This window comes from Benzoatithermus flavus (genome assembly GCF_037908215.1).
In the GTDB taxonomy this organism is placed as follows: Bacteria; Pseudomonadota; Alphaproteobacteria; order Geminicoccales; family Geminicoccaceae; genus Benzoatithermus; species Benzoatithermus flavus.
Genome location: NZ_JBBLZC010000012.1, coordinates 54206 through 110138 on the forward strand (window position 1 = coordinate 54206; position 55933 = coordinate 110138).

Annotated in this window: 50 protein-coding genes (2 of these 50 cut by a window edge); 30 read left to right on the forward strand and 20 right to left on the reverse strand. The window is 69.3% G+C overall.

Annotation, left to right across the window (positions count from 1 at the left end; all coding sequences use genetic code 11):
- The 4 genes in view from U1T56_RS13155 to U1T56_RS13170 are tightly spaced (at most 12 nt apart) and all read right to left on the reverse strand, a layout consistent with a single transcriptional unit that may run on beyond the window.
- Positions 1 to 435, reverse strand: the start of a protein-coding gene (locus U1T56_RS13155) for an ABC transporter ATP-binding protein (RefSeq protein ID WP_418159940.1). 540 nt of this gene lie to the left of the window's left edge; 435 of the gene's 975 nt are visible here — the first part of the coding sequence; the start codon lies at positions 433 to 435; the stop codon falls past the left edge of the window.
- Positions 432 to 1442, reverse strand: coding sequence for an ABC transporter permease (locus U1T56_RS13160; RefSeq protein ID WP_418159941.1), 1011 nt, complete (start codon positions 1440 to 1442; stop codon positions 432 to 434). The genes U1T56_RS13155 and U1T56_RS13160 overlap by 4 nt, the downstream gene beginning before the upstream one ends.
- The gene (locus U1T56_RS13165; protein WP_418159942.1) at positions 1439 to 2386 is read right to left on the reverse strand and encodes an ABC transporter permease; all 948 of its coding nucleotides are present in this window, start codon (positions 2384 to 2386) and stop codon (positions 1439 to 1441) included. Before U1T56_RS13165 ends, U1T56_RS13160 begins: the two co-directional genes overlap by 4 nt.
- Positions 2387 to 2398: 12 nt before the next feature.
- Positions 2399 to 4060, reverse strand: coding sequence for an ABC transporter substrate-binding protein (locus tag U1T56_RS13170; protein WP_418159943.1), 1662 nt, complete (start codon positions 4058 to 4060; stop codon positions 2399 to 2401).
- A gap of 289 nt (positions 4061 to 4349) precedes the next feature.
- On the opposite strand from U1T56_RS13170, the gene U1T56_RS13175 reads away from it, so the two are divergent.
- From U1T56_RS13175 to U1T56_RS13185, 3 genes are read left to right on the forward strand one after another with little or no spacing between them, the layout of a single operon-like run.
- The gene (locus U1T56_RS13175; protein ID WP_418159944.1) at positions 4350 to 5033 is read left to right on the forward strand and encodes a FadR/GntR family transcriptional regulator; all 684 of its coding nucleotides are present in this window, start codon (positions 4350 to 4352) and stop codon (positions 5031 to 5033) included.
- Between the two features lie 29 nt (positions 5034 to 5062).
- Positions 5063 to 6052, forward strand: a complete 990-nt coding sequence (locus U1T56_RS13180) for an asparaginase (RefSeq protein WP_418159945.1) — start codon at positions 5063 to 5065, stop codon at positions 6050 to 6052.
- 37 nt (positions 6053 to 6089) lie between these two features.
- The gene (locus U1T56_RS13185) at positions 6090 to 6989 is read left to right on the forward strand and encodes a polysaccharide deacetylase family protein (RefSeq protein ID WP_418159946.1); all 900 of its coding nucleotides are present in this window, start codon (positions 6090 to 6092) and stop codon (positions 6987 to 6989) included.
- Positions 6990 to 7139: 150 nt separating this feature from the next.
- Here U1T56_RS13185 and U1T56_RS13190 read toward each other — a convergent pair whose 3' ends face one another.
- Positions 7140 to 8837 carry an asparagine synthetase B family protein gene (locus U1T56_RS13190; RefSeq protein WP_418159947.1) on the reverse strand — a complete coding sequence of 566 codons (1698 nt, stop codon included), beginning with the start codon at positions 8835 to 8837 and terminating at the stop codon, positions 7140 to 7142.
- 680 nt (positions 8838 to 9517) lie between these two features.
- Here U1T56_RS13190 and U1T56_RS13195 point away from each other — a divergent pair.
- On the forward strand, positions 9518 to 9826 hold the full coding sequence (locus tag U1T56_RS13195) for a hypothetical protein (RefSeq protein ID WP_418159948.1): 309 nt from the start codon (positions 9518 to 9520) through the stop codon (positions 9824 to 9826).
- On the forward strand, positions 9823 to 10881 hold the full coding sequence (locus U1T56_RS13200) for a CobW family GTP-binding protein (protein WP_418159949.1): 1059 nt from the start codon (positions 9823 to 9825) through the stop codon (positions 10879 to 10881). The genes U1T56_RS13195 and U1T56_RS13200 overlap by 4 nt, the downstream gene beginning before the upstream one ends.
- On the opposite strand, the gene glpD is transcribed toward U1T56_RS13200, so the two are convergent.
- The 3 genes from glpD to U1T56_RS13215 are packed head-to-tail and all read right to left on the reverse strand — an operon-like array spanning position 10857 to position 13926.
- Complete coding sequence (gene glpD / locus U1T56_RS13205) at positions 10857 to 12377, reverse strand: glycerol-3-phosphate dehydrogenase (RefSeq protein ID WP_418159950.1); 1521 nt, start codon at positions 12375 to 12377, stop codon at positions 10857 to 10859. The genes U1T56_RS13200 and glpD overlap by 25 nt on opposite strands.
- Positions 12374 to 13195, reverse strand: a complete 822-nt coding sequence (locus tag U1T56_RS13210) for an HAD family hydrolase (protein ID WP_418159951.1) — start codon at positions 13193 to 13195, stop codon at positions 12374 to 12376. Before U1T56_RS13210 ends, glpD begins: the two co-directional genes overlap by 4 nt.
- Positions 13196 to 13203: 8 nt before the next feature.
- Complete coding sequence (locus tag U1T56_RS13215) at positions 13204 to 13926, reverse strand: class II aldolase/adducin family protein (RefSeq protein ID WP_418159952.1); 723 nt, start codon at positions 13924 to 13926, stop codon at positions 13204 to 13206.
- 154 nt (positions 13927 to 14080) lie between these two features.
- Between U1T56_RS13215 and U1T56_RS13220 the strand changes: the two genes are divergently transcribed.
- The 6 genes from U1T56_RS13220 to U1T56_RS13245 are packed head-to-tail and all read left to right on the forward strand — an operon-like array spanning position 14081 to position 21380.
- Positions 14081 to 15010, forward strand: a complete 930-nt coding sequence (locus U1T56_RS13220; protein ID WP_418159953.1) for a carbohydrate ABC transporter permease — start codon at positions 14081 to 14083, stop codon at positions 15008 to 15010.
- On the forward strand, positions 15010 to 15903 hold the full coding sequence (locus U1T56_RS13225) for a carbohydrate ABC transporter permease (RefSeq protein WP_418159954.1): 894 nt from the start codon (positions 15010 to 15012) through the stop codon (positions 15901 to 15903). The genes U1T56_RS13220 and U1T56_RS13225 overlap by 1 nt, the downstream gene beginning before the upstream one ends.
- 59 nt (positions 15904 to 15962) lie before the next feature.
- On the forward strand, positions 15963 to 17489 hold the full coding sequence (locus U1T56_RS13230) for an ABC transporter substrate-binding protein (protein ID WP_418159955.1): 1527 nt from the start codon (positions 15963 to 15965) through the stop codon (positions 17487 to 17489).
- Positions 17490 to 17549: 60 nt separating this feature from the next.
- Positions 17550 to 19073: a xylulokinase gene (locus U1T56_RS13235; RefSeq protein ID WP_418159956.1), complete on the forward strand. Its 1524-nt coding sequence runs from the start codon at positions 17550 to 17552 to the stop codon at positions 19071 to 19073.
- On the forward strand, positions 19070 to 20374 hold the full coding sequence (locus U1T56_RS13240; protein ID WP_418159957.1) for an iron-containing alcohol dehydrogenase: 1305 nt from the start codon (positions 19070 to 19072) through the stop codon (positions 20372 to 20374). Before U1T56_RS13235 ends, U1T56_RS13240 begins: the two co-directional genes overlap by 4 nt.
- A 4-nt stretch (positions 20375 to 20378) precedes the next feature.
- Positions 20379 to 21380 (forward strand): sugar-binding transcriptional regulator, encoded by a 1002-nt coding sequence (locus U1T56_RS13245; protein WP_418159958.1) that lies wholly within the window; start codon positions 20379 to 20381, stop codon positions 21378 to 21380.
- A 9-nt stretch (positions 21381 to 21389) separates the two neighbouring features.
- Here U1T56_RS13245 and U1T56_RS13250 read toward each other — a convergent pair whose 3' ends face one another.
- Together U1T56_RS13250 and U1T56_RS13255 are read right to left on the reverse strand one after the other, a co-directional pair.
- Positions 21390 to 22061 (reverse strand): MBL fold metallo-hydrolase, encoded by a 672-nt coding sequence (locus U1T56_RS13250; RefSeq protein WP_418159959.1) that lies wholly within the window; start codon positions 22059 to 22061, stop codon positions 21390 to 21392.
- Between the two features lie 68 nt (positions 22062 to 22129).
- Complete coding sequence (locus U1T56_RS13255) at positions 22130 to 23263, reverse strand: patatin-like phospholipase family protein (protein ID WP_418159960.1); 1134 nt, start codon at positions 23261 to 23263, stop codon at positions 22130 to 22132.
- 200 nt (positions 23264 to 23463) lie between these two features.
- On the opposite strand from U1T56_RS13255, the gene U1T56_RS13260 reads away from it, so the two are divergent.
- Positions 23464 to 24372 (forward strand): LysR family transcriptional regulator, encoded by a 909-nt coding sequence (locus tag U1T56_RS13260; RefSeq protein ID WP_418159961.1) that lies wholly within the window; start codon positions 23464 to 23466, stop codon positions 24370 to 24372.
- On the opposite strand, the gene U1T56_RS13265 is transcribed toward U1T56_RS13260, so the two are convergent.
- A complete protein-coding gene (locus U1T56_RS13265) occupies positions 24336 to 25016 on the reverse strand; it encodes a peroxiredoxin-like family protein (protein WP_418159962.1) in 681 nt (226 codons plus the stop codon). The two genes, U1T56_RS13260 and U1T56_RS13265, sit on opposite strands and share 37 nt — an antisense overlap.
- Before the next feature lie 562 nt (positions 25017 to 25578).
- Between U1T56_RS13265 and U1T56_RS13270 the strand changes: the two genes are divergently transcribed.
- Together U1T56_RS13270 and eno are read left to right on the forward strand one after the other, a co-directional pair.
- Positions 25579 to 26586: a phosphotransferase family protein gene (locus tag U1T56_RS13270; protein ID WP_418159963.1), complete on the forward strand. Its 1008-nt coding sequence runs from the start codon at positions 25579 to 25581 to the stop codon at positions 26584 to 26586.
- Positions 26583 to 27878 (forward strand): phosphopyruvate hydratase, encoded by a 1296-nt coding sequence (gene eno, locus U1T56_RS13275; protein WP_418159964.1) that lies wholly within the window; start codon positions 26583 to 26585, stop codon positions 27876 to 27878. The genes U1T56_RS13270 and eno overlap by 4 nt, the downstream gene beginning before the upstream one ends.
- Before the next feature lie 44 nt (positions 27879 to 27922).
- Here eno and U1T56_RS13280 read toward each other — a convergent pair whose 3' ends face one another.
- Positions 27923 to 28087 carry a DUF433 domain-containing protein gene (locus tag U1T56_RS13280; protein ID WP_418159965.1) on the reverse strand — a complete coding sequence of 55 codons (165 nt, stop codon included), beginning with the start codon at positions 28085 to 28087 and terminating at the stop codon, positions 27923 to 27925.
- A gap of 163 nt (positions 28088 to 28250) precedes the next feature.
- On the opposite strand from U1T56_RS13280, the gene U1T56_RS13285 reads away from it, so the two are divergent.
- From U1T56_RS13285 to U1T56_RS13295, 3 genes are all read left to right on the forward strand, one after another.
- Positions 28251 to 28595, forward strand: a complete 345-nt coding sequence (locus tag U1T56_RS13285; RefSeq protein WP_418159966.1) for a YkvA family protein — start codon at positions 28251 to 28253, stop codon at positions 28593 to 28595.
- Between the two features lie 138 nt (positions 28596 to 28733).
- Positions 28734 to 30497 (forward strand): CHASE2 domain-containing protein, encoded by a 1764-nt coding sequence (locus U1T56_RS13290; RefSeq protein WP_418159967.1) that lies wholly within the window; start codon positions 28734 to 28736, stop codon positions 30495 to 30497.
- Between the two features lie 108 nt (positions 30498 to 30605).
- Entirely contained in the window at positions 30606 to 33206 is a 2601-nt protein-coding gene (locus tag U1T56_RS13295; RefSeq protein ID WP_418159968.1) for an SUMF1/EgtB/PvdO family nonheme iron enzyme, read from the forward strand.
- 19 nt (positions 33207 to 33225) lie between these two features.
- On the opposite strand, the gene U1T56_RS13300 is transcribed toward U1T56_RS13295, so the two are convergent.
- From U1T56_RS13300 to U1T56_RS13315, 4 genes are all read right to left on the reverse strand, one after another.
- Positions 33226 to 33651, reverse strand: a complete 426-nt coding sequence (locus U1T56_RS13300) for a DUF4399 domain-containing protein (protein WP_418159969.1) — start codon at positions 33649 to 33651, stop codon at positions 33226 to 33228.
- A 35-nt stretch (positions 33652 to 33686) separates the two neighbouring features.
- A complete protein-coding gene (locus U1T56_RS13305) occupies positions 33687 to 34115 on the reverse strand; it encodes a DUF4399 domain-containing protein (protein WP_418159970.1) in 429 nt (142 codons plus the stop codon).
- Between the two features lie 63 nt (positions 34116 to 34178).
- Positions 34179 to 35291, reverse strand: a complete 1113-nt coding sequence (locus tag U1T56_RS13310) for a DUF4384 domain-containing protein (RefSeq protein ID WP_418159971.1) — start codon at positions 35289 to 35291, stop codon at positions 34179 to 34181.
- Between the two features lie 97 nt (positions 35292 to 35388).
- Complete coding sequence (locus tag U1T56_RS13315; RefSeq protein WP_418159972.1) at positions 35389 to 35745, reverse strand: Hpt domain-containing protein; 357 nt, start codon at positions 35743 to 35745, stop codon at positions 35389 to 35391.
- A gap of 292 nt (positions 35746 to 36037) precedes the next feature.
- On the opposite strand from U1T56_RS13315, the gene U1T56_RS13320 reads away from it, so the two are divergent.
- From U1T56_RS13320 to U1T56_RS13330, 3 genes are read left to right on the forward strand one after another with little or no spacing between them, the layout of a single operon-like run.
- Positions 36038 to 37276: a PP2C family protein-serine/threonine phosphatase gene (locus tag U1T56_RS13320; protein WP_418159973.1), complete on the forward strand. Its 1239-nt coding sequence runs from the start codon at positions 36038 to 36040 to the stop codon at positions 37274 to 37276.
- Positions 37277 to 37302: 26 nt separating this feature from the next.
- The gene (locus tag U1T56_RS13325) at positions 37303 to 37635 is read left to right on the forward strand and encodes an STAS domain-containing protein (protein ID WP_418159974.1); all 333 of its coding nucleotides are present in this window, start codon (positions 37303 to 37305) and stop codon (positions 37633 to 37635) included.
- Positions 37636 to 37640: 5 nt separating this feature from the next.
- Entirely contained in the window at positions 37641 to 38090 is a 450-nt protein-coding gene (locus U1T56_RS13330; RefSeq protein WP_418159975.1) for an ATP-binding protein, read from the forward strand.
- On the opposite strand, the gene U1T56_RS13335 is transcribed toward U1T56_RS13330, so the two are convergent.
- Together U1T56_RS13335 and gcvA are read right to left on the reverse strand one after the other, a co-directional pair.
- Complete coding sequence (locus U1T56_RS13335; protein WP_418159976.1) at positions 37999 to 38952, reverse strand: alpha/beta hydrolase; 954 nt, start codon at positions 38950 to 38952, stop codon at positions 37999 to 38001. The genes U1T56_RS13330 and U1T56_RS13335 overlap by 92 nt on opposite strands.
- A gap of 39 nt (positions 38953 to 38991) precedes the next feature.
- Entirely contained in the window at positions 38992 to 39930 is a 939-nt protein-coding gene (gcvA, locus tag U1T56_RS13340) for a transcriptional regulator GcvA (protein WP_418159977.1), read from the reverse strand.
- A gap of 122 nt (positions 39931 to 40052) precedes the next feature.
- Between gcvA and U1T56_RS13345 the strand changes: the two genes are divergently transcribed.
- Genes U1T56_RS13345 through U1T56_RS13355 form a run of 3 tightly spaced genes read left to right on the forward strand, consistent with a single transcriptional unit; the run spans position 40053 to position 44988 of the window.
- A complete protein-coding gene (locus U1T56_RS13345; protein ID WP_418159978.1) occupies positions 40053 to 41627 on the forward strand; it encodes a trimethylamine methyltransferase family protein in 1575 nt (524 codons plus the stop codon).
- Positions 41624 to 44053 (forward strand): GcvT family protein, encoded by a 2430-nt coding sequence (locus U1T56_RS13350; protein WP_418159979.1) that lies wholly within the window; start codon positions 41624 to 41626, stop codon positions 44051 to 44053. Before U1T56_RS13345 ends, U1T56_RS13350 begins: the two co-directional genes overlap by 4 nt.
- A gap of 11 nt (positions 44054 to 44064) precedes the next feature.
- On the forward strand, positions 44065 to 44988 hold the full coding sequence (locus U1T56_RS13355) for a DMT family transporter (protein WP_418159980.1): 924 nt from the start codon (positions 44065 to 44067) through the stop codon (positions 44986 to 44988).
- A gap of 16 nt (positions 44989 to 45004) precedes the next feature.
- Here U1T56_RS13355 and U1T56_RS13360 read toward each other — a convergent pair whose 3' ends face one another.
- Positions 45005 to 45259, reverse strand: coding sequence for a type II toxin-antitoxin system CcdA family antitoxin (locus tag U1T56_RS13360; RefSeq protein ID WP_418159981.1), 255 nt, complete (start codon positions 45257 to 45259; stop codon positions 45005 to 45007).
- Between the two features lie 77 nt (positions 45260 to 45336).
- On the opposite strand from U1T56_RS13360, the gene U1T56_RS13365 reads away from it, so the two are divergent.
- Positions 45337 to 47787, forward strand: a complete 2451-nt coding sequence (locus U1T56_RS13365; protein WP_418159982.1) for a GcvT family protein — start codon at positions 45337 to 45339, stop codon at positions 47785 to 47787.
- Here U1T56_RS13365 and U1T56_RS13370 read toward each other — a convergent pair.
- The gene (locus U1T56_RS13370) at positions 47784 to 48740 is read right to left on the reverse strand and encodes a GlxA family transcriptional regulator (protein ID WP_418159983.1); all 957 of its coding nucleotides are present in this window, start codon (positions 48738 to 48740) and stop codon (positions 47784 to 47786) included. The two genes, U1T56_RS13365 and U1T56_RS13370, sit on opposite strands and share 4 nt — an antisense overlap.
- A 110-nt stretch (positions 48741 to 48850) precedes the next feature.
- Here U1T56_RS13370 and U1T56_RS13375 point away from each other — a divergent pair, with 110 nt between their 5' ends.
- The 6 genes in view from U1T56_RS13375 to U1T56_RS13400 are tightly spaced (at most 9 nt apart) and all read left to right on the forward strand, a layout consistent with a single transcriptional unit that may run on beyond the window.
- Positions 48851 to 49732, forward strand: a complete 882-nt coding sequence (locus tag U1T56_RS13375) for a beta-keto acid cleavage family enzyme (protein ID WP_418159984.1) — start codon at positions 48851 to 48853, stop codon at positions 49730 to 49732.
- Positions 49729 to 51210 carry a carnitine 3-dehydrogenase gene (locus tag U1T56_RS13380; RefSeq protein WP_418159985.1) on the forward strand — a complete coding sequence of 494 codons (1482 nt, stop codon included), beginning with the start codon at positions 49729 to 49731 and terminating at the stop codon, positions 51208 to 51210. Before U1T56_RS13375 ends, U1T56_RS13380 begins: the two co-directional genes overlap by 4 nt.
- A 4-nt stretch (positions 51211 to 51214) precedes the next feature.
- Complete coding sequence (locus U1T56_RS13385) at positions 51215 to 51988, forward strand: SDR family oxidoreductase (protein WP_418159986.1); 774 nt, start codon at positions 51215 to 51217, stop codon at positions 51986 to 51988.
- Positions 51989 to 51997: 9 nt separating this feature from the next.
- On the forward strand, positions 51998 to 53158 hold the full coding sequence (locus tag U1T56_RS13390; protein ID WP_418159987.1) for an acyl-CoA dehydrogenase family protein: 1161 nt from the start codon (positions 51998 to 52000) through the stop codon (positions 53156 to 53158).
- A gap of 5 nt (positions 53159 to 53163) precedes the next feature.
- Positions 53164 to 55224: an acetate--CoA ligase family protein gene (locus tag U1T56_RS13395; RefSeq protein ID WP_418159988.1), complete on the forward strand. Its 2061-nt coding sequence runs from the start codon at positions 53164 to 53166 to the stop codon at positions 55222 to 55224.
- Positions 55221 to 55933, forward strand: the 5' portion of a protein-coding gene (locus U1T56_RS13400) for a carnitinyl-CoA dehydratase (RefSeq protein WP_418159989.1). It continues 76 nt past the right edge of the window; the window shows 713 of its 789 coding nt (coding positions 1–713); its start codon is at positions 55221 to 55223; the stop codon falls past the right edge of the window. The genes U1T56_RS13395 and U1T56_RS13400 overlap by 4 nt, the downstream gene beginning before the upstream one ends.

Genomic DNA, 55933 nt, shown 5'->3' on the forward strand with positions numbered 1-55933 from the left:
GTCCGGAATGCGGACCTCCTTCAGCATGTCGATCACCCGCTTCCGCAGTGCCTTGCCACCGAGGCCGGTATGATACTTCAGGACGTTGCCGATCTGCTGGCCGACGGTGAGCAGCGGATTGAGCTCGCTCCTGGGGTTCGCGATCACCATGGCCATCGAGCGGCCACGCAGCGTGCGCAGGCGCTCGGGGTCGAGGGCGGCGAGGTTCTGGCCCTCGAAGCGGATCCGGCCTCCGGCGATGCGGCCCGGCGGCGGGACGAGCTGCATGATGGCGCGAGCGAGCGTGGTCTTGCCGGAGCCGGATTCGCCCACGAGGCCCACGATCTCCTGGCGCAGAATCGCGAGATCCAGGCCTTTGACCGCCCGCACCGGCGGCATGCCGTAGCGCGGGAACTCGACCTCGAGCCCCTCGACGTCGATCACGGGCTCGCTCATCCGCGCGTCCTCGGGTCGATGAAGAAATAGACGAGATCGACGACGAGATAGATGAACAGCGACAGCACGGCCGAGTAGAGGACGAAGCCCAGGACCGGATTGAGGTCGGCGTTCAGCACGCCCTGAACGGCGTACTGGCCGGCCCCGCCCCAACTGAAGACGATCTCGACCAGGACGGCTCCACCGATCAGAAAGCCGTAGAGCACGCTCACGATGGTGATCACCGAAGGCAGGGCGTTGCGGAAGGCCTGGCGGACGACGACCCGGTGCGGCAGGCCGCAGAGCTCGGCATAGCGGCTGAAATCGGCTTCCAGCATCCGCTCGGTCGTGGCCTGGGTCATCTTGAGGATCGGTCCGGCGTTGATGAGGCCCAAGGTCAGCACGGGCAGTACGAGATGGCCGGCGGCGCTGCGGAAAGCCTCTCCGTTGCCGGCGAGGGCGCTGTCGATCAGAAGGGCACCCGTCGCCGGTTCGGGCGGCAGGATGGCGAGATCGATGCGGCCCAGAGGGGCCGGCGCCCAGCCGAGCAGCGTGTAGAAGACGTAGATCAGCACGAGCGCCAGCCAGAAGTCGGGCAAAGCCCCCGCGAGCAGGCCGTAATAGTCGGCACCGGCTCGCAGGAAGCCCCGCTTGTAGCGGGCACCGGCGACACCCAAGGGGATGCCGATCAGGAGCGCTACGAACAGACCCAGGGTCACGAGCTCGAGCGTGGCCGGGAAGCGCTGCGCCAGATCCTGGGTCACCGGCAGCGTGGTCTGCCACGACATGCCGAGATCGCCGTGCAGCACCTTGCCGAGATAGATCAGGAACTGCTCGATGATCGAGCGGTCCAGGCCGAGCTCGGCCCGAAGCTTCGCCAGCCCCTCCGGCGTCGCGAACGGTCCCAGCATCAAAACGGCGGGATCGCCCGGGATGAGCTTCACCATGAGGAAGCTCACGAACAGGATGCCGACGAGCTGCGGCACCACGAACAGGAGGCGCTGGCCGAGATAGGAGAGGAGCGTCACGCGGCGCCTCCTCGCACGGCCTCGAGCCGGCTCGCGAGACGGCGGCGGCGGGCGGGATCGGACAGGACCTCGATCGAGGAGCCCACGAGCGAGAAGCCGAACACGGTGACGGCGAGCGCCAGGCCCGGAAAGATCGACGGCCACCAGTGGCCGGTGACGATGTTCTGGTAGCCCATGGCGATCATGCTGCCCCATTCGGGGGTGGGCGCCTTGACGCCGGCGCCGATGAAGCTGAGCGCGGCCGTGAGCAGCACCGACCAGCCCACGTTGACCGAGAGCTGGGCCAGCACCGGTGCCATGGCGTTCGGGACGATGTGGCGGGCGATGATGCGGCCGTCCGAGAGCCCGGCGAGCCAGGCCGCCTCGACGTAGCGCATGGTGCGGATGCTCATCACCTGCGTGCGCATCAGGCGCAAGTAAATGGGCGCGTTGACGAAGGCGATCGCCAGCACGATCGACTGCAGGCTCTGCCCGAACACGGCGACGAGAGCGATCGCGAACACGAACACGGGAAAGGCCTGGAGCACGTCGGCCGCACGCATGACGAAGCCGGCGCCGAACCGTGCCACCCTGCCCATCGTCTGATAGTAGCCGACCAGCGCCCCCAGCGTGGCGCCGATCACCGCCGAGAGCAGCGTGCCCAGGATTGCGATCGAGAGATCGATCCGGGGTGCCCAGAGCACGCGCGAGAGCACGTCCATGCCGGTGGCGTCGGTGCCCATGAGGTGCGGCCAGCCCGGCGGCTGCAGGAAGGCCGTGGGGTCCGCGACCTCGGGCGGGAAGGGCGCCACCCAGGGGGCGAGGACGGCCAGCACGATCACGGTCGCGACGATGGCGTAGCCAAACGCGAAGCTCGGGTGTGTGCGCAGAACGGCGAGGAAAAAGGCGAGGCGGCGGTTGCCGCCGCCGCCCGCCTTGCCCGTCATGACGGCTTCAGGCTGCATCCTTCTTCCTGCTCAGGCGCGGCTGAAGTCCTGGAAACGGATGTTGTTCGAGGTGTAGTAGGTCCAGCCCTTGAGGTTGGCTTTGCGCGCCATCGTGTAATTCGGGTAGGCGACGAAGGTCCAGGGCGCCTCGTCCATGATGATCGCCTGCGCCTTCCTCGTCACCTCGAGCCGGATCTCGTCGTCGGCGGTCGATGCCGCCTGGGCCAGCAGCCCGTCGACCTCGGGGTTGCTGTAATTGCTGTAGTTCACGTACGACTTGCTGTCGAAATAAAGAGTGAGCGAGTAGCCGGGGTCCGGGCACCACGGGCTGTCGACGTAGAAGATCATCGGCTGCTTGCGCTCGGTGACGGCGTTGTAGAACGAGCCCGCCGGCACCTTCTTGAGCTCGAGCTCGACCCCGATCTGGCGCAAGGACGTCTGATAGATGATGGCGATCGGCTCCTGCACCGGGTCGCCGGCGTTGTAGGCGAGCGAGGTCTTGAAGCCGTCGCCGTAGCCTGCCCTGGCGAGCAGCTCCTTCGCCTTGTCGAGATTGTAGGAATAGTCGACCAGCTTGCCGGCGTAGCCCGGATAGATGTTGGGCATGCAGCCATCCAGCGGGCTCGCGAGGCCCTGGAACACCGACTTCATCACGTCGGCCTGCGGGAAGGCGTAGTTCATGGCCCGGCGCACGTCGACCTTGTCGAAGGGGGCCATCTTCGCGTTGAGCTCGATCCAGATCATGAACGAGGCCGGCACGGTCTCGACCGCGACGTTCGGCACGCCCTTGAGGCTGATGATCTCGAGCGGCTGGAGGTACTGGGCGATGTCCACGGCCCCGCCGCGCAGGAGCTGCACGCGCGCCGCCGAGGTCGGCACCTCTTTGAACACCACCGTGTCGATCGCGGGCTTGCCGGCATAGTAGTCGGACCGCGCCTTGAACACGGCCTGCTGCCCGCGCACGAGCTGCTGGAGCTGGTAAGGGCCGAAGCCGGCGCTGTTGTTCTCGATGAACTTCCGCGCCCAAGGATCGTCGCCGCCACCGACCTCCTTGCACTTCTTGCTGTCGTAGACCGGGGTGTAGAGGTTGGTGTGGATCTTGAGGAGCAAGGGGTTGGGAGCGTCGATGTTGAACGAGACGACGTACTTGCTCTCGACCCGCACGTCCTCGGGCTTCGTGAGCCCGCTCACCTTGGTGTAGAAGGCGCCCAAGGCTCCGAGCGCGAACGCCCGGTCCCAGGTCCACTTCACGTCCTCGGCCGTGAGCTCGTTGCCCCAATTGCTCTTCACCCCTTCGCGCAGCTTGAAGCGCGCCCAGCGTCCCTGCGGGTCGAGCTCCCAGCTCTCGGCGAGCTTGCCGTACATGTTGACCCCGCCGGGCTTGTCGGCGTGGTACGCGATGTCCTCGCGCAAGGCGGTCGGCACGTTGGGATCCGGGATCTTGTTGAAGCCCAGGAGCCCGTCGTAGAGGGCGGCGATCGCCTCGAACGTGCCGAGGCTCACGTCGAAGTTGCAGTCGAGGCTCTGCGGTGTGGCAGGTGCCGCCACCACCATGGTCGAGCCGGCCTGAGCCAGGGCTCGCGGGATCGAGAGGATGCGCGGCATCGCGGCCGCCGCGGCGATGGCCGAGCTGGTCTCGAAGAACCGTCGCCGGTCGAGATGGAGTCGGGGACGACGAGCCTCTTCCGACATGATGCCTCCTTGCGTCGCGCATGGGTTCGATGCCGTGGGGCCGCCCGAGCATCCCCACTGGTCAGACCTTTCTTGTTCTCGCGCTCGATTAAGATGCCGTGGCTGGCGGGCGTCAAGGTCGAATTCGCCCTGAAAACGCTTTACTTGCCATGAGCTCGAAACTGTGCTCACCCATGCGGGCAGATCGGGGAACCCAGAAAGTGGTCAGACCGGCGTGAGTCCATCAGACCGGCAAAGTGGCAGCAGCGCAGAGGCTCCGGCCGCGACGGATGCGCGACCGCGCACCCCGGTGACCCAGACCGTGCTGCAGCGCATCCAGGCCATGCTGCGCTCGGGCGAGCTGGCGCCGGGCCAGCCTCTGCCCTCGCAGCGCCGGCTCGCCGAGGATCTGCAGGTCAGCCGCGCTTCCTTGCGCGAGGCGCTCTCGATTCTGGGTACCTTGGGCCTGATCCGGATCGAGCAGGGGCGCGGCACCTTCGTGGCTGCGCCCGCGAACGGAAGCGACGGCGAGGCGGTGGGTGCCTGGCGCTACGGCGCCCGCTACACGCCCGCCGAGGTCTACCAGTTCCGCCTGATCGCCGAGCCCAGCGCCGCGGCGCTGGCGGCGCGCTACGTCACCGACGGGCAGCTCGAGCAGCTCGAGCAGAACCTGCGCGCCTTCAAGGCGGCGGCGCGCGAGATGGATCTCGTCTCGACCGCCCAGCTCGATTTCGAGTTCCACGAATTGATCGCGGTCTGCTCGGGCAACCGGCTCCTCGCCGATCTGCACCACACCTACCATCGGATCGTGCTCGACAGCCAAAGGCTGCCGCTCGCCCGCCGCAGCCGGGTGTGGGAGCCCGTGGTCGAGCACGAGCGCATCCTGAAGGCGCTCGCGATGCACGACCCGGAAGGGGCCGCCTACTACATGCGCGTCCACATCGGCCGTGCCGCCGATCGGGTCGGGGTGGAGGTCGTCGATGCCGGTGCTTGAACCACAACGAGAAGGGAGGCTCTAGCGCCATGCCCAAGGTCGTCGTCCTCGGCACCGGCGGGACCATCGCCTCGCGCGTCGATCCTAAGACCGGCCACGCGGTCGCCGCCGCCACCGGGGTCGAGCTGGTCGAGACCATGCGCGCCTGCGGCCATGCCGCGCCGGCGGGTATCGAGGTCGCGGTCGAGCAGTTCTGCAACGTGAACAGCTTCCGCTTCGACCTCGAGATCGCTTTCCGCATCGCGAAGCGCGCCGCCAGCCTCCTGGCCGACCCCGAGATCTTGGGTGTCGTCGTCACCCAGGGCACCGACACGATGGAGGAGAGCTCCTACCTCGCCGACCTCGTCGTCGGCTCGGAGAAGCCCGTCGTGTTCACCGGTGCTCAGCGCCACGCGCAGGAATCCGACAGCGACGGTCCCCGGAACCTCGCGCAAGCGATCCGGGTCGCGGCCGCACCCGAGGCGAGGGGCCTGGGCGCCATGATCGTGTTCGAGGGCGAGCTCCACGCCGCGCGCGACGCGACCAAGCTCCACGCGTCCCGGGTCGGCACGTTCTGGTCCGGCGAGCACGGCAAGCTCGGCGAGGTCGACGGTGAGCGCGTCGTCGTCCAGCGCCGCCCCACCTTGCGCCGCTCCTTCGCCGTCGACCGCATCGAGCCCCGGATCGACCTCGTCCGCCTCGTCATGGGCTCGGACGCCCGCTTCATCCGCTGCGCGCTGGACACCGGCACCCGCGGCCTCGTGCTGGAGGCGTTCGGCCGCGGCAACGCCAACCACGAGGTCGTTGCCGGCATCCGCGAGGCCGTGGAGCGGGGTGTGCCCGTCGTCGTCACCTCGCGCTGCCCGCAAGGGCGCGTGCTCCCGATCTACGGCGACGGCGGCGGCAAGGACGTGGCGGCCGCGGGCGCCATCTTCGCGGGCGACCTTTCGGGCCTGAAAGCGCGCGTGCTCCTGTCCGTCCTGCTCGGCAGTCCGGCCGTGACGGATCTGGCGGAGACAATCGCCGCGATGGGCAGCTAGGTTCCCTACCGCCAAGCTGAGAAAAGAAGGAGGCAACATGGCCAAGGAAATCTTCGTCTCGTTCGGCGTCGACGTCGATGCCGTCGCCGGCTGGCTCGGTTCCTACGGGGGCGAGGACTCCCCTTGCGACATCAGCCGCGGCATGTTCTCGGGCGAGGTGGGCTCCATGCGCCTCCTTCGCCTGTTCCAGCGCTGGGGCATCAAGACCACCTGGTTCATGCCCGGCCACTCGATCGAGACCTTCCCCGAGCAGATGAAGGCCGTGGCCGAGGCCGGCCACGAGATCGGGATGCACGGCTACAGCCACGAGAACCCGATCGCCATGACGCCCGAGCAGGAGGAGGCGATCTTCGACAAGTGCATCGAGGTGATCGAGAAGCTGTGCGGCAAGAAGCCCAGAGGCTACGTCGCCCCCTGGTGGGAGTTCGGCGCGAAGACCAACGAGCTGCTCCTGCGCAAGGGCATCAAGTACGACCACAGCCTGATGCACAACGACTACCACCCCTATTACGTGCGGGTGGGCGACAGCTGGACCAAGATCGACTACAGCCAGCATCCGAGCGCCTGGATGAAGCCCTTGCAGCGCGGCGAGGAGACCGATCTCATCGAGATCCCGGCCTCCTGGTATCTCGACGACCTGCCGCCCATGATGTTCATCAAGGCCGCGCCCAACAGCCACGGCTTCGTCAACCCGCACGACCTCGAGCAGATCTGGCGCGACCAGTTCGACTGGGTCTACCGCGAGTACGACTACGCCGTCTTCCCGCTCACCATTCACCCCGACGTCTGCGGCAAGCCGCAGGCCCTCATGATGCTGGAGCGGTTGTTCGCCTACATGAACCGCTTCCCCGGCGTGAAGTTCGTGACCATGGAGGAGATCGCCGACGACTTCGCCCGCCGCTACCCGCGCAGCGGCAAGGAGCGGCCGCAGTCGTGAGCTAGGCTTCGCCCCGCGCAAGGGTGCTCGCCACGCCCCTGCGCGGGTCCATCCCCGGGCGTTTCGAGCACGAAAGGCAAGATGCCGAGCGCGTCGACGATGCCAGCGGCAGGACAGCCGCCGGCAGCGTGAGCACCCCGATCGCCCATGCTAGGCTGCCGCCGCGGCGGTCTTCGGCTGCGGGCGGTGGCCTGCGCTCTGCTCGAGGTGCTCGAGGCACATCCCGACCGCGAGCACCCGGCCGACATAGCCCGCCGGGACCGCCGCGGGCGTGACGCTCGGGCCCAGCACGGCGAGATCCTGCAGGCGGCCGACCGCCTCGTGGAACCGGCGCGTCGCCCGCAGGCGCTGGATGAAGCCGGGCGCATCGAGCTCGTTGGTGCCGGCCTTGGGCAGGAGCGTGCGGCCGACCACGCGCTGGCCGATCTTGTTCGCGGCCCGACGCGCCTCGTTCCGGGCATGGCTCGCGAGATCGCGCAGCCGGTCCAAGGGCCGGCCCGAGGCGCTGTAGCCCTCGGTCGTGGGTAGGACCGCGACATCGGGCCGGAAGCGCGTGATCAGCCGCCGGTGCCAGCCTTCCATGCAGCGCGACCAGGGCGAAAGGCTCGAGGCTGCGAGCGCGTTGGCGCGCTCGAGGAACGGTGCGGCCACGTCGAGGCCGAGATGGATGTAACCGGAGAATTGCCCGGCGAAGACCTGCGGCTGGCGGACGAACAGCGAGATGCGATCGCAGGTCTCGTGATTGGTCCCGGCCCGGTAGCGCTCGAACAAGGCGAGCGCCTCGGCCCGGGCGCGCCTGGCACCTTCCCGGCCGCGGACGCCGAGAAGTCCGGGCGGCAGCCGCAGAGGTGCCACGCGCAGGTCGTAGAAGCGCTCGAGCGAAGCCCCGCGTCGGCCGTAGAAGGGAAACTCGTGGTGGAAATAGAAGTCCTTCAGGAACTCGCCGCCGCCGCCGTGGACGAAGACCTCCACGCCACGCGCGCGCCGCGCCAGCGCCGTCTGCCGGTCGCGGTGGAACTTGCACAGATCGACGAGCCCGCCACCCTCGCGGAACACGGTCGGCAGCTCGCGCTCGAGGTCGGCGAGATCGTGGCGCGTGGGAAAGAAGGGCAGGCGCAGCCGCTTCGCCACCTCGCCGCCCAGGACCACGTCCGCCGAGCCGGGCTCGCCCGAGACGGCGGCCTCCGCCACGACGCCGTGCCGGTCGAGCAGGCAGGCGAGGAGCCGCGAATCGAACCCGCCGCTGATGTCGATGCTCACCCGTCGCCCCTGGAGCGAGCAGGCGAGGTCGTCGACGTGGCGGACGAGGAACTCGGCGTCCCGCACGACGGGATCCTGGCCGAACCGCTTCTCCTCGAGGGTCAGCCGGGTGCCGGACCCGTCGCAGGCGAGCCGCAGGACCTGCGAGCCGGCGAGCAGCCTGATGCGCGGGACGAGCGTGCGGTGATCGAACAGCATGCCCTGGACGAGAAACTCGGCGATGCGGTCGGGATCGACCTCGGCCGGGGTGGCGCCACAGGCCGCGGCGACGTCGAGAAAGCTCGTTCCGGCGAGCGACGTCCCGTCGTGGAAGATCGAGAACAGGCCCGTATGATCGCAGGCCACCTGCCAGCTTCGCTGCGATCCGTCCCAGACGAACAGGCCGAACACGCCGGCGAGATTCGCACACACGGCCGCGAGCGGCTGGCGCTCGAGCTCGGCCGCGATCGCCTCGACCGAAGGAACGTCAGCGGGCAGACCCGGCCGGAAGAGGTGCCCCTTCCACCCGATCGTGAACCGTTCGCCGCGCCACCAGCGCAGGCCGGTCTCGAACAACATGGTTGGCTGAGTATGCGCATCGATCAGCATCTGGCGATCCCAATAGTCGAGCTCTGGCAGAATAGCTGCTAGATGATAATCAGGCCGGCAGTAATAGCTAGACAGGATTGCAAGACCCGGAATGTCGGCAACTGGGAAGAGAAAAAGCGCCGATGACGACACGAGAATGGTTCATGTGCTCGTCGTCGCAGGGTTCAGGATTGGAGCATGAAAGTAAGTGAGCCGGCGCGCCGGCTCAACCATCATGCCTGTCGCGCGTCACCTTGGCTAGCGAGACGAGCTTTCATCCTCGGCACCGTGGATCGAACGACCGGCACGCCACCATCGGCCGGATCGCTGCTCCGGGTAGCGGCGTGTACGTGAGCACGAGGCAGCAGCAAGAGCCAGCGGCAAGACGGCTGCCGGATGCCGGGGCCATGCCGGATGCCGGGGTCAGGTCCCGAGATCGAGCATGGATGGACGCACCGTTGACGCTCCGTGGCAGTCGACCGCCATTGCCCCGTCGGCTACGGCACCCCGAGCACGTCGTCAAGGCTGTAGAGCCACATTCGAGAAATCCTTCTACAGCAAAGGCTAACATATTTCGTGTCGCAGCTCTCCACATGCTCCGCACCCACCGTGCGGCCGGCGGGGATGCGGCCACGGGGCTTGCCCCGGCCTCTTCGGGGCGGGATAGTCGCCCCGGTCACGCGAGTGGATGGAAGCGGGCGATGTGCGGTCTTTGCGGCATGTTCGGGGTGGCGGAGCACTGGACGGACCAGTCCGGGGCCGAGAGCCAGCGGCGGCGCATCGAGCGGCAGCACCGGGTTCGGATCGCCAATGCCGTGCTCGAGCCGTTCGGCCTGCGCTGCGCCGACTGGCAGAACCGGTTCACGCTGGCGAGCCGGACCGGCAAGAGCGTGGTCGTGGACCATCTCGGCGCCCTGTGGCCCGCCGCCGAGAAGCTGGCGGGCCGGCCGATCGACCCGCTCGACCCCGCCGTGATCGCCAAGGTCGAAGCCCTGGTGGAGGCCCGATGATCCGCGAGCACCGCCCCGTCACCGTCAACCTGCTCACGGGCTTCCTCGGCAGCGGCAAGACCTCGCTCCTGAAGCGCCTCCTGTGCCAGCCCAGCCTCGAGGACACGGCCGTCCTCATCAACGAGTTCGGCGAGGTCGGACTCGACCATCTCCTGATCGAAGAGGTCGATCAGGACGTGGTGCTCCTGAAGAGCGGCTGCGTGTGCTGCACCGTCCGCGGCGACCTGCGCGACGGGCTCGACCGGCTGTTCGGCCGGATGCTCCGGGGCGAGGTGCCACGCTTCTCGCGCGTGGTGATCGAGACCACGGGCCTCGCCGATCCCGTGCCGATCGTGGCGAGCTTCTCGGCCGACCCGGCGCTGCGCTACCACTTCCAGCTCGGCAACGTGGTGACGGTGATCGATGCCGTGAACGGCATGGCGAACCTGGCACGCCATCCCGAGGCCTTGAAGCAGGTGGCGCTCGCCGACCGGCTCGTGGTCAGCAAGACCGACCTCGTGGGGCCGGAGGAGGTGGCTGCGCTGTGCCGCCGGCTCGCAGCGCTCAATCCTACCGCTGCCATCCACCGCTCGAGCGAGGACGAGCCCGCACCGGCCTCGCTGCTGCTCGACGACGTCCACGATCCTGCGCGCAAGGGCGAGGAGGTGCGTCGCTGGCTGGCGGCAGCCGAGCGGGAGGCTCTCCACGACGACCACCGTCACCACCACGACGACAGCATCGCCACCTTCTGCCTGAGCACGGACGAGCCTCTGGACTGGGCGCCCTTCGGCTTATGGCTCTCCATGCTCCTGAACCGGCACGGGAGCGAGATCCTGCGGCTCAAGGGCCTGCTTTGGGTCGAGGGCGTGGACCGGCCGGTCGTGGTCCAGGGCGTGCAGCACCTCGTCCACAAGCCGGTCCATCTCGATGCCTGGCCCGACGGCAAGCCCGTGACCCGGCTCGTCGTGATCGGGCGCGGGCTCGACCGGGCGGCGATTCTGCGCTCGTTCCGCGCCTTCAACCGGCTCGGGCGGAGCGCTGCGGGGGCTGCCTATTCGGCCGCTACGGCCGACTGAGGCGTGAAGTAGCCCCGAAGGCGGGTGGCCGCCTCCGGGCCCAGATGGAGCCCGAGCTTGCTGCGGCGCCAGAGCACGTCTTCGGGTGTGCGCGCCCATTCCTCCCGCCGCAGGTAATCGAGCTCGGCCTCGAACAGGCCGGGCAGGATCTCCCGGCCGAGCTGGTCCAGGGTCTGCGCCGTCCCCAGCACCCGCTCCAGCCGCGTGCCGTAGGCACGGGCGAGGCGCCGGGCCAGGCTCTCGGGCAGCCAGGGACGAGCGCGCAAGGTGACCTGCAGGAAGCGGTCGAAACGGGCACCGGCGATGTCGCCGCCGGGCAGGTGCGCCGTCGCGGTCCAGGGGCCCTTGGTGAAGCCGAGATGCGGCTGGAGCTTCGAAAGCGCGTGCTCGGCGAGCTTACGGTAGGTCGTGAGCTTGCCGCCGAACACCGAGAGCAGCACGGGCTGCCCCGGCCCGCCCTCGAGGTCGAAGGCGTGGTCGCGCGTCGCCGCCGAGACGTTCCCGGTCTTGTCGTCGTGGAGCGGCCGCACGTCGGCATAGGCCCGGATCACGTCCTGCGGCGCCACCTTGCGCAGGAGATAGCGGTTCACGGCCCGGCAGAGATAGTCCGTCTCCCCGGGCGAGATGGCGACATTGGCGGGATCGCCCTCGTAGGCTACGTCGGTCGTGCCGATCAGGCTGAACCGGTCCTCGTAGGGGATGACGAACACGATCCGCCGGTCGTCGTTCTGCAGGCTGTAGGCGTGCTCGCCGTCGTAGAGCTTCGGCACCACGATGTGGCTACCCTTGACCAGCCGCACGCGCATCCGGCTCTCGCGGCCGAGCCTGCTCCGGATCGGCTCCTGCACCCAGGGACCGGCGGCGTTGACGAGGGCGCGGACCACGACCGTGCTGCGAGCACCCTTATCCTCGTCCTCGAGCTCGACCCGCCACGAGTCTGCCGTGCGCGCTGCCGTGACCAGCCGGGTGCGGGTGCGGATTTCGGCGCCGCGCTCACGCGCATCGACGGCGTTGAGCACGGCGAGCCGGCTGTCGTCGACCCGGCAGTCGCCGTAGGTGAAGCCGCGCCAGTAGCGCGGCTCGAGCGGCACGCCGTAGACGCTGCCGTCGTCGAGCCGGACGGCCTTGGAGCCGGACAGGATCTCGCGGCCGCCGAGATGGTCGTAAAGAAACAGCCCGAGCCGGATCAGCCAGGCCGGGCGCTGCTCCGGGCTGTGCGGCAGGAGGAAGGTCAAGGGCGAGACCAGGTGCGGTGCGGCGCGGAGCAGGACCTCGCGCTCGATCAGGGCCTCGCGCACCAGCCGGAACCCGTGATGTTCGAGGTAGGGCAGGCCGCCCTGGGTCAGCTTCGAGGACGAGGTGTGGCTGGCGAGGTCGTCCTGCTCGACGAGCAGCACCCGCAGGCCGCGTCCGGCCGCATCGCGTGCGATCCCCGTTCCGTTGATGCCGCCGCCGACGACGAGAAGATCGAATGGCCGGCCCGCGCTATCCGTCATCGTGCATGGTCCGATCGTGCTGCGAGGAGAAGGTCGGCCAGCTCCGCGAAGCCGTATCCGCCTTCGGCCGCAGTAAGCCACCGTGGACGGCTCTCGAGCGAGGGCAGGAAACGCCGCAGGTTGGCGACGCCCACGCTCATCGGGAAGAACGCGAACATGGGCTGGTCGTTCGGCGAATCGCCCGCGAACACGAACCGGCCGCGATCCTCGTCCACGTCGATCCCGAACGCCTCGGCCATGAGGAGCCGGGTCATGGTGAGCTTGTCGTAGCTGCCGTACCAGCCGTTGACGTGGATCGAGCTCACCTTGGCGGTGCAGCCCGCCGCCTCGAACAGCCCGACGATCCGCGCCACCTCGGAATCCGGCAGAGGCGGCACGTCCTCGCAGAAGTCGATCGCGAGGTCGGCCTCGCGGTAGAGCTGGTCGGAGGCCAGCGCCGTCCCCGGCACGGCCGCCAGGATCTCCGCTGCGAGACCGTCGAGCCGCTTCCGGTTCTCCCGGCGTGTCGCCTCGTCGACGAGGAAGCGGCGGACCAGCCGCCGCTCCTTGTGGTCGTAGCGGAACCAGAAGGCGCCGTTCTCGCCGACCACGCCCTCCACCGGCCACATCCGCGCGATGTGGTCGCACCAGCCCGCCGGCCTGCCGGTGATCGGGATCACCTTGATGCCGGCCGCGGCCAGCCGCTCCATGGCCGCATAGGCTACGGCGGGCAGCCGGCCATGGAGGGTCAGCGTGTCGTCGATGTCGGTGAACACCACCTCGACGCGCGACCGCTCGGCGAGCGGCCACGTGGCGAGGGGGGCCGGTTCCGTCGTCACGCCGCCGCTCACTTCGCCTTCTTCTTGCGCTTGGGCTCCGCCTCGGCTGCGTTCGCGTTGGCCGCCTCCTCCTTCGGGCGCGGCCCGTAGGACTTGAAGCGCTCCTTCACGTGCTCGATCTCGGCATCCGAGAGCAGCACCGGGCCGCCGATGCACAAGGAGAGGTAGTACTGCCTGGCGATGGTCTCGAGCTCGACCGCGAGCCACTTCGCCTTGGCGAGATTGGGACCGGTCGCGATCATGCCGTGATTGGCGAGCAGACAGCAGGTCCGGCCTTCCAGCGCCTTCAGCGCGGCTTCCGACAGCTCGGCCGTGCCGTAGGTGGCGTAATCGGCGCAGCGGATGTTCGGACCGCCCGCGGCGGCAATCATGTAATGACAGGCCGGGATCTCCTTGCGGGCGATCGCCAGCGTGGTGGCGTAGGTCGAGTGCGTGTGGACGATCGCCCCCACCTCGGGCCGGGCACGCATGATGTCGAGATGGAAGCGCCACTCGGAGGAGGGGATGTTGTTGCCGCGCGCCTTGTAGCTGCCGTACTCGCCCTCGAGCGGCATCGCCACGATGTCCTCGGGCTCGAGCTGCTCGTAGGGCACGCCCGAGGGGCTGATCAGCATCACGTCGCCGTGACGGACGCTGATGTTGCCCGAGGTGCCCTGGTTGAGGCCGCTCGCGTTCATCCAGCGGCACGCCTCGACGATCGACTGCCGTAGACCGAGCTCCTGCTGGTCCATTCCCAACGCCTCCCACACTGTCGGCTGGCTGACATCCGCTCCGCCCGGAGCCCGATCCCCTTGACAGGAGCAGCACCGCGCGTGAACCTATGTCATCCCATACGACAAAAGTTCACGCGCGGCAACGCGCCGAGTTCAGTCGGGAGGCGGACGGGTGGCGAGAACGCTCGATGCGGCGAGCGGGCGTGCGGTGGAGATCCAGGGTCGCGGCTGGCTGCCCCGCTGGCTGACGGCCGATCATCCGCTGCCGTGGCTCCTGCCGATGGTGGCGATGCTCACCGCCTTCGGGGTCTATCCCCTGCTCTACAGCGTCTGGCTGAGCCTGCAGGAGCGCAGCCGGATCACGCGCCAGTACGAGTTCGTCGGCCTGAAGCAGTGGGCGGCGGCCTTCGCCGACGACCGCATGTGGCACGCGCTCGGCGTCACCTGCGCCTATACGGTGGCGGCGCTGGTGCTCCAGCTCGGGCTCGGCATGGCGATAGCGCTCCTGCTCGATACCGACCGGCGCGGCTACGGGATCCTGCGCGCCCTGATGACGCTGCCGCTGGTGGTGCCGCCCGCCGTCACCGGCATGATGTTCCTACTCATGCAGGACGGCCAGTTCGGCGTGCTCAACTACTACTTCGTCCAGCTCGGCCTGATCGACGCCAGCCGGCCGCTGCTCGGCACACCGTCCACGGCGCTGATTGGTCTGATGCTCGCCGACATCTGGCAGTGGACACCGTTCATGGTGCTGATCTTCCTCGCCGGCCTGCGCGCCCTGCCGAAGGAGCCCTACGAGGCGGCCGCGATCGATGGCGCCAGCGCCGTCCAGCAGTTCCGTCACCTCACTCTGCCGATGCTGGGCCGGGTGATCGCGATCGCGGTCCTGATCCGCGGCATCGACCTGTTCCGGGTCTACGACTACGTCTACGTCATGACCGGCGGCGGCCCCGGCACCACCACCGAGACCCTGAGCTTCTACGCCGGCCGGGTGTTCGGTGTCGCCAACTTTCCCTACGCGGCCACGCTCAGCCTGATCACGCTCGTCGTGCTCAACGTGCTCGCGACCCTGTTCGTCAAGTTGGCGCGGGTGAGGTTCTGATGGTCGGGAGCAAGGGCCACCGAGCGTTGCGCGACGTCCTGGCCTGGGCCGTCGTGCTCGTCTTCATGTTCCCGCTCGCCTGGTGGGTGCTGGCTTCGTTCAAGCCCTACACGGCGATCTTCAACACCACGCCGGTCTATGTCGGCTTCGAGCCCACGGCCTCGAACTACGCCGTGACGCTGCTCGGCCGCTCGCGGGTCGAGCTCGAGCAGGGGCAGTCCGAAGGGCTGGGCCTCCAGCGCGGCGGCAGCTCGTCCTACTATTCGATCCCCTCCATCGTGGACAGCATCGTGGTCGCGGTGGGCTCGACCCTGCTCGCCACGATTCTCGCCACGCTCGCGGCCTACGGGCTCTCGCGCTTCCGCTTCAAGGGCCAGCAGCAGGTGCTGTTCTGGGTCCTGGCACAGCGCATGATGCCACCGATAGCGGTGGCGATCCCGATCTTCTTCATGTTCCGCGACCTGGGCCTGCGCGACACCCACATCGGCCTGATCCTGGCGCACACCCTCATCAACCTGCCGATCGCCGTCTTGCTCATGAAGAGCTTCTTCGACGACGTGCCGCACGAGCTCGACGAGGCGGCGATGATCGACGGGGCCGGGCGGTTCCAGTGCTTCAGCCGGGTGGTGCTGCCGCTCGTCAAGGGCGGGCTCGCCGCCACGGCCGTGCTCTGCTTCATCTTCTCCTGGACCGAGTTCCTGCTCTCGCTCCAGCTCACCACCAGCATCCGCACGCTGCCGGTCAAGATCTCGACCTTCGTGACCTCGACCGGCACGGAATGGGGCTTCATCACGGCGCTGGGCAGTGCTGCGCTCGTGCCCGGCTTCGTCTTCATCCTGCTCGTGCAGCGCCATCTCGTGCGTGGCCTGACCTTGGGTTCGCTCAAGGACTGAGGCACGCCACGCGGGAAGTATCGTCACCAAGGCTGGCAACAATGGGAGGTCGTAACACCATGAGCCTTCGGGACTACGATCGTAAGACCTTCATCGCCGACACGGCGCGGGCATTCACGGAACGCCGGATCAGCAAGCGCGAGTTCCTGCGCAAGATGAGCCTCGCCGGCATCGGCTTCTCCGGCTTCGCCACCACGTTCTTGGGCCGCGGCCGGCCCTTCGGCGGGCTCACCCACGTCGGCACCGAGCTTTCGGCCGCCGAGACCCCGGACGATGTCAAGAACTGGCTGAAGACCGTGGGCGGCAAGTTCAAGGGCACGACGATCCGCTTCACCTCGGAGGCGACGCCGCCCACGATCGTCGCCAACCAGATCGCCAAGGAAGAGTTCACGGCGCTGACCGGCATCAACGTCGAGATCGAGATCGTCCCGCTCGAGCAGGTGCTGCAGAAGGCGACACTCGACGTCCAGGGTCAGCTCGGTACCTACGATCTCTACTATCTCGACCAGTCCTGGATGGCGACCTTCGCCCAGGACACGATCGACCCGCTCGAGAAGTACAAGTCCGACAAGGAGCTCGCCATGCCGGGCTTCGACTGGGACGACTTCTCGAAGCCGCTCGTCGATGGCATCTCGATGTACAACGGCAAGATGGTCGGGATTCCGTTCGACATTCCGATCTTCATTCTGATGTACCGGAAGGACCTGTTCGACAAACACGGCATCGAGGTCCCGACCACCATGGACGAGTACATGGCGGCGGTGAAGACGATCGACGAGGCCGAGCGCGGCAACGGGATCTACGGCACGACGGGCCAGCTCAAGTCCGGCCACTACTCCTTGAACTGCGACTGGACCGCCTGGCTCTGGGCGCACGGCGGCTCGATCTTCGACAAGAACATGATGTTCTCGGGCGGCGACGCCGACGGCATCGCCGGCCTCGAGTACATGCTCGAGCTCGTGAAGCACATGCCGCCCGCGGCCAAGACCTGGACCTGGGACGGCGAGGGCCAGTCCGTGAGCCAGGGCACGGCCGCCATGCTGATCTCCTGGGGCGAGTTCTTCCCCGGCTTCGACGGCAAGGACAGCAAGGTCGTGGGAAAAATGGAGGCCGCGATCCCACCCAAGGAGAAGAAGCTCCGCTCGCCCGCCGAGGCCGGCTTCGGCGAGATCCCGCACATCGGCCACCAAGGTGGCTCGGCTCTGGCGCTCTCGGCCTATTCCAAGAACCAGGATGCTGCCTGGATCTTCATGCAGTGGGTGTGCAGCAAGGACGTGATGGCGCGCGTCTCGACGCTGGGCGGTGGTGCTTCGCCCATGCGCATCTCGGCGTTCAAGGACCCGCGCGTGCTCGCCGCCGCCAAGGTCGGCCCCGGCACGACCCGGCACTTCCCGGCGATCGAGTGGACGATCAACAACGCCATGGGCTCCGAGCCCGACATGCCTGCCTGGGCCGAGATCTCGAACAACGTGATCCCGGTCGAGCTCGGCAAGCTCCTCGCCGGCCAGTACCAGAGCCCCGAGGCCTGCATGGCCGCGATCAAGGCCAAGGCCGACGAGCTCGCGGCACCGTTCCGCAAGGCGTGAGGCCAAGGGGGCGGGGCTGCGGCCCCGCCGCCACCTTGTCCGGGACTCCGAGGAAACGCCATGGATCTGGTCGTCGGCATCGACAGCAGCACCACCTCGACCAAGGCCATCGCCTGGGACGGGCAAGGCCGGATGGTCGCGGAGGGCCGTGCCGCGGTCCCGATGCAGAATCTCGGCCGCGGCCATCTCGAGCAGAGCGTGGAGGATTGGTGGCGGGCGCTCCAAGAAGCGCTCGCCGATCTGTTCCGGCAGGTCGATCCCGTGCGGGTGGCGGCCCTTGCCGTCAGCAACCAGCGTGAGACCGTGGGCTTCCTCGATGCCGACGGCAACGAGCTGCGCCCGGCGATCCTGTGGCTCGACGATCGCTGCCGGCCCGACATCGAGCTTTTCTGCCGGAAGCTCGGCCGCGACCGCTTTCTCGCCATCACCGGCAAGACGCCCGACCCCACGCCGGCCGTGTTCAGCCTGCACTGGCTGATGCGCTGCGAGCCCGAGCACTGGCGGAAGCTCGCCCATGCCGTGGACGTCCTGGGCTATCTCGGCTGGCGGCTCACCGGCGAGCGCGTCACGAGCTGGGGCAGCGCCGACCCGCACGGTGTCCTCGACCTGCCGGCGAAGCGCTACAGCCCCGAGATCCTGGCCGCGTTGGGCCTGGAGGAGGAGCGCTTCTTCCCGCCCGTCCGCCCCGGCAGCATCATCGGCGAGGTGACGCCCGAAGCCGCGGCTGCGACGGGCCTTCGGCCCGGCACGCTCGTCGTGGCCGGCGGCGGCGACGGCCAGGCCGCGGGCCTCGGCACCGCCACGCTCGGCGGCGGGCGGGCCTATCTCAATCTCGGCACCGCCGCCGTCTCCGGCGTGTGGGGCGAGGCGTTCGCGACCTCGCCGGCCTTCCGCACCCTCACCAGCCTCTCGGGCGAGGGCTACATCTACGAAATTTGTCTCCGCACCGGCGCCTTCCTGATCGACTGGAGCGTGGGCCGGCTGTTCGGCATCGATCCGAAGGCCGAGCCCGGCATTTACGACCGGCTCGAGGCCGAAGCCGCTGCCGTGCCGCCCGGCGCCGACGGGTTGCTCCTCTTGCCCTATTGGTCGGGCTCGATGACCCCGTTCTGGGACCCCGACGCGCGCGGGGCGGTGGTGGGCTTCGGCACCGGCCATGCCCGCGGTCATTACTGGCGGGCGCTCCTGGAAGGCATCGCCCTCGACCTCGCCATGGGCTACGCCGCGATCGAGGAGGCCACCGGCGAGCCGATTCAGGAGCTCCTTACCATCGGCGGTGCCGCGAAGTCCTCCCTGATGCGCAGGATCGTGGCGGATGCGACCGGTAAGGCCATTCGCATCTCGAGCACGATCGAGGCGAGCTGCCTGGGTGCCGGCATGCTGGCCGCCACCGGTGCCGGCTGGTATCGCACCGCCGCCGAGGCCGCCCGCGCCATGCAGGGCGAGGTGCTCACGACGGTCGAGCCCGATCCTTCGCGTACGCCCATCTATCGCGAGCTCCTCGACGTCTACCGCGACCTCTACCCGGCGCTGCGTGACAGCTTCGCGCGGCTGGCCGGATTCTGCTCCCGCCAGGATGGATGAAGCCGTTGTTCTATCCCTTGCCGATCATCGAGGACGTCGTCGCCGGCCGCTTCCATTCGCCGGAGCTGGGCCGACCCTTGAGCACCACCATCCGCCGCATCGCCGTGGCCGACAGCCTCGAAGGTGCGGAGCGCGACCTCGTCGCCGAGGTGGGCCTGCACGGTCGCCTGGCCGTCGTCAGCGACGAGAACACCCGGCCCGTGCTGGGAGCACGGGTCGCGAAAGCGCTGGGCGATGTCGATGAGATCGTCCTCGACCACCCCAAGGCGGACGAGGCCAATGCCGACCTCTTGCAGGAGCGCGCCCGCCATGCCGACGTGCTGATCGCCGTCGGCTCCGGCACCATCAACGACCTGTGCAAGTACGTGGCGCACCGCACCGGCCGGCAGTCCGCGACCTTCGCAACCGCGCCGTCCATGGACGGCTACGTCACCACCACGGTCTCGATCACCCGTGACGGCTTCAAGCTCAGCCTGCCGGCGCAGGCGCCCGTGGGCGTGTTCTTCGATCTTTCCGTGCTCGCTTCGGCACCGGCGCGGATGATCCGGGCGGGCCTGGGCGACACGGTCTGCCGCACCACGGCCCAGCTCGACTGGCTGCTCTCGCACCTGCTGCTGGACACGGTCTACGCCGACACGCCCTATCGCCTCATGGAGGCCGACGAGCCGAAGCTCTACGCCAAGGCGCACCGCCTGCTCGAAGGCGATCTCGAGGCCATGCATCTCCTCACCCGGCTCCTGATCCTCTCGGGCCTGGGCGTGCTCGTCACCCACACGAGCCACTGCGGCTCGATGGGCGAGCACCAGATCAGCCACTTCATCGACACCTTCGCCGAGCCCCATCCGGGCACGCTGCACGGCGAGCAGGTCGGTGTCGCCACCTGGAGCATGGGCCGGCTGCAGGTCAAGATGCTCGCGCGCGAGACGGCACCGGTGCTCTCGCCGCTGCCGATCGACGCAGCCGCCTTCGAGATGGCCTATGGCCGCTTCGCGCCGAGCTGCCTTGAGGCCGTGCGCAGGAAGCCGTTCGATGCCGCCGCGACCGAGCGCCTGAACCGGCGGCTCGCCGCCGGCTGGCCCGCCATCCGCGCCCGGCTCCTTTCCGTGATGCTGCCGCTCGCCGGGATGGAGCGGGTGATGCGCACGGCCGGGGTCGCCATGCACGCGCGCGATCTCGGGATCGATTCCGCCTTCTACCGGCGTGCGGTCGGCCACGCGCACGAGATCCGCGACCGCTACGGCTTTCTCGACCTCGCGGCCCAGAGCGGGGAGCTCGAGGGCTTCGCGGCCGGCGAGTTCTGATCCCATGGCGGCTCGCGTACCCGGCCCTCGACCGGACGAGGAGCGCTCGCCGCTCGCGGTCGTGCTCGACGTGCTGGGTGCGGACGAGCAGCGGCGCACGCGGATCGCCTGGCTCTACTATGTCGAAGGCCTGACCCAGGCCGAGATCGCGGAGCTCTTGGGCATCAGCCGGGTCAAGGTCGTGCGCGACCTCCAGATCTGCCGCCAGACCGGCCTCGTCCAGATCCAGATCAACGGCCGCCTCGCCCCGTGCGTGGCGCTGGAGCGGGTGCTCGTGCAGCGCTACGGCCTCACCCAGGCCGTCGTCGTGCCGTCGCCGCACGACCCAGCCCATCTGCCGGCGACCTTGGGTGTCGCCGTCGGCGCCTGGCTTTCCGAGAAGATCGGCCCCGGCCAGACGCTCGGCATCGGCTGGGGGCGCACGCTGCACTGGAGCGTGAGGGCGCTCCGTCGGCGGGAGATCCCGGATCTCACCGTGGTCTCGCTCCTGGGCGGGATCGGCCGCGGCTCCGAGATCAACATGTACGAGACCGCATCCCGTGTCGCCGAGACCCTGGGGGCGCAGTGCTACTATCTCGCCGCTCCGGCCTATGCCAGCTCCGCTTCCTTGCGCGACATGCTGCTGGAGCAGGCGGGCCTCAGGGAGGTGCTGGAGCGGGCGCGCCGGGCCGACATCGCGGTCGTGAGCGTGGGCTCGCTCGGACCCGAATCCACCAACCGCCGGATCGGGCTTCTCGACGAGGAGGAGCTGCCCGGGCTCGAGGCGGCGGGGGCCGTGGGCGACCTCTTGTGTACCTTCCTCGACGCTGCGGGCCACCCGGTCGATCACCCGCTGAACCGCCGCGCCGTGGGTCTCCCGGTCGAGGATCTGAGACGCGTGCCCACGAGCGTGCTCGCTTCGGGCGGACCGGAGAAGGTACCGATCGTCAAGGCGGCGCTCATCGGCGGCTACGTCAACACGCTGATCACCGACGAGCGCACCGCCGAGGCGCTGGCAGCCGGCTGAGCACAGTGCTCAGCGCGCGCCCTCGCCCACGAACGGGTTGCTCACCCGCTCGATCGCGATGGTCGAGCCGGGCCCGTGACCGCACAGGAACGCGAACTCGTCCCCCAACGGGAACAGCTTCTCCTTGATCGAGCGGATCAGCGCCGCATGGTCGCCGTAAGGGAAGTCGGTGCGGCCGATCGAACCCCGGAACAACACGTCGCCGACGATGGCGAACTTGTCGGCCCGGTTGACGAAGACGACATGGCCCGGCGTGTGGCCCGGACAGTGCAGCACGTCGAAGCCGTGGCCGGCGATCGTGACCGTGTCGCCCTCCTCGAGCCAGCGGTCGGGGAGCACGTTGCGGGCACCAACGATCCCATAGGCACGGCCCTGCTCCTCGAGCCCTTCCAGGAGGAAGCGGTCGCGCTCGTCCGGCCCCTCGATCGGGATCGCAGCACCCGGCCGCTTCGCCTCCAGCGCCGCCTTCAACTCCGCGGCCCCGGCCGCATGGTCGATGTGGCCGTGGGTGAGGAGGATCTTCTCAGGAGTCACCCCGAGCTTCTCGACGGCCTCCAGGATGCGGGGAACGTCCCCGCCGGGGTCGATCACCGCCCCGCGCTTGGAGGCCTCGTCCCAGAAGATGCTGCAGTTCTGCTGAAAGGGTGTCACCGGCACGATGGCCGCCTTGAGACCGGGCATGCGAAGATCCTGAAGCAGGGAATGGAGCCTGCCCTGCTTAGGCCCGAGGGAAGCGGCCGTCCAGCGGCTCAGAGGTAGATCCCGTGGATGTCCACGCTCGATTCCCGGTCCAGCCGGTCGAAATTCCGGGCGAGCCAGGCGTCGGCATGAGCGCGGCCGTCGTCGCGCAGATGGGTCAGGAACTCCCAGTCGGCGTTGAGCTTGCTCATCACCGAGAGGTTCTGCATCACCTCCTCGGCCTGGATGGCGTGGATCAGCATCCGGCGCATCGAGCCGTCCGCGATCTTGCCCTCGTCGATCAGCTTGGTGACGAAGCCGATCGCCCGCATCTCGCGCATGAGCGAGCTGTTGAAGCTGATCTCGTTGATCCGGTTCATGATCTCGGTGGCGGTGCGCGGCACCTGCTCGCGGCGCATGGGATTGATGTGGACGACGACCACGTCCCGACTGTCGCAGTGGTAGATCAGGGGAAAGATCACCGGGTTACCCATGTAGCCGCCGTCCCAATAGGCCTCGCCGTCGATCTCGACCGCCTGGAACATGAAGGGCAGGCAGGCGGAGGCCAGGACCGCGTCGGCCGTGACCTCGTGCGTCTCGAACACCCGCACCTTGCCGCTGCGGACATTGGTGGCGGAGAGGAACAGCCTGATCGGGCAGCGCGCGCGCAGGCGGTCGAAGTCGATGCTCTGCTCGAGCACGTGGCGCAGGGGATTGAGGTTGGCCGGGTTGAGATCGTAGGGCGAGAACATGCGGCTCATCAGGTCGAATAGGAGAAAGGCCGGTGACCAGTCGAGCCGGTGGTTGTGCAGCATCCGGTCCAAGGGCGAAGGTTGGAGCGGGCTGAGCACAGCGGCATGGGCGATCCGCCGCCAGAAGCCGGCCAAGGCCTTCCTGGCACCTTCGCGTCCGCCTTCGGCGAGGCCGTAGGCCAACACGGCCGCGTTCATGGCCCCCGCACTCGTGGCCGACACCCCGTCGAAGGCGATGCGCTCGTCCTCGAGCAGCCGGTCGAGCACACCCCAGGCGAAAGCGCCGTGCGCACCGCCACCCTGGAGTGCGAGGTTGATCGTCCTGACCTCGACCGGCGCCCCCGTCTCGGGCCGCTCCTTGCCGTCGATCTCGGGACGGGGATCAAGCGATCCGCTGCGAGGGGCCTTCGCTTCGCGTGCGTCCGCCGGGCGGTCCATCGTGACGGTAGCCATGCTGTCGCTCCCTGTTCCCTTGCGCCGCCGTCGTCCGGCAGGGCCTAAGGCAGGATGCGGGCGGGGACGCCCGCGGAGAAATGCCGCTCCGCTAGGCTTTCGATAGGCTCACGCTATCGTGGTGGCCCTGGTTCGTTGCGGCATCCCCGCCGAGAGCGCATGATGCGTCGTCCAGGGAGGAACAGGCCGGACACGCTGGCATGGAGATGCATCAGGTCCGCTATTTCGTGGCGCTGTGCGAGACGCTCAATTTCACGCGCGCCGCCGAGCGCTGCAACGTGGCGCAGCCGTCCCTGACCCGCGCCATCAAGCTGCTCGAGGACGAGCTCGGCGGGCCCCTGTTCAACCGCGAGCGCAACCGCACCCATCTCACCGAGCTCGGCCGGATGATGGAGCCGCACCTGCGCGAGGCCCTGGTGCAGGCGGCAGCGGCGAAGAGCCGGGCCAAGGCCTTCTTTCAGCTCAAGACGGCACGGCTCAAGCTCGGCGTGGCGCGTGGCATGCCGCTCGCTCCGGTCGACGAGATGCTAGGCCGCTACGTGGCGAGCTATCCCGACACCGACATCGAGATCCAGGACGAGCGTCCGGCCGACCTGCGCGAATCCCTGCGTCGGGGCGATCTCGAGGTGGTGCTGCTGCCGCAACGCCCGCACGACATCGACGACCTGCACTACTATCCCTTGGGCGAGAACCGGCTGCAGCTCGTCCTGCCCGAAGGCCACCCGCTGACGGCGCTCGAGGTCGTTCCTTTGACCGAGATCGCGAGCCATCCTCTGATCTGCAGCGGCGGCTGCCTCCATTGGGAGATGGCCGACCGGCAGCTTCGCGAGCTCGGGCTCGAGGCCCGGCCGAAGGTCGTCACCGGCAGCGCCGAATGGCTCGAGGAGCTGGTCGCGGCCGGGTTAGGGCTCGGCATCGGCCCGCGCGGGCCGGTCCTGCGAGCGGGCCTCGTCAGCCGCCCGGTCGCAGCTCCCGCTACGGCGCAAGAAGTGAGCCTCGCCACCAAGCGCGGCCGGCTCTACTCGCCGCCGGTCAGGGCGTTCGTCGAGCTGGCGCTGAAACCCCGCCGCTCTCAGGCGCCGCCGCTCGAGCCCGCGTCCGCCGCCTGAGCGAGCCCCTGCACCGCCACCACCACGTCCTCGGGCTCGGCGCGCTTCGTCCAGTCGGCATCGACGAAGACATAGGCGACGTTGCCGTCCTGCCCGACGACGTAGGTGGCGGGCAGCGGCAGCTCCCAACCGGTTTCGGCATGGCAGGCCGGCAGGTCGATGCCGAGGCGGCGGTAGAACGCGACGTGTGCGTCGTTCAGCTCGAAATGCACCCCGCACAGCTTGGCAAGGTTCCCGCCGACATCGGCGAGGAGCGGAAAGCCGAGGCCCTTCTCGGCTTTGGCGCGCGCCTGCTCCTCGGGGCGATCGGCCGAGACGGCGACGAGGCTCGCACCCGCGGCCTCGATGGCGGGGCGGGCCACCTCGAACGCCCGGAGCATGGCATCGCAGTAAGGGCACCAGGCGCCGCGATAGAAGGCGACGACGAGGGGCCCGCGGTCGAGCAGCTCGCCCGAGGTCACCGTCCGGCCCTCGTTGTCCGGAAGGGCGAAGTCGGGAAAGGGCTCGCCCGCCTGCAGGCCCTGCTCGGCGAGCTGCAGCATTCTGAGCTGTTCCAGCGTGTCGTCCAGGACACGCACGTCCTCGCCCGGCAGCGCCGCGCGAAGCCGCGCGCACAGGCCCGCCAGCTCTTCGTTCAGGGTCATGGCTCCCACGGCTCCTCGCCCGGATCTCGCGCATGATGGAATGAAGCGGGCGCCGCGACAATGGCATCCCGAGGCAAAGGCCTTGCAGATGGCACGCGATGCCTGCGGCTCCACGGGATCGGCCGCCGGCACGGCTCCGATGCTCTCTGAAAGCGCCCATGCCGAGCCGTGTTCTGCGCTCCAGGTGATGTCGCTCCAGAGCCGGCTCGGGCCGACGACGAGGCGGTCGCACCAGCCGATCGGGAACGGATGTGCGTCACCCCACGAGAGCCAGGCCGGAAGGCCCTTTTCCCGCGGGTCGGGGGCGAGAAGGGCGAGCCCGGCAGCGAGAATGATCGCCCGCCTTGTCCTCGCCGGGAAATGCCGGATCGATATCGAGGCGATAGCGGAGGCGTATGATCGGCTTCCGCCGGCGACGAGCGCACCCGATGGCCTTGGCGAGCCTCGGCCTCGCCTGATAGTGAAGCATGGCCTGCTGCACGACTGCCTCTTGCGCGCCTCGCGTGCGACGGAGCGCCGAGTCCGGTGGGCGTGCCGCGATCAGGGGAGCTGCGGTCGGCGCATGGGTCCGGTTCCGAACGACATCCTCACGGTGCTGCGACGGGCGGCCATGGTGGCGCTCGAGGAGGAGCCGCCCGGCGAGCCTCTGATCGGCGGCGTCTCCTCCGACATCTGGCGGGTCGAGCTCGCGGACGGCCGCTCGGTCTGCGTGAAGCGCGCCCTCGCCAGGCTCAAGGTGAAGGCCGACTGGCGCGCCCCCGTCGAGCGCAGCGGTTACGAAGCGGCCTGGATCCGGGTCGCGCGCGGCATCGAGCCGGCAGCGGCACCCGAGCTCCTGTTCATGGACGAGGCGGCGGGGGCGATCGTCATGCCCTACCTGCCGTCGGAGCGGCATCGCTTGTGGAAGGAGGTGCTGCGGGCGGGCGAGGTCGATCCGCTCGTGGCCGCGGCCGTGGGCGAGCGGCTGGCAGCGATTCATGCCGGCACAGCACGCTCGGCCGAGATCGCGGCCGCATTCCCGACCGACGCCATCTTCCACGACATCCGCCTCGAGCCCTATCTCCTCGCCACGGCCCGCGCGCATCCGGCGCTTCGACCCGAGCTCGAGCGCATCGCGCGGCGCACCGCGACGACCAAGCTCGCTCTCGTCCACGGCGACATCAGTCCAAAGAACATCCTGCTCGGCCCCGAAGGCCCGATCTTTCTGGATGCCGAGTGCGCCTGGTATGGCGATCCCGCCTTCGATCTCGCCTTCTGCCTCAACCATCTGCTCCTGAAGTGCCTGTGGACGCCGATGGCGGCGCCCGACTTCCTACTCGCGTTCGATGCGCTCGCTTCGCGTTATCTCGAGGGTGTGGTCTGGGAGCCGCGTGCCGAGCTCGAGAGCCGGGCGGCAGGACTCCTGCCCGGCCTGTTCCTGGCGCGCATCGACGGCAAGTCGCCGGTCGAGTACGTCACGGCCGAAGCCGACAAGGAGCGGGTCCGGCGCGTGGCGAGCACGTTCCTGCAGGCACCCTCGCCGACGCTGACCCCGATCCGCGAGGCCTGGGCGGAGGAGCTGGGCTTGTGAGCGGGACGACGATTCACAAGGTGATCGGTCGGCGGGTATGGGACAGCCGGGGACGGCCGACGGTCGAGGCCGAGCTGCATCTCGAGGGCGGTGCCATCGGCCGGGCCATCGCGCCGGCGGGTGCCTCCACCGGCACCGGCGAGGCGATCGACCTGCGCGACGGCGGCGACCGGCTGGGCGGCCACGACGTCGGGCAGGCGGTGCGCAACGTGAACGCGGTGATCGCACCGGCCCTCGTCGGCCGCGACGCCGCCGACCAGGCGGCGCTCGACGCGCGGCTCGTCGAGCTCGACGGCACGCCCGAGAAGCGGCGGCTCGGCGGCAACGCCACGATCGCCGTCTCGATGGCAGCGGCCCATGCCGCAGCCGCCGCAAGGGGCCTGCCGCTCTGGCGGCATCTCGGCGGCGAGGAGGCCTGCACACTGCCCTTGCCCGAGATCCAGATCTTCGGTGGCGGGGCGCATGCGGCCGGCCGGCTCGACATCCAGGACTTTCTGATCGTCTGTCCGGGGGCGGAGAGCTTCGGCGAGGCGCTGGCGTGGACCGCCGAGGTCTATTTCGCCGCGGGTCGGCTGCTCGCCGAGCGTGGGCTCCTCAAGGGCGTGGCCGACGAGGGCGGCTACTGGCCCGAGTTCGCGGGCAACGAGGAGGCGCTCGCCATGCTCGTGCGCGCCATCGAGCGCGCGGGCTTCCGGCCGGGGGAGCAGGTGGCGATAGCGCTCGACGTCGCGGCCTCGCAGTTCGGCAGGAACGGTCGCTATCGCCTCGCCCGCGACGGCGGCCGGGAGCTCGACACGGGCGGCATGATCGAGCTCTTGCTGGACTGGCTCGGCCGCTATCCCATCGTCTCGATCGAGGATCCCCTGGCCGAGGACGACCCGCAGGGCTTCGCCGCCTTCACGCGCCAGGTGCGCGGGCGCTGCCTCGTGGTCGGCGACGACTTCCTCGTGAGCGATGCCGGCCGCGTGCGCGCCGCCGCCCAGAGCGGGGCCTGCACGGCGGTGCTCCTGAAGCCCAACCAGCGCGGCACGCTCACCGAGACCAGGGCGGCGTGGGACGCGGCCAGGGCTTACGGTATGACCGGCATCGTCTCCGCGCGCTCGGGCGAGAGCGAGGATGTCACCATCGTGCACCTCGCCGTGGGTTGGGGCGCGCCGCAGCTCAAGGTGGGCTCCTTCAGCCGCTCCGAGCGCATGGCGAAGTGGAACGAGGGCATCAGGATCGAGGAGGCGCTGGGGAACCGGGCACGGTTCGCGGGGCGGGAGGCGCTGGTGGCGGGTGGTGCGGCCTGACCGATGGCCACCGCAATTCGTCGTTCGACGGCCGCCTATCGTTTCTAGGCACGCATCGTCACGATATTCCGGCGGGATCGGTGGTGCTGGGCGGCGAGGAGCGCCGCCCGGATGTCCTCCCGCTCGAGGTAGAGATAGGCTGTGAGGATCTCGTTCTCGCTCGTCCCGGCCGCCACGAGCTTCACGATCGTGCTGACGGTGGCGCTCATGCCACGGATGCAGGCACGGCCCCCATCTTGGCGGGATCGAAGGTGATACGGCGTAGTTCCGGCTCGCTCGTGCCGGCACGATAGTCTTGCGGCATGGCTCACGTCAGCCGTTGGTTCGCGAATCTTGCGGGAATCGCGTCACGGCACCATTCTAACGACTGCCATGACCACCGATCTCGCCACCCTGCCCACCTGGTCGCCTGCGGACGAGCCGCGGCTCTGGCGCAAGCTCGTGCGTGTCGCGGCCAAGATCGCCTTCGCCGACCAGCTCGTCGCTGCCTGGTACTGCGCCAAGGATCCCGCCACGCCGATGCACGTGCGGGCGGTGCTCCTGGGAGCACTCGGCTATTTTCTCCTGCCGGCCGATGCCATACCGGACGTCATCGCCGGCATCGGCTTTACCGACGACGCCTCGGTGATCGCCGCCGTCGTCACCACCTTTGCGCGTCACATCACGCAAGAACATCGCGAGGCGGCACGGCGGCGCCTGGATCAGCTTCTCCGCTAGCATCCCCGCCCCGAGGTTTGCGCGTCCGCGCGCCGGCGCTAAGCTGGCGCGATCGGTTGTCGCCGTGCTCCAAGGCTGCGGACGGACGCGTTGGTAGGGGGGAGAGGCTCGGGCCCGTGGTCGGGCTCTCATGGTGCGGTGGTCGGACTCTTGGTCGCGGCCGCAGCGCTTCTTGCCTTGGTGCTGCCACGGCTGCCGCCGCTCGCGATCGCGAGCCGCTTCGCGGACGACGTCCTCCTGACCGCTCTGGCACCACCCGAGCCGCAGGATAGCGATATCGTCATCATCGGCATCACCGAGGACACGCTTTCGGGGCTCGCCTGCCGCTCGCCGCTCGACCGGGTGTTCCTGCGCCGGGTCGTCGAGGATCTGGAGAATGCCGGTGTGCGCGCCATCGGCCTCGACGTCCTGCTCGATATGCCGACCCGGCCCGAGGCGGACATGGCGCTGCGCGCGAGCCTCGCCGATGCCCGTGTCCCCGTTGTCCTGATCACGGCTCAAGAGGCGACACCGCTCACCGAAGCCCAGCGGCAATGGCTCGACACGTTCCTTGCCGGGCTGGACCAGGGCTACGCCAATCTCGTCAAGGACCGCCTCGACGATGCGGTGCGCTGGCACGAGCCGCGGCTGAGCGCGAACGAGCTGAGCTTTCCGGCGAGAATCGCGCGCGCACTGGGCGGGTCCGTGCCGGAAGCCCCCTTCGAGATCGCCTGGCGCGGCCGGCCGGATACGGCGACGCCGCCGTTTCCGATCTATCCGGCCGAGACGGTGGTTCTCCTGCCGAAAGCCTGGCTCAGCGGCAAGGTGGCGCTCGTGGGTGGTGTGCTCGCCGATGGCGACCGGCACCGCACTCCACTGTCGGTGCTCGGCAGCAACATCTCCGGTGTGGAGATCCAGGCCCATGTCCTGGCCCAGCTTCTGAGTGGCCGGGAGCATCCGCGCATCGCCTGGCGGACGGAGCTTCTGCTGGTGCTGGCGTTGGCCGCGCTCGGCGGATGGGTGGGGGGCAGCCGCCTGTCGCCCGCGACCCAGGCTCTCGTGGGCGTGGCGGGCCTCGGTACCTATGCCGGCGGCGTCGCATGGGCCATGACGGCCACCTCGACCCTGCTGCCGCTCGTCGGCGGCAGCATCGCCTGGCTCGGTGGCCTTGCCGGCACCGCCGGCCTCTCGCTGTGGCGGGAGCGGGCCGAGCGTCGCACGCTGCTGCATCTGTTCGCGCGTCACGTCTCGGCACCCGTCGCCGAGGAGATCTGGCGCGAGCGCGCCACCTTCATGGCCGGCGGCCGCCCCAAGCCGCAGGAGCTCACGGCGACGGTCCTGTTCTCCGACATCGAGGGCTTCACGACCGTGGCCGAGCGGCTGGAGCCCGTGATGCTGATGAGCTGGCTCGAGACCTACATGGACCGGATGGTGGGGCTCGTCGCCGCGCACAAGGGCCTCGTCCTCCAGTTCATCGGCGACGCGCTGCTCGCCGTCTACGGCGTGCCGGTGGCCAGGACCAGCGAGGCCGAGATCACGGCCGATGCGGTTGCCGCGGCACGGACGGCGCTCGCCATGGCACAGGCGGCCGAGGACCTCGCGGCCGAGTTCGCGGTGCGCGGCCTGCCGCCGGTTCACATGCGGATCGGCATCCAGACCGGGCGGTTGGTCGCCGGCAGCCTGGGCGGCACGCAGCGGCTGGAATACGCGCTCGTCGGCGACACCATGAACACTGCGGCCCGGCTGGAGGCTCTGTGCAAGACGCTGCGCCGGCCCGGCGGGCCGCCCTGCACCATCGTGGTCGGCGATGCGACACGAGACCGGCTCGGGGAAAGGTTCGTCCTGCGTGACATCGGCGAGGTGGAGCTCAAGGGCAAGATGCAGCCGGTGCAGGCTTATGAGCTGGAAGCTGAAAAAATCTGATCAGTACTTGCGCTCAAATAGTCGATCCTGGTCTGCGGATCATCGAATGCTTGGCACCTGACTGAAGGGAGGGGTACGATAAGATCGGGGGAAGCAGGACAGAACACATTGCTGAAGCGTCTGGCGTATGCGTGCGGCGTTCTCGTCCTCCTGCTGGCGGCGGCCGGATCGGCGGCCGTGGAGGACGGGAAGCGGGTCGCACTGGTCGTTGGCATCGGCCGCTATGATCATGCGTCCGAGCTCGTGAACCCGCGCAAGGACGCCGAGGCGATCGCCGGGGCGCTGCGCGGGCTCGGCTTTTCGGTCGATATCGCGCTCGATCTCGACAATCGCGGGCTCGTGAGCGCGCTGCGCGCGTTCGGCGTCAAGGCGGCCGAGGCCGATGTGGCGGTGGTCTACTACGCTGGCCACGGCGTGCAGGTGGACGGCATCAACTACCTCGTGCCCTCCGATGCCAAGCTCGAGCGCGTGCGCGATCTGCTCTACGAGGCGGTGCCCTTGCAGCTCTTCCTCGGCGAGATCGCGCAGGCGCGCAAGCTCGGCCTCATGATGCTCGACGCCTGCCGCGACAACCCGTTCGTCGACCGGCTGGTCCACAGCATGGGAGCGGCGCGCACCAACCAGATCGGCACGGGCCTCGCCCGCATCGACGATACGCCGAGCGGCACGCTGGTCGCGATGGCGACGCGCGCCAACACCGTGGCCGAGGACGGCCAGGGCGAGCACAGTCCCTATGCCGAAGCGCTGCTCGACGAGCTGCAGGTGCCGGGGCTCGAGCTCGGCCTGTTCTTCCGCCGCGTGCGCGATCGCGTGCTCGAGGCGACGCACGGTCGGCAGGAGCCCTACACCTACGGTTCACTGGGCGCGGCACCTTTCTACTTCAATCCCAAGCCGCCGAACCGCGATCCCGTCGTGGCGGCGGCAGTGCCGCTCACGGTCCTCGACAATGCCGGGCCCGCGTCTCTGGCGATTCCGGCCCCGACCGATCCCGACGGCGACCGGCTGGTCGTCCAGGTGGCGGGGCTGCCACGTGGCGGCAGCGTGCTCGTCGGCGATCGCACGGTGCTGATCGGCGACTATCTCACCGTCGAGCAGCTCCGCTCGGCGAGCTTCCGCCCGGACGGCTCGCTCCGCGGCGATGCCGGGACGTTCGCCTACGTGGTCATCGACGGGCAGGGCGGCTCGGCACGCGGCTCGGTGGCGGTCGCGATCGCGCCCTCCAACCGGCCGCCCGACGCCATCGTCGAGCTGCAGATGCGTGCCGTCGTGAATCGGGTGCCGATGCCGCCGCCGACTGATCCGGATGGCGATCCGCTCACGATCCGGGTGCGCCGGGTTCCGGAGCACGGTACGGTCCGGCTCGCGGGCGGGCCTCTGTCGCCGGGCGACCGGATCGATCCGGGAAGGCTCGATCGGCTCACCTTCGACCCCGGTGACGCCGCGATCGGCTCGAGCGAGCAGCTCGTGCTCGTGACCGACGACGGCAAGGGCGGGGAGGCCGTCACCACGATAACGATCACCGTCACGGTGGGCGGCGAGGCGCTGCCGATGGCTACGGCGGAAGCGCCGGCGGCAAGGACGCAGACTCCGCCACCAGCGGCCGGGCCCGCGGAAGCGGCGTCGGCGGTGGCCGAGGCCGTTTCCGGCCCGCCGGCACCGTCCGACATGGTCCTCGAGCCCCTAGCCGGCACGTTCGTGGCGCTGGTGGACGCCAACCTGCGCTCGGCGCCCAGCTCCTCTGCCGGGCGAGCCGGCCGAGTCGCCAAAGGAGCCGAGCTCACGGCACTCGGCAAGGTCAAGGACAGCAACTGGTTCTACGTGGCCCCGGCCAGGGGCGAGCCCGCTTTCATCCTGGGTGATCTGATCGCCGCCCGGCCGAAAGGCGAGCCGGCGCCGGCAGCCACGGGCGAGAAGATGCCCGCGGACGAGAAGGCGGCCATGGTCGAACCACCCGAGCCCGCGAAGCCCTTGGCCCGCACCAACGGCGACGGCGCCAGCTTCCAGGACTGTCCGGAGTGCCCGGTGCTGGTGCGCATCCCGGCCGGCCGGTTCGTCATGGGCGGCACCAGTGGCGACCGGAGCGAGCGGCCGCCGCATCAGGTGACGATCACGAAGCCCTTCGCGCTCGGCAAGTACGAGGTGACGGTGGCGCAGTGGCGCGCCTGCGTGGAGGACGGCGGCTGCCCCGCCATGCCGCGCATGCAGGACCCGACCGACACGACACCCGTGCACAACGTGCACTGGCAGGACGCCATGGCCTATGTCGGCTGGCTGCAGAAGAAGACCGGGCACCGCTATCGCCTGCCGAGCGAGGCCGAGTGGGAGTATGCCGCCCGCGCCGGCACGAGCTCGCGCTACTGGTGGGGCGAGAAGATCGACGGCACCAAGGTGGCCTGCAAGGACTGCGGCAGCACCCTGTTCGAGCGGCTGCGCCCGCCGGCCGTGGACGCGCAGCCTCCGAACGCTTTCGGCCTCAGCGGGATGAGCGGTGGCGTGGCGGAGTGGGTGGCCGATTGCTGGTTCGACAGCTACCGGGGCGCGCCCGCCGACGGTAGCACCCGCGAGGCGTCGGGCTGCCGGGAGCGCGTGCTGCGCGGCGGCTCCTGGCGCGACGACCCCGCCTATCTCGGCACGACGACCCGCAACTTCTACGATGCCGACGTGCGCTACATCGCGAACGGCTTCAGGGTCGCGCGCGACCTCGATTGAGGAGCGGGCAGGACCTGCTTCAGCGCACGGTGATGGTGATCCTCCTCGAGACCACGGGCGGGTCGAAGGGAACGTGATCCTTGTCGCCCAGGAGAAGTTGCAGCGTGTGCCGGCCCGGCGGCAGCTCGAGGACGGTCTCGGTCTGGCCGTTGCCGAAATGGAGATGGTTGCGGTTGTTGGGGATCTCCTCGTCCAGAGGCGGCAGGTCGGTGTCGATGAGGAGATGATGGTGGCCGGTATTGGGCTTGTCGACGCCGGCCGGGGCCACGCCCATGTTGCGCAGGCCGAACCAGACCTTGAACGGGCTCTTGACCACCTCGCCGTCGATCGGCCAGCCGATATAGAGATAGGCGTCCTTGGAAGCCGGGGTGGAACCGGCCCGCCCTGCCGCCGGCAGGGCGGCGAGCGCCATCGCGAGCGAGGCTGCTGACAGGAACCTGAGCATCCGCTTCTTCCTTCCGACCAGTGGCGCCTGCGGCCTCACGGCACGATGACCGTGATCCTGTCCGAGACGAGCGATGGCTCGAACGGCACGTGGTCGGCATCGCCCAGGACGAGCTGCAGCGTGTGCCGGCCCGGCGGCAGCTCGATCCGCGCCTCGGTCTGGCCGCTGCCGAAATGGAGATGGTTGCGGTTGTTGGGAATCGGCTCGCCCGCGGGCGGCAGGTCGGCGTCGATCAGGAGATGATGGTGGCCCGTGCCGGGCTTCCTGATCCCGGCAGGTGCCACCCCCATGTTGCGCAGCCCCATGCGTAGCCAGAATTTCCCTCCCGTGATGATCTGCCCGCTCTTCGGCCAGATGATGTAGACCTTCGCCCCTGGTGGCGCCGGCTCGACGGCTGCCGCGGGCAGCGCCGCGCTGCCGATGCCGCCCACGAGCAGGGCGAATGTCACGAGCCTGATCGACATGGCGGCGACCTCCTCCGCAGGCTGTCGGGACCGACGAGGCGCAGCGTGCGAGGCATGGGGTCCTCAGTCCTGCACCCGAAGGACGAGCTGGGCGACGACGATCCGGCCCTGGCGCGGGTCCGCGATCGCCCGGTCGAGCGCGGCCATCGTTTCCTCGGACAGGGGCCCGGCGCTCGTGGAGCGGGCGAGCTGCGGCAGGTCGGCGGCGAGGTTCCGCTCCGAGGCGATGCAGCGGATCTCGCTCTCGTCGGCGCTCACGGACACCGGCAGGCTCAGAGCACCCCGGCTCGCGACCCTGGTCTGGCCCGGCTCGCGCGGGAACAGTGGCAGCACCTGTCCTTGGGTATCGCGCGCCATGCAGTAGAGATAGGCGTCACGATTGGTCTGGATCACGAGCCGGACCGGCTCGCCCGGCCGGTAGACCGGATAACGCCCGTGGTCGGAGGCGAGATAGAGGTCGAGTGGCACCGTGGCGTCCCGCAGACGCTCCAGCGCCGTCTCGGCCTGCCGGCTGCAGCCGGCGAGCGCCAGCGTCGCCGCGAGCGCTGCATCGCTCTGCTTGGCGCCTGCCAGCATGCGGAGCTCGAGCTGCCGCTCCTCGCCGGTGCGCACGCTCCTGACCGTCACCGTGCCGTCGGCGAGCGGCAGATCCTGCGGCCAGGGAATGGTCCGGTCCGCCTCCCAGCGGACCGTCGCGGCGTGACCACCTTTTCGGATCTCGATCGTGTTGAACGCCGGGTCGGCCGGTCGGGCAAGGGCGATCTCGGTCTCGGGCGTCGCGCAGAACCTGCCGCCGCCGGCCGGATCGAGGACCAGCCGGCTCCCGGCCTCTCCCTGCTCGAGCGAGCGGGTGCCGCCGATCTGGCTTCTGTCCTGCCCCGGAGCCAGGAGCTGCGCCAACGCGCTCCGTCTTCCCGCGGGCTTCTGCGCCGTCAGGCTGCCCTTGTAGGGCCCCTTGATGGTGATCGCCTGACCGCCCGGCAGCAGGAAGGTGGTGCTGGCGCCATCGGGGACCTCGACCATGGCCTCGGCCAGGGTCTGACCGGTCGTGTAGCCGGGTGCGGTCGAGGCGAGCACGACGGCTGCCGGCATCGCATCCCCCGCCGCTGCCGCAGGAGCCGATGCGATCACCAACACCGCCGAGCCGATGCGCAGACGGGACCGCACGCCCGCCATACCGGATTCCTCCCTCGACTGGGCATAGTGCAACGAGCGGGTGGGCGTGTCGAGAGCGAGCGCGTCTGCCGGCCGTGGACGCCGGGGCGCGGACTTCTCAGCCGCCCGCGGTCTCGAGCCAGCCCTTGAGGCTCGCCGTGATGCGCGGCACCTCGGCGCGGAGATCCGCATGAAGGTCCGAGAGCCGAGTGCCGTCCGCGTCCGCCGCGGCCAGCTCGAGCGCGCGCGCGAGCGTGCTGATGCGAACGGCGCCGAAATTGGCGGCGCTGCCGACCAGCGCATGCGCCTCACGGGCCAGCAGGCGGCGGTCGCCCGTGGCGAGCGTGGCGCCGAGCCCGGCCACCTCCTCCTCGAGCTTGGCGAGGAAGTCGAGCGCCAGCTGCCGAAGCTGCCCAGGGGCGACGAACGTGCGCCAGCGCTCGAGAAGGGTGGGATCGAAGCTCGTGGTCTCCATGATGGGTGTCCTCTGCGGGGGCGCGATCGCTCGACCGGCCTAGCAGGAAGGTGCTCGCGGGACGAGAGCGGCGACGCCGCAGCTCGCTCGAATGGATCATTTGTCGCTCCTCCTGCGAACCGCTGGTTCTGCGACATTCTGGGTGCGGACGGCAGCGGCGGGTCGAGCTAATCCCCGTGGAGGATATCAGCAAGCCATGCGTACAACTCCAAGGCGGAAGCGCTTTGAACGGAGCTACCGAGAGCAAGAGACGATGAAGCCGGTGCAGCAACTGACCCCGGCAGCTTTGCCGATGACCTGCGAGCCGGTGGATTCCAGAAGCCGCCGCGTGGTGCTGGCCGACGACGATGTGTTCGCCCGTGCCATCATCGGAACGCTCCTGCGCAGTCTCGGCTACGAGGTGATCGAGGCCGGGAACGGCGACGAGGCCTGGGCCTGCCTCGAGCGGAGCGAGGCCGGCATCCTGGTCACGGACTGGGTGATGCCGGACTGCGATGGGCCCGAACTCTGCCGCCGCATCCGCGAGCGTTCCGGTCATTATGTCTATGTGCTCATGCTGACCAGCCACAGCCATCGCAGCGCCGTCGTGGAAGGACTCGAAGCCGGGGCCGACGATTTCTTGCGCAAGCCGCCCGACCCCGAGGAGCTGCGCGTGCGGCTCAAGACCGGCGAGCGGATCGTGCGGCTCGAGCGGCAGCTCAGTCAGCGCAACGAGCGTCTGCGCGAGACCAACGCCCGCCTGCGCGAGGCTTACGAGCGGATCGAGCGCGATCTCGCTGCGGCCGCGCGCAGCCAGGAGAGCCTCCTGCCGCGGCCGGGCTTTGTGAGCGGCATTGCGGTCGATTGGATGTTCGAGCCGTCGAGCCATGTCGGCGGCGACGTGTTCGACGTGGTGCCGCTCGGCGGCGGCAGGCTCCTGTTCTTCCACATCGACGTCGTCGGGCATGGTGTGCGGGCGGCGCTGCACTCGTTCGCGGTCCACGGCCTGCTCTCGGCGACGCTCGGGCGGCGTCCGGCCGAAGGCGACGTGCTCCCGATCGATGCATGGTGGCGGCACGCGCTCTCGTTCCTCAAGGAGACCAACGAGCGTTTCTGCAGTGTCGAGGCCGAGAGCAGCTACTTCACCATGCTGCTCGGTCTCATCGACGGCACTTCCGGCACGGGATCCCTGATCCAGGCCGGGCATCCCTCGCCCATCCTCCTGCACGCGCGCGAGGCGAGGGCCGAGCTTCTGGGCGAGGGCGGCCTGCCCGTCGGCCTGATTCCGGATGCCTGGTGGGAACCGCTACCGTTCGTGCTCGCGCCCGGCGACCGGCTGGCGCTTTATTCCGACGGCATCGTCGAGGCCGAGCGGTTGGGGGAAGGTTTGTTCTCCGAGGCGCGCCTCGCCCGCCATCTCGTCATCACGGCCGGCCGACCGCTCGCCGAGGTCGTCGCTGGATTGCGCCTCCATCTGCGCGACTGGCGCCAGGGAGCGGCGCCCGACGACGATCTCTCACTTCTGATGCTCGAGCGTCCGCTTCCGAGTTGATCGGCTTTCGAGGAGAGCATCCGACCATGATACGCAGTGAGGAGCGCGACGGCCATCTGGTCGTCCGCATCGATCATCAACGCTTCGACGCTGCCTTCGTGCCTACCTTCCGCGCCGAGATGGAGCGGCTGCTCGCGGCTGGCCACCGGCATCTCGTGCTCGACCTCGCCGCCGTCGAGTTCATGGACAGCAGCGGACTGGGTGCGCTCGTGGCGGTGCTGAAGCGGCTGGGCGACCCTGCCCGCCTGCCGGTCTGCGGCGTGCGCGGCCCGGTCGCGAAGCTGATCCGGCTCACTCACCTCGACAAGGTGCTGCGGCTCCACGACGACGTGGCCCACGCTCTGAGCTTTTCGGACTGACCGTCATGCGCGTGCTCTTGCGGTTGCGCCTCGCGATCGACAGCAGCTACAAGGAGGTCGCGTTCGTGGCCGGTGCCATCCATGCCGTGGCGCTGCAGGGCGGGCTGGACGAGGAAGCGGCGCAGGATCTGGAGCTGGCCGCGGTGGAGGCGCTCAACAACGTCGTGGAGCATGCCCATCGCGACTGTCACGACGTGCCGATCGACGTCAGCGTCGAGCAGGCCGGTGACCGGGTGACGGTCGAGATCGTCGACTATGGCCGTGCCGCCGATCCCGAGCGCTTCGAGGCTCCGGCGGCGCTCGAGGCGGATTTCGATCCGAGCGACATCGCTTCGCTCGCGGAAAGCGGCCGCGGCATCGCTCTCATGCGTCAGCTTCTGGATGCGGTCTCCTATGCGCCGGGGCCCGACGGCAACCGGCTGCGGCTGACCAAGCGGCCCACGCTTCCGGCCTGAGCCGCGCCGTCTGCCGTCGCGGCGGCGCCGCTTCCGCGAGGATACGGCGCAGGCCTTCGCTGAACGCGGCGCGGTATTCCGGGCGCTCGTAGAGGGAAACGTGGCTCGCGCCTTCGATCCAGCTCACGAGCACGGGCCGCATCAGGTTCGCGATCAGGAGGCGGGTGCGCTCAGGGGGAACCACGCGATCCCGGTCGGCGCCGATCACCGCGACCGGCAGGTCGAGCCCGGCGAGCGCCTCGTCCGAGCGGAACGGGTGCCGGATCAGCCAGTTGACGGGCACCCAGGGATAGCGGGCGCCGGCCACGGCGGCGACGGAATCGAACGGTGTGACGAGGATCGCGCCGGCGAGCGGTCGGGCCCGTGCGAGCTGCGCCGCGACACCGGAGCCCAGGCTGAAGCCCGCCGCGATCACCCGCTCGGGCCGAAGCCGCTCGACCATGCGATCGTGGACCATGATCGCGTCCCGCACGATTGCCGCCTGATCGGGCACGCCGCCGCTCGGACCGAAGCCGCGGTAGAAGAAGGTGACGATGTCGAGGTCGTCGATCCAGCTTCCGAGATGGCGCAGCCGCCAGTCGGCATCCTCGGCATTGCCGCTGAAGGCGAGGAGCAGGCCGCGGCTGGGCTTCCTCGCACGGCGCAAGGCGCCCATGAGCCGCACACCGTCGTCGGTGACGAAGGAGAGCCGCTCGTCGCCCTCGGCCAGCCCCGAGGCGCCGACCAGACGAAAGCCCCAGCCGGCGAAGATCAATCGATCCTGCTGCCACCACAAGGCGAGGACGACGAGAAGCCACATGGCCAGGAACATTCCGGCCGCGATCGGGAGCGCGGTGAGGAGGATCTTCGCGAGAGCGAGCAAGCGATTGTCCGTCGATGACGCAGCAGGGAACGGCGCTCATCAGATAGTGTCGCTCCGGCCGGATTCATCGCCGGCGCGGCCGAGATCGGCTGCGATCTCGGCGGCGAGCCAGGTACGCAGGCGTGCGATCCGCCCGTCCTGCTGGCGCTCCTTGCGGCAGACGAGATACCAGCCGCCCCGCTGTGGCACACGCAAAGGGAAGGGCTCGACGATGCGGCCGGCCTTGAGATCGGCCTCGGCCAGGAAGTCGGGGACGAGGGCGATGCCCTGGCCGTCGATCGCGGCCTCGAGGGCGAGGAGATAGCTGTCGAACAGCGGCCCGCGGCGCTGCACGAGCCGGCCGAGGCCGGCGGCCTCGAGCCAGAGCGCCCAGTCGGCCTCGGCCGTCTCGACGGCCAGGAGCCGGTGGTTCACGAGCTCCGCCGGCTGCCGCAGCCCCATGCCGCCCTGGACGGTGCCGGGGCTCGCGACCGCGACCAGCCGGGCGCGGAACAGAGGCCACCAGGCGAGTGCCGTGTCCAGCGGCGGCTCCTTGTAGATCATCCCGACATCGACGTTCTCGGCGTCGAAGTCCCAGCTCCGGTGGCTCGTGCTGAGCCGGAGATAAAGATCCGGGTTCCGGGCCTCGAAGCGGTGCAGGCGCGGCAGGAGCCAACGCGAGGCGACGGTCACGTAGACCTGCACGGTGAGGTCGCCGGAGGCACCCCGCTCCCTGATCCGGGCCGCCGTTTCGCCGATCCGGGCGAAAGCGTCGCGTAAGACCGGGTAGAGCGCCTCGCCCGCTTCGGTGAGCTCGACACGCCGCCCCTTGCGCCAGAACAGAGGCGTGCCGAGCTCGCGCTCGAGCAGCTTCACCTGATGGCTCACGGCCGAATGGGTCACGCACAGCTCGTCGCCGGCGTCGCGAAAGCTGAGGCGACGCGCGGCCGCCTCGAAGGCTCTGAGGGCCGAGAGCGGTGGCAGGCGCAGGCGGGACATGGCGTGACGCTAGCGCGTGGAAGCTGGTGAATCCAGCTCACCGGTCGCGCAAAAAGAATCGGTTGTCTCGGGCCGGCTTCGCCCGACGATGCTGCCCGAGGCGGATCCTCGGGGAGGCGGCCATGACCATGGAGTGCGAGGGCCGGCGGCGCGGCGGCCGCGAGGCGCGGCGGCAGTTGCGGGCGGCGCCCTTGGAAGAGAGCCTGAGGCCCGTGCGGCCGGGGCTCGAGGGCGGGCGCTACCGGCCCTTGAGCGAGGCCGACGTGCGCACGATCCACGCAGCGGCGCTCGACGTGCTGGAAAAGATCGGCATGGCGCAAGCGCTGCCCACCTGCATCGAGGCCTGCACCGCCAGAGGCGCTTTCCTCAACGAGCATGGCCGCCTGTGCTTCCCGCGCTCGCTGGTCGAGGACGTGATCGCGGGTGCGGCACGCCGCTTCCCGCTCTACGGCCAGGAGCCGCGGCACGACCTCGAGCCCTGGGGCACCAAAGTCCATTTCGGCACGGCCGGTGCCGCCGTGCACATGGTCGACCTCAAGACGCGCGCATACCGCGAATCGCTGCTCCAGGACCTCTACGACGCGGCGCGGATGGTGGATGCGCTCGAACACATCCACTTCTTCCAGCGCACGCTCGTCCCGCGCGACATGGTGGGTGCCGTCGAGCTCGACATCAATACGCTCTATGCCTGCATCGCCGGCACGACGAAGCACGTGGGCACCAGTTTCTGCCGCCCCGACACCCTCAACATGGGGCTCGAGATCCTGCACCACGTGGCGGGCGGCGAGGCGGCGTGGCGGGCACGACCGTTCGTGAGCCTCTCCTGCTGCTTCGTGGTGCCACCGCTCCGCTTCGCCGAGGATGCCTGCCGCTGCCTCGAAGCCGCGGTCGCGGGCGGCATGCCAGTGCTCCTGCTCTCGGCCGGTCAGGCCGGTGCCACCTCGCCCGCGGCACTCGCGGGTTCCGTGGTCCAGGCCGTGGCCGAGGTGCTGGCGGCCCTGTGCTATGTGAATGCGCTGAAGCCGGGTGCTCCTGCCATCTTCGGTACCTGGCCCTTCGTCTCGGATCTTCGCACCGGTGCCATGTCGGGCGGCAGCGGCGAGCAGGCGCTGCTCATGGCGGCCTGCGCGCAGATGGGCCAATTCTACGATCTGCCGACAGGTGTCGCTTCGGGGATGAGCGATTCCAAGCTGCCCGACGCGCAGTCCGGGGCCGAGAAGGGCTACAACCACGCGCTCGTCGGCAACGCCGGCGCCAACCTCATCTACGAGGCGGCCGGAATGCAGGCGAGCCTTCTGGGCTTCAGCCACGAGAGCCTCGTCATCGACAACGACATCATCGGCGCCACGCTGCGCACGATCCGCGGCATCGAGGTGAGCGAGGCCTCGCTTTCGCTCGAGGTCATGCGCGAGGTCTGCATCGAGGGCCCCGGCCACTATCTCGGCAGCCAGCAGACGCTCGAGCTCATGCAGCGCGACTACTACTATCCAGGGATCGGCGACCGGACGAGCCCCAAGGAATGGGCCGAGCAGGGCCGGACCGACATCGTCGAGCGGGCGGGCCGGAAGGTCCGGGAAATCCTCGGCGGGCACTTTCCGACCCATCTCGTCGCGATCGACGGCCTCCTGCGCGAGCGCTATCCGATCAGGCTCCCTGCCGAGGCCATGCGGCCCGCCACCAGGGGGAAGGCAGCATGACCAGGACCGCACGCGTCGTCGTCATCGGCGGGGGAGCGGTGGGCACGAGCGCCCTCTGGCATCTCGCCATGCGCGGCTGGACCGACTGCCTGCTCCTCGAGATGAACGAGCTCACCGCGGGCTCGACCTGGCACGCCGCCGGCAACTGTCCGACTTTCTCGGGCAGCTGGACGCTCATGCGGATGCAGGCCTACGGCGCCAAGCTCTATCGGCGCCTCTCGGCCGAGCTCGAGGGCGGCATCGGCTATCACGGCACGGGCTCCCTGCGCCTCGCCCATCACCGCGAGCGCATGGACGAGTTCCGCCACGTGCTCGCCATGGCGCACGCGCAAGGGTTGCCTTACGAGCTTCTGGGGCCTGCGGAGGCCAGGGCACGCTATCCCTTTCTCGAGCTGCACGACCTCGAGGGTGCGCTTTGGGATCCCTTGGACGGCGACGTCGACCCCTCGCAACTCACCCAGGCCTATGCTCGCATGGCGCGCGAGGCGGGTTGCCGGATCGAGCGCTTCACGCGCGTGGTGAGCCTGGAGCGCAGCAGTGGCGGCGAGTGGCTGGTCGGCACCGACAAGGGCGAGACCATCCGGGCCGAGATCGTGGTCAACGCCGCCGGCTACCGGGCAGGCGAGATCATGGCGCTCGTCGGGCGGCATCTGCCCATCGTCGCCATGCAGCACCAGTACCTCGTCACCGAGGACATCCTGGCTCTGGCCGAGCGGGGGGCGAGCAAGCTCCCGCTCCTGCGCGATCCCGACACGTCCTACTATCTCCGTCAGGAGCGCCACGGCTTCATCCTGGGGCCTTACGAGTGGGACTGCCGGGCCGAGTGGGTGAACGGGCTGCCGGAGGACTTCGCTTACCAGCTCTGGCCCGACGATCTGGGTCGGCTCGAGCGCTACATCGAGGACGCCTGCGGTCGCGTGCCGATTCTGGCCGAGGGTGGGGTGAAGCGGGTCGTGAACGGCCCGATCCCCTATGCGCCCGACGGCAATCCCTATATCGGCCCGGTCCACGGGCTCACCAACTTCTACCAGTGCTGCTGCTTCAGCTTCGGCATCGCGCAGTCGGGCGGGGCCGGGAAGTTCCTGTCGGAATGGGTGGTGGACGGCGAGCCCGAGTGGGACGGCTGGGTGTTCGACCCGCGCCGCTACACCGGCTATGCCACGACCTCCTACACGGTCGCGAAGGCAGTCGAACTCTATCAGAACGAGTACGCGATCGGCTTCCCGTTCGAGGAGCGCCCGGCCGGACGGCCGGCGCGCACGACCCCGCTCTATCCCGTGCTGAAGGCCAAGGGTGCCCGCTTCGGTGCCCGCAACGGCTGGGAGCGGGCGGTGTTCTTCGATCCCGAAGGCAGGATCGAGCAGCCCAGCCTCACCCTGCGCCGCGAGCGCAACTGGAACCCGCTCGTGGCGCAGGAGGTGCGGGCGGTCCGGGAGGCTGTCGGTGTCATCGACCTCGGCGGATTCTCCAAATTCCTGGTCGAGGGGGCGGGTGCCGAGGCGATGCTCGATCGTGTCCTGTGCTCGCGCCTGCCGAAGCCGGGCCGGATCGCGCTCTGCTACGCGCTCGACGAGCGCGGCGGGGTCGTGAGCGAGTTCACCGTGACTCGCCTCGCCCACGAGCGTTTCTACCTGGTCTCGGCCAGCACGGCCGAATGGCACGACGAGGATCTTTTGCGCGCGGCCATGCCGGACGACGACTCGGTGCGGCTCGAGACGCTGCACGGTCGGCTCGGAACCCTCGTCGTGGCGGGGCCGAAGGCGCGGGACGCATTGGCGAAAATTACGCCGGCCGATCTTTCCAACGCCGCCTTTCCCTGGCTCACGGGCCGTGAGATCGAGCTCGGCTCGGGCCGCGCCCTGGCGCTCAGGATCAACTATGTCGGCGAGCTCGGCTGGGAGCTGCATCTGCCGATGGAGGAGTTGCTTCCGGCCTACGAGCGGATCATGGCGGCAGGCACCGGGTACGGCATTCGCGACGTCGGCATCTACGCCGTCGAATCCATGCGCCTCGACAAATGCTACCGGAGCTGGAAGCAGGACCTCGAGATCGGCTTCACCGCTCTCGAAGCGGGCCTCGACCGCTTCGTCGACCTCGAAAAGCCCGACTTCATCGGCAAGGCGGCGCTCGTGGCACAGCGCGAGCGTGGCGTCGGCCAGCGCCTCGTCCCGCTGACGCTCGACGATGCGGGGGAATACGACGCCCCGTTCTGCGCGCCGGTGCACGAGAACGGCGAGCGGGTCGGGCTCGTGACCTCGGGCTTCTGGAGCTTCACGCTCGACCGGAGCATCGCCTTGGCCTATGTCCGCAGCGATCTCGCCCGACCCGGCCAAAAGGTGGCGGTCGAGATCTACGGGCGGATGACCCCGGCCACCGTGTGCGAGGAGCCGCTCTACGATCCGGGTAACGCACGGCTCAAGGCCTGAAGCTCGCCGACATGAACAGAACCGAATCTGCCGCCTCGACGCCGCCCGCGTGCATCGACCTCACCTACCTGCGCAGCGCCATCCTGGTCGTCCTCGCCGGCACGTTCTGGAGCACCGGCGGCGTGCTCGTGAAGCTGGCCGAGGCAGCCGACGCGCGGCAGATCGTGCTCTGGCGCTCCCTGTTCGTGTTTCTGTTCCTGGTCGTGGTTCTGGGCATCCGCCAGCGCGGCGCTCTGTTGCGGACCTTTCGCACCGCCGGCTGGAACGGCGTCCTTGGCGGCTGGTGCCTCGTCGGCGCCTTCCTGGGTTCGATCGAGGCGTTCACCCGCACCACGGTCGCCAACGTCATGTTCATCCTGGCGGCACAGCCGTTCCTCGCCGCTCTGTTCGCCCGCCTGCTGCTCGGCGAGCGGGTCGGCCGCCAGACCTGGCTCGCCATGGCGGCCGCGATCGTGGGTGTGACTATCATGGTGGCGCCGGGGCTGGCGCTGGGCGGCGCCTCCGGCAGCCTACTGGCGCTGGCCTCCGCGGTCAGCTTTGCGCTCTTCAGCGTCACGCTGCGCCGCGGCCGCTACGGCGACGGCTCTCCCTCGATCGTCTGGGGAGCCCTGTTCTCGGCCCTGGTGGCGTTCCTGCTGGTAGTCGCCGGCAAGGGAGCCGACGCCGTTCTCGTCGGCCGGCACGACCTTCTGATCTGCGCCGCCATGGGGATCGGGCAGATCGGCTGCGGCATGCTCGCCTTCGCTGCCGGTTCGCGCCACCTGCCGGCGGCCGACCTCACGCTGCTGGCGCTCACCGAGGTGATCCTGGGGCCGGTCTGGGCCTGGCTCGTGGTCGGCGAGGTGCCGCCGACGGCGACGCTTGCGGGCGGCGCGCTCGTGCTCGGCGCCACGGCACTCCAGGCATTGAGCGGAGCCAGACGGCTTGGCGCCTAGCTCTCGAAGGGCGCTCTCAGTCCTCCACGACGGCATCGTGCTCCTGCAGCCGGTCCGCGAGCACCGCCTGCTCGGCGACGTGCCGGTTCAGGGCCTCGAGATCCTCCCTGACCTCGCCGGCGAGATCGTCGGCCAGTGCTGCCGCGAGCGCGCGCTCGGCGATCTGCGAGGTATCGAGCCCCGCCTTGCGCGCCTTGGCGTAGAGATCGGCGTTGAGCGTCAGGCTCACCGTCATCTTGGCGGCGCCGGCATTGTAGAGCGCGGTTCGCACGATCGTTTCCTCCTCGCTTCGTGCATGGGCAGGTCGATCCTGCCTGAAATCACCATCCGCTTGGGGATGCTGTGGCCATGACCGTCTCGTTACCTTCCCGTGTCGACGTGCTGATCATCGGCGGCGGCATCGTCGGCTGCTCGATCGCCTATCACCTCACCAAGCTCGGCATCACCGACGTCCTCCTGCTCGAGCGCAAGCAGCTCACCTGCGGCACGACCTGGCACGCTGCCGGCCTGATCGGCCAGCTTCGTGCCACCCGCCGCATGACCGAGCTCGCGAAGTACACCTCTGAGCTCCTCCACAAGCTCGAGGCCGAGACCGGGCAGGCCACCGGCTTCAAGCAGAACGGCTCGATCTCGCTGGCGCTGAACGCCGAGCGGTTCGAGGAGCTGAAGCGGGGCGCCTCCATGGCCAAGAACTTCGGCCTCGAGGTCGAGGTAATCGGCCCCGCCGAGATCAAGGCGAAGTACCCGCTGCTCGATCTCACGGACGTGATCGGGGGCGTGTTTCTTCCCAAGGACGGACAGGCGAACCCGATCGACACCACGCAGGCCTTCGCGAAAGGCGCCAAGAATCGTGGCGCGCGCATACTGGAAGGCATCAAGGTCGAGCGCATCCTGGTCGAGCAGGGCCGGGCGGTGGGCGTGATGACGGCAGAGGGGCCGGTCAGAGCCGGGACGGTGGTGCTCGCCGCCGGCATGTGGTCGCGCGCGCTCGCGGCCACGATCGGTGTCTCGGTGCCGCTGCACGCGGCCGAGCACTTCTACATCGTGACCGAGCCTTTGGCCGACGTGCCGCGCGATCTGCCGGTCCTACGGGTCACGGACGAGTGCACCTACTACAAGGAGGATGCCGGGAAGCTGCTCGTCGGCGCCTTCGAGCCCGTCGCCAAGCCCTGGGGGATGGACGGCATTCCGGAGGATTTTTGCTTCGACAGCCTGCCCGAGGACGTGGATCATTTCGAGCCGATCCTCGAGAAGGCCACGGCGCGCCTGCCGATCCTGGCGACGGCCGGCATCCAGACCTTCTTCAACGGCCCCGAAAGCTTCACCCCCGACGACCGCTACCTTTTGGGTGAGACCGCGGAGGTGCGGGATCTCTTCGTCGCCTGCGGCTTCAACTCGATCGGCATCCAGAGCTCGGGCGGTGCGGGGAAGGTGCTGGCCGAGTGGATCAGGGACCGCCGGATGCCGGTCGATCTCACCGACGTCGACGTCCGCCGGCTGCACCCGTTCCAGAGCACGAAGGCCTATCTGCGCGACCGCACCACGGAGAGCCTGGGCCTGCTCTACGCCATGCACTGGCCCTACCGGCAGTACGACACGGCCCGTGGCGCCCGTCGCTCGCCGTTCCACGACCGGCTCGTGGCGCACGGCGCCGTCATGGGCGAGACCGCGGGCTGGGAGCGGCCGAACTGGTATGCGCCCGAAGACGTGCCGCGCGAGTACCGCTACTCCTATGGCCGTCAGAACTGGTTCGAACACGCCGCGGCCGAATGCCGGGCGGTGCGCGATGCGGTCGGCCTGTTCGACCAGTCGAGCTTCGCGAAGTTCCTGGTCGAGGGGCCGGACGCCTGCGCCGTTCTCAACCGCGTCGCCGTGAGCGACGTCGACGTGCCGGAAGGCCGGATCGTCTACACGCAATGGTGCAACGAGCAGGGCGGCATCGAGGCCGACCTCACGATCACCCGCCTTGCCGAGACGCGCTTTCTCGTCGTCACGGGTGCCGCCGTCCAGACCCGTGATCTCGCCTGGCTGCGCCGGCACGTGCCGGAAGAGGCGCGCTGCACGGTCGTCGACATCACCTCGGGCCTGCCGATGCTGGGCCTGATGGGCCCGAACAGCCGCCCGCTGCTCACGAAGCTCACGGGTGAGGATCTCGGCAACGCCGCCTTCCCCTTCGGCGCCTCGCGCGAGCTCGAGATCGGCTATGCCAGGGTGCGGGCGAGCCGCATCACCTATGTCGGCGAGCTCGGCTGGGAGCTCTACGTCCCGGCCGAGATGGCACTCCACGTCTTCGAGCGCATCGAGGAGGCGGGCCGGGAGTTCGGCCTCGTCCATGCCGGCTATCACGCCATGAACAGCTTGCGCATGGAGAAGGGCTACCGCCACTGGGGCCACGACATCGGCCCCGAGGACGATCCGATCGAGGCGGGCCTCGCCTTTACGGTCGCCTGGGCCAAGAAAGGCGGCTTCATAGGCCGGGACGCGCTGCTGCGGAAGAAAGAGGCTGGCACGCCCACCCGCCGCCTCGTCCAGATCCGGCTGCTCGATGACGCGAAGCTCCTCTACCATGAAGAGCCGGTCTGGATCGGGGATCGCATCGTCGGCTCGATCACCTCCGGCATGTACGGCCACCGCATCGGCGCTTCCCTCGGCATGGGCTACTTGCAGCACGAGGGGGGTGTGACCGCCGACTGGCTCGCCGGCCAGACGCTCGAGGTCGAGGTCGCCTGGGAGCGCGTGCCGGCAAGGGCGCAGCTCCAGGCCTGGTACGACCCGAGGAACGAGCGAATCCGCGCCTAACCCGGCACCAGCCGCGCCCGGCCGGGGCTCGTTCCGAACAGGGCCTTGTAGCTTCGGCTGAAATGTTCGACCGAGCCGAAGCCGGTCGCCATCGCGATCTCGAGCACCGAGAGGCTCGTCTGTTCGAGGAGCTCGCGTGCGCGCTCGAGGCGCAGCTCGCGGTCGAAGCGCTTGAACGAGCGGCCGAGATGGGTCGTGAACAGCCGCTGGAGCTGGCGCGGCGAGACGCCGAGTGCCGCCGCCGCCGCGGTCAGGCTCGGCGGCTGCTCGATCGAGCCGTGCAGAAGCTCGATCGCGCGGAGCACCGTGGGGTTGCGCGTGCCGTAGCGGCGCATGGGGGCGATCTGCTGCGGGGCTGCGGGGTCGCGAATCTGCTGATGGATGAGCTGGTCGGCCACGTCGAAGGCGAGCGTGGTCCCGTGCTCGCGGGCGATGGCCGAGAGGGAAAGATCGATCCCCGCCGTGCCGCCGGCGCAGGTCGCGACCCGACCCGAGCGTTCGAACAGGGAGCGCCGCGTCTCGACCTTGGGGTAGAGCTCGGCGAAGGCCGCGATCGATTCCCAGTGCAGCGTCACGCGCTGGCCGTGCAGGAGGCCCGCTTCCGCAAGGAGGAAGGCGCCGGTATCGACCGCCCACAGCTCGGCGCCGCTGCGATCCAGCGCGCGTAGCCAGGCCAGCACCTCGCGGTTCGCGGCGGCCAAGGGCTCGAAGCTCGTGCAGACGATGACGCGCCCCGCCCGCACGGGGGCACGCACCGTGCGCTCGGCCGTGATCGGCAGGCCGCTGCTGGCTTCGATGGCGCCTCCCATGGGGCTCACGAAGCGCCAGCGGTAAAGCGGTCGTTCGGCCAGCCGGTTTGCGATCCGAAACGGCTCCAGCACGGCCGAGAGCGCCATCAGCGAGAAACGGGGCATCAGGAGAACGGCGATCTCGAGCGGGGCGGAGCTGGGCATGGGCGATGGCGCAATTCGTCAAGGAAGCGGCTCGAACGATCAATAGCGCGCCATCGTGGCTGCTACCATCCGGACCAGCGCATTCAGGGCAGGGAGGCCGAAGGGCGGCCATGAACACCGAGGTGATCGTCACCTGTGCGGTGACGGGAGCGGGCGATACCGTCGGCAAGCATCCGGCGATTCCGGTGACACCGGAGCAGATCGCGAACGCGGCGATCGAGGCCGCCCGCGCTGGTGCCGCCATTGCCCATATCCACGTCCGCGATCCCGAGACCGGCAAGGCCGCGCGCCATCCCGACCTCTATCGCGAGGTGGTGGAGCGCATCCGTGCCTCCGGGGTCGACGTCGTCATCAATCTCACGGCCGGCATGGGCGGCGACTTCGTGCCCGATCCGCAGGAACCCTGGCGCGGCGGCCCCGGCACCGACATGGCGACGGTCGAGGACCGGCTCGTCCATGTCGAGGAGCTCAGGCCCGAGATCTGCACGCTCGACTGCGGCAGCATGAACTACGCGGCCTCGGCCTATGTCAGCACGCCCGACATGCTGCGGGCGATGGCGCGGCGGATCAAGGCTGTGGGCGTCAAGCCCGAGATCGAGGTGTTCGAGCTCGGCCATGTCTGGCAGGCGAAAATGCTGGTACAGGAGGGGCTGATCGAGGCCCCGCCCTTGTTCCAGCTCTGCATGGGCATTCCTTACGGGGCCGAGGCCGACCCGCGCGCGGTGCTTGCCATGCGCGACCTGCTGCCGCCGGGGGCGATCTTCGCTGCCTTCGGCATCGGCCGGATGCAGATGCCGATGGTGGCGCAGGCCGTGCTCATGGGCGGCCACGTCCGGGTCGGGCTCGAGGACAATCTCTGGCTCGACAAAGGTGTCTACGCCTCCAACGGCGATCTCGTGGCGCGTGCCTGCGAGATCGTCCGGCTGATGGGGGCCCGCGTCGTCGGTCCCGAAGAAGCGCGCAAGAAGCTCGGCCTGAGGAAGCAGCGATGAACGTGCGCAAAGTTGGCCTGATCGGGGCCGGCGTCATCGGGGCGGGCTGGGCCGCGCGCCTCGTGCTGAACGGCATCGACGTGGCGCTCTACGATCCCGACCCCGAGGTCGAGCGCAAGGTGGGCGAGGTTCTGGCCAACGCCGAGCGCGCCTATCGCAAGCTGACGCTGGCGCCTTTGCCACGGCGTGGCAGCGTCACGTTCGCCCGCTCGGTGGAGGAGGCGGTGGCGGATGCCGACTTCGTCCAGGAGAGCGCGCCCGAGCGCGAGGACCTGAAGATCCGGCTCCTGGCGCAGGTCGACCGCGCCTGCCGTCCGGACGTCGTGATCGGTACCAGCACCTCGGGTCTGCTGCCGACCCGGCTGCAGTCCGGGATGGCGCATCCCGAGCGGTTCACGGTCGGCCACCCGTTCAACCCGGTCTATCTCCTGCCGCTGGTCGAGATCTGCGGCGGCGAGCGGACCAGCGAGGCGACCAAGGAGCGGGCCGCCACCTTCTACCGCAGCATCGGTATGAAGCCCTTGATGCTGCGGAAGGAGATCGACGGCTTCATCGCCGACCGGCTCATGGAGGCGCTCTGGCGCGAGGCGCTGCATCTCGTCAACGACGACGTCGCCACGGTCGAGGAGATCGACGACGCGGTCCGCTTCGGCTGCGGCCTGCGCTGGTCGTTCATGGGCACCTTTCTCGTCTACCGCATCGCCGGCGGCGAGGCCGGGATGCGCCACTTCATGGCCCAGTTCGGCCCGGCGCTGAAGCTGCCCTGGACGAAGCTGGAGGCACCGGAGCTCACGGACGAGCTGCTCGAGAAGATCGTGGCCCAGTCGGACGCGCAGGCCGGCGACCGCTCGATCCGCGAGCTGGAGCGCTTGCGCGACGACTGCCTCGTCTCGGTGATGCAGGGCCTCAGGAGCCATCACTGGGGGGCAGGCGAGGTCCTCGCAGCCTACGAGGAGAAGCTCTACGAGGCGAGCCACGCCCATGTCATGGGCGCGGGCGACGATCTCGCGCAGCCTTTGCGCCTGCACGAGGCGCGGGTGCTGCCGGAGTGGATCGACTACAACGGCCACATGACCGAGAGCCGCTACCTCCAGGTCTTCGGCGACGCCTCGGACGCGCTCTTCCGCTATGTCGGCATCGACGAGGCTTACCACCGCGCGGGCCTCAGCTACTACACGGTCGAGACCCACATCATGCATCTGCGCGAGGTCGAGGCCGGCGTGCCGCTCCACGTCACGACGCAGATCCTCGGCGCCGACGAGAAGCGCATCCATCTCTTCCATTCGCTCCACCGCTCGGACGACGGCACGCGCCTCGCCACCGCCGAGCAGATGCTGCTCCACGTCGACACCAATGCCGGTCGTGCCTGCCCGGCGCGCGAGGACGTGCGGGAGCGGGTCTTGCGCATCGCTGCAGCCCATCGCGACCTGCCCAGGCCGGACTTCGCCGGCCGGCAGGTCGGGGCACCACGGCGCTAGTGTCATGACGGGCACGCCGCTTCGTGTGCTCGTCACCGCGGCGGCCACCGGCATCGGCCGGGCGATCGCGTGCGGCTTCATGGCGCGCGGGGATCGGGTCCACATCTGCGACATTGACTCCGGTGCGCTGGCCGCCTTCCATGCGGCGCATCCCGAAGCCGGAGTGAGCCTCGCCGACGTTTCCGTCGAGGCCGACGTCGACCGGCTGTTCGAGGAGGCCACGGCCCGCCTGGGCGGGCTCGACGTGCTGGTCAACAATGCCGGCATAGCCGGGCCGACGGTACCGGTCGAGGACGTGGCCTACGACGACTGGCGCCGCTGCCTCGCCGTCAATCTCGACGGCGCTTTCCTGTGCGCGCGCCGGGCGGCGCCGCTCCTGAAGGCGCAGGGGCAGGGGGCGATCGTCAATCTCTCCTCGACCGCGGGCCTGTTCGGCTACCCGAATCGCGCACCTTACTGCGCGGCCAAGTGGGCGATCATCGGACTCACCAAGACGCTCGCCATGGAGCTCGGTCCCTTCGGCGTGCAGGTCAACGCAATCTGTCCGGGCTCGGTCGAGGGCCCGCGCATGGCGCGCGTCATCGCCGCCGAGGCGGCGGTCACCGGCCGGAGCGAAGCGGAAGTGCGGCGCAGCTACGAGCGCTCCGTATCTTTACGCACCTTCGTGACCCCCGAGGACGTCGCCGGGATGGTGCTTTTCCTGTGCAGCCCGGCGGGCAAGCGCATCTCCGGCCAGGCGCTCGCCGTCGACGGCCACACCGAATCCCTCACGAGCTGAGCAGAATCCATGGACTTCGCCCTCTCGCCCGAGCAGCAGATGGTGGTCGACACGGTGCGGAGCTTCGTCGAGAACGAGCTCTACCCGCTCGAGGCCGAGGTCGAGCGCACCGGCGAGGTGCGACCCGAGGTCGGACGCGAGATCATACGGAAAGTGAAGGAGCTCGGCTTCTACGCGCCGAACATCCCGGAAGAGTTCGGCGGCGGCGGGCTCGACCATCTCACCTTCACCCTCCTCGAGCGCGAGCTCGGCCGGGCGAGCTACGGCCTCTCCGTGTTCTGGGGCCGGCCCTCCAACATTCTGTGCGCCTGCAACGACGAGCAGCGGGAGCGCTATTTGCTTCCGGCCGTGCGCGGCGAGCGGATCGACTGCCTCGCCATGACCGAGCCCGAGGCCGGCTCGGACGTACGCTCGATGAAGACCTTCGCGCGCCGCGATGGTGGCGACTGGGTCATCAACGGTACCAAGCACTTCATCAGCCACGCCGACATCGCGGATTTCGCCATCGTCTTCGTCGCGACCGGGACGGAGGAGACGAAGGCCGGCCCGAAGCAGCGCATCACCTGCTTTCTGATCGACCGCGGCACGCCGGGCTTCGAGATCAGGCCGGGCTACCGAAGCGTCTCGCACCGCGGCTACCACAACTGCATCCTCGACTTCGACGAATGCCGGGTGCCTTCCTCGCAGATCCTGGGCGAGGAGGGAGCAGGCTTCGAGCTCATGACCACCTGGCTCTACGCCACCCGGCTCACGGTCGCCGCCACGTGCGTCGGTCGGGCGCGGCGCGTGTTCGACCTCGCGGCGGCCTGGGCAGCGGAGCGGAAGCAGTTCGGCCAGCCGATCGGCAGGTTCCAGGGAACTTCGTTCAAGCTCGCCGACATGGCGACCGAGATCGACGCCGCCGATCTCCTCACCCTGAAGGCCGCCTGGCTGCTCGATCAGCGTACGGACGCCAACCGGATGATCGCGCAGGCCAAGCTCTACGCTTCCGAGATGCTGGCGCGCGTCACCGATCATGCCATCCAGATCTTCGGCGGCATGGGCCTCATGGAGGAGACCGGGATCGAACGCTTCTGGCGCGATGCGCGTGTCGAGCGGATCTGGGACGGCACCAGCGAGATCCAGCGCCACATCATCAGCCGCGACATCCTGAGAAGGCTCGGGGCCTGACGCGCATGGATCTCCGCCGTCTGCTGCATCCGCGCGGAATCGCAGTGTTCGGTGGCTGGCAGGCGGCAGGAGTCATCCGCCGCTGCGAGGAGATGGGCTTTGCCGGCCCCATCTGGCCGGTCCATCCTACCAGGACCGAGATCGAGGGCCGCCCGGCGTTTCGCAGCGTGGCCGACCTGCCCGAAACACCCGATGCAGCCTTCATCGCCGTCAACCGCGAGCTTTCGGTCGAGGTCGTACGCGAGCTGGCGGCACGTGGTGCGGGCGGGGCCGTCTGCTACGCTTCCGGCTTCAAGGAGACCGGCGGGCGTGGGGAGGAGCTCCAGGCCGCCCTCGTCGCGGCTGCGGGCGACATGCCCTTCTTCGGTCCCAACTGCTACGGCATCATCAACTACCTGGACGGCGCCCTGCTCTGGTTCGACCAGCACGGCGGCAAGCGCTGCGAGCGCGGGGTCGCGATCCTGACCCAGTCGGGCAACATCGCGCTCAACCTCACCATGCAGCGCCGCGGCCTGCCGCTGGCCTACGTGCTGACGCTGGGTAACCAGGCGAAGGTGGGCCTTGCCACCTGCCTCGCGGCACTCGTCGACGATCCGCGCGTCACCGCCATCGGGCTCCACATCGAGGGCATCGACGACGTCGCCGCGTTCGATGCGGCCGGGCGCAAGGCGCTGGCGGCGAGGAAGCCCGTCGTCGTGCTCAAGGCCGGGCGCTCGGCGGCAGGGGCGGCGCTCACCATGAGCCATACCGCCTCGCTCGCCGGGGCGGACGAGGCCATGACGGCCCTGTTCGCCCGGCTCGGCATGGCGCGGGTGAATTCGATCCCGGTCCTGCTCGAGACCCTGAAGCTGCTCCATGCCGGCGGCGCCCTGCATGGGCGCGACGTCGTCTCGCTTAGCTGCTCGGGCGGCGAGGCCTCGCTGATGGCGGATGCGAGCGAGGGCCGGCGGCTGTGCTTCCGTGGCTTCGACCCGGACCAGACGGAACGGGTCCGCACCACGCTCAACGAGCTCGTCACCATCTCGAACCCGCTCGATTATCACACCTTCATCTGGGCGAAGCCGGATCAGCTCCGCGCGACCTTCTCGGCCGTCATGGCGTGCGGCTTCGATCTCTCCTTTCTCCTTCTCGATCTGCCTCGCGCCGACCGCTGCGATCCCGCCGACTGGTACGTCTCGCTCGACGCCTGGAAGGACGCGCGCGACGCTACCGGCGCGCGCACCGCCATCCTCGCCACGCTTCCCGAGTGCCTGCCCGAACATGTCGCCGAACGCCTGCTCGCGGACGGCATCGCTCCCCTTGCCGGGATGGAGGAGGCCCTGGCGGCCGCCGAGGCCGCCGCCGATATCGGCGCCGCGCAGGCGCGGGCACTGCCGCCGCCGCTCCTGTCGGCCGAGGCCCCGGCCGGGGAGCCCGTCACCCTCGACGAGTGGGAGGGCAAGACGCTTCTCGCCCGCTTCGGCCTCGCCCATCCCGGCGGCCGGTGCGTGCCGGATGCCGCCGCTGCCGTCGCTGCCGCGGAGGCCATGGGCTACCCCGTCGTGGTGAAGGCGGTGGGCCGCACGCTCGCCCACAAGAGCGAGCTCGGTGCGGTAGCCTTGCGATTGCGGAACGCGGCCGAGGTCGAAGCGGTCGCCCGGCGCATGCTGGCCTTGGGCGAGGCGATCCTGGTCGAGCCCATGGTGCAGGACGGTGTAGCCGAGCTTCTCGTCGGCGTCATCCGCGATCCCCAGCTCGGGCTCTGCCTCGTCGTGGGTGCCGGCGGGATCATGGTCGAGCTTCTGGCCGACCGGGCGCTCCTTCTCCTGCCGACCACCGAGGAGGCGGTGCGCGAGGCGATCTCGAGCCTGCGCACCGCACCGCTGCTCCAGGGCTTTCGCGGCCGGCCCGCCGGTGACCTCGATGCCGCCGTGGCCGCCGTGCTGGCGGTGGCGCGCTTCGCTGCGACTTACGCCGACCGCCTCGTCGAGCTCGACGTCAATCCTCTGATCGTCCGCCCGGCAGGCAAGGGTGCGGTCGCGGCCGACGCCTTCGTCCGCCTCGTTCCCGGAGAGCCCAGTCCATGACCGATTCTACGCCGCTTCGGGTCACCCGCGAGGGGGGCGTGCTCGAGGTCGTCCTCGACCGCCCCAAGGCCAATGCGATCGATGCCGCGACCAGCCGGAAGATGGGTGAGCTGTTCTTGGGTTTCCGCGACGACCCGGAGCTTCGGGTCGCCATCGTCACCGGGGCCGGCGGCAGGTTTTTCAGCGCCGGCTGGGACCTCAAGGCCGCAGCCGAAGGCGAAGCGCCCGACGCTGATTTCGGCATCGGCGGCTTCGCCGGCCTGCAGCAGCTTCCCGACCTCAACAAGCCCGTGATCGCTGCCGTCAACGGCATGGCCGTGGGCGGCGGCTTCGAGCTGGCGCTGTCGTGCGATCTGATCCTCGCCGCCGACCATGCCCGCTTCGCGCTGCCCGAGATCAACGTGGGCGTGCTCGCCGATGCGGCCACCATCAAGCTGCCACGGCGCATCCCCTATCATGTCGCCATGGATCTTCTGCTCACCGGCCGGTTCATGGACGCGGCCGAGGCGGCGCGCTGGGGGCTCGTCAACGAGGTCGTGCCGGGAGACGGCCTGATGGCGCGCGCCCGCGAGCTGGCGCGTCTCCTGGCCGAAGGGCCGCCTCTGGTCTTCGCCGCCATCAAGGAGGTGGTGCGCAAGACCGCCACCATGGGCGAGCAGGAGGCGCTGGCGCTGGTAGCGGCGAAGGGCCTGCCGACCGTGAAGCGCGT

What these genes read in the sequence shown, in the direction of transcription:
- U1T56_RS13310 (WP_418159971.1), bottom strand. Translation starts at nt 35,291, where the DNA reads ATGGCGGGCGTGCGGTCCCGTCTGCGCATCGGCTCGGCGGTGTTGGTG.
- U1T56_RS13325 (WP_418159974.1), top strand. Translation starts at nt 37,303, where the DNA reads ATGATACGCAGTGAGGAGCGCGACGGCCATCTGGTCGTCCGCATCGAT.
- U1T56_RS13385 (WP_418159986.1), top strand. Translation starts at nt 51,215, where the DNA reads ATGACGGGCACGCCGCTTCGTGTGCTCGTCACCGCGGCGGCCACCGGC.
- U1T56_RS13185 (WP_418159946.1), top strand. Translation starts at nt 6,090, where the DNA reads ATGGCCAAGGAAATCTTCGTCTCGTTCGGCGTCGACGTCGATGCCGTC.
- U1T56_RS13180 (WP_418159945.1), top strand. Translation starts at nt 5,063, where the DNA reads ATGCCCAAGGTCGTCGTCCTCGGCACCGGCGGGACCATCGCCTCGCGC.
- U1T56_RS13285 (WP_418159966.1), top strand. Translation starts at nt 28,251, where the DNA reads ATGACCACCGATCTCGCCACCCTGCCCACCTGGTCGCCTGCGGACGAG.
- U1T56_RS13300 (WP_418159969.1), bottom strand. Translation starts at nt 33,651, where the DNA reads ATGCTCAGGTTCCTGTCAGCAGCCTCGCTCGCGATGGCGCTCGCCGCC.
- U1T56_RS13195 (WP_418159948.1), top strand. Translation starts at nt 9,518, where the DNA reads ATGTGCGGTCTTTGCGGCATGTTCGGGGTGGCGGAGCACTGGACGGAC.
- U1T56_RS13345 (WP_418159978.1), top strand. Translation starts at nt 40,053, where the DNA reads ATGACCATGGAGTGCGAGGGCCGGCGGCGCGGCGGCCGCGAGGCGCGG.
- U1T56_RS13355 (WP_418159980.1), top strand. Translation starts at nt 44,065, where the DNA reads ATGAACAGAACCGAATCTGCCGCCTCGACGCCGCCCGCGTGCATCGAC.
- U1T56_RS13305 (WP_418159970.1), bottom strand. Translation starts at nt 34,115, where the DNA reads ATGTCGATCAGGCTCGTGACATTCGCCCTGCTCGTGGGCGGCATCGGC.
- U1T56_RS13225 (WP_418159954.1), top strand. Translation starts at nt 15,010, where the DNA reads ATGGTCGGGAGCAAGGGCCACCGAGCGTTGCGCGACGTCCTGGCCTGG.
- U1T56_RS13215 (WP_418159952.1), bottom strand. Translation starts at nt 13,926, where the DNA reads ATGGACCAGCAGGAGCTCGGTCTACGGCAGTCGATCGTCGAGGCGTGC.
- U1T56_RS13190 (WP_418159947.1), bottom strand. Translation starts at nt 8,837, where the DNA reads ATGCTGATCGATGCGCATACTCAGCCAACCATGTTGTTCGAGACCGGC.
- U1T56_RS13370 (WP_418159983.1), bottom strand. Translation starts at nt 48,740, where the DNA reads ATGCCCAGCTCCGCCCCGCTCGAGATCGCCGTTCTCCTGATGCCCCGT.
- U1T56_RS13320 (WP_418159973.1), top strand. Translation starts at nt 36,038, where the DNA reads ATGACCTGCGAGCCGGTGGATTCCAGAAGCCGCCGCGTGGTGCTGGCC.
- U1T56_RS13265 (WP_418159962.1), bottom strand. Translation starts at nt 25,016, where the DNA reads ATGACCCTGAACGAAGAGCTGGCGGGCCTGTGCGCGCGGCTTCGCGCG.
- U1T56_RS13250 (WP_418159959.1), bottom strand. Translation starts at nt 22,061, where the DNA reads ATGCCCGGTCTCAAGGCGGCCATCGTGCCGGTGACACCCTTTCAGCAG.
- U1T56_RS13375 (WP_418159984.1), top strand. Translation starts at nt 48,851, where the DNA reads ATGAACACCGAGGTGATCGTCACCTGTGCGGTGACGGGAGCGGGCGAT.
- U1T56_RS13395 (WP_418159988.1), top strand. Translation starts at nt 53,164, where the DNA reads ATGGATCTCCGCCGTCTGCTGCATCCGCGCGGAATCGCAGTGTTCGGT.
- U1T56_RS13170 (WP_418159943.1), bottom strand. Translation starts at nt 4,060, where the DNA reads ATGTCGGAAGAGGCTCGTCGTCCCCGACTCCATCTCGACCGGCGACGG.
- U1T56_RS13390 (WP_418159987.1), top strand. Translation starts at nt 51,998, where the DNA reads ATGGACTTCGCCCTCTCGCCCGAGCAGCAGATGGTGGTCGACACGGTG.
- U1T56_RS13270 (WP_418159963.1), top strand. Translation starts at nt 25,579, where the DNA reads ATGGGTCCGGTTCCGAACGACATCCTCACGGTGCTGCGACGGGCGGCC.
- U1T56_RS13260 (WP_418159961.1), top strand. Translation starts at nt 23,464, where the DNA reads ATGGAGATGCATCAGGTCCGCTATTTCGTGGCGCTGTGCGAGACGCTC.
- U1T56_RS13245 (WP_418159958.1), top strand. Translation starts at nt 20,379, where the DNA reads ATGGCGGCTCGCGTACCCGGCCCTCGACCGGACGAGGAGCGCTCGCCG.
- U1T56_RS13315 (WP_418159972.1), bottom strand. Translation starts at nt 35,745, where the DNA reads ATGGAGACCACGAGCTTCGATCCCACCCTTCTCGAGCGCTGGCGCACG.
- glpD (WP_418159950.1), bottom strand. Translation starts at nt 12,377, where the DNA reads ATGACGGATAGCGCGGGCCGGCCATTCGATCTTCTCGTCGTCGGCGGC.
- U1T56_RS13330 (WP_418159975.1), top strand. Translation starts at nt 37,641, where the DNA reads ATGCGCGTGCTCTTGCGGTTGCGCCTCGCGATCGACAGCAGCTACAAG.
- U1T56_RS13235 (WP_418159956.1), top strand. Translation starts at nt 17,550, where the DNA reads ATGGATCTGGTCGTCGGCATCGACAGCAGCACCACCTCGACCAAGGCC.
- U1T56_RS13365 (WP_418159982.1), top strand. Translation starts at nt 45,337, where the DNA reads ATGACCGTCTCGTTACCTTCCCGTGTCGACGTGCTGATCATCGGCGGC.
- U1T56_RS13200 (WP_418159949.1), top strand. Translation starts at nt 9,823, where the DNA reads ATGATCCGCGAGCACCGCCCCGTCACCGTCAACCTGCTCACGGGCTTC.
- U1T56_RS13350 (WP_418159979.1), top strand. Translation starts at nt 41,624, where the DNA reads ATGACCAGGACCGCACGCGTCGTCGTCATCGGCGGGGGAGCGGTGGGC.
- U1T56_RS13255 (WP_418159960.1), bottom strand. Translation starts at nt 23,263, where the DNA reads ATGGCTACCGTCACGATGGACCGCCCGGCGGACGCACGCGAAGCGAAG.
- U1T56_RS13230 (WP_418159955.1), top strand. Translation starts at nt 15,963, where the DNA reads ATGAGCCTTCGGGACTACGATCGTAAGACCTTCATCGCCGACACGGCG.
- U1T56_RS13165 (WP_418159942.1), bottom strand. Translation starts at nt 2,386, where the DNA reads ATGCAGCCTGAAGCCGTCATGACGGGCAAGGCGGGCGGCGGCGGCAAC.
- U1T56_RS13240 (WP_418159957.1), top strand. Translation starts at nt 19,070, where the DNA reads ATGAAGCCGTTGTTCTATCCCTTGCCGATCATCGAGGACGTCGTCGCC.
- U1T56_RS13380 (WP_418159985.1), top strand. Translation starts at nt 49,729, where the DNA reads ATGAACGTGCGCAAAGTTGGCCTGATCGGGGCCGGCGTCATCGGGGCG.
- gcvA (WP_418159977.1), bottom strand. Translation starts at nt 39,930, where the DNA reads ATGTCCCGCCTGCGCCTGCCACCGCTCTCGGCCCTCAGAGCCTTCGAG.
- U1T56_RS13280 (WP_418159965.1), bottom strand. Translation starts at nt 28,087, where the DNA reads ATGAGCGCCACCGTCAGCACGATCGTGAAGCTCGTGGCGGCCGGGACG.